This is a genomic window from Maritimibacter alexandrii (genome assembly GCF_005871115.1).
GTDB lineage: Bacteria > Pseudomonadota > Alphaproteobacteria > Rhodobacterales > Rhodobacteraceae > Maritimibacter > Maritimibacter alkaliphilus.
This window is the reverse complement of record NZ_SWKQ01000013.1, coordinates 515,674-571,962: the sequence shown is the minus strand read 5'-3', so window position 1 is coordinate 571,962 and position 56,289 is coordinate 515,674. Positions and strand designations below refer to the sequence as shown.

At 64.0% G+C, this 56,289-nt stretch carries 57 protein-coding genes (2 of these 57 cut by a window edge); 44 read left to right on the top strand and 13 right to left on the bottom strand.

All coding sequences use genetic code 11. From position 1 onward, the window contains the following. Together FCT00_RS15360 and FCT00_RS15355 are read right to left on the bottom strand one after the other, a co-directional pair. On the bottom strand, positions 1–38 hold the start of the coding sequence (locus FCT00_RS15360) for a hypothetical protein (protein ID WP_138423700.1). 439 nt of this gene lie to the left of the window's left edge; the window shows 38 of its 477 coding nt (coding positions 1–38); its start codon is at positions 36–38; its stop codon lies off the left edge, out of view. Positions 39–186: 148 nt separating this feature from the next. Continuing rightward, a complete protein-coding gene (locus FCT00_RS15355; protein ID WP_138423699.1) occupies positions 187–459 on the bottom strand; it encodes a hypothetical protein in 273 nt (90 codons plus the stop codon). Positions 460–548: 89 nt separating this feature from the next. Here FCT00_RS15355 and FCT00_RS15350 point away from each other — a divergent pair, with 89 nt between their 5' ends. From FCT00_RS15350 to FCT00_RS15305, 10 genes are all read left to right on the top strand, one after another. Next, positions 549–845, top strand: coding sequence for a helix-turn-helix domain-containing protein (locus tag FCT00_RS15350; protein ID WP_171043012.1), 297 nt, complete (start codon positions 549–551; stop codon positions 843–845). A gap of 213 nt (positions 846–1,058) precedes the next feature. Continuing rightward, positions 1,059–1,277, top strand: a complete 219-nt coding sequence (locus FCT00_RS15345; RefSeq protein WP_138423697.1) for a hypothetical protein — start codon at positions 1,059–1,061, stop codon at positions 1,275–1,277. A gap of 31 nt (positions 1,278–1,308) precedes the next feature. Beyond that, on the top strand, positions 1,309–1,569 hold the full coding sequence (locus tag FCT00_RS15340; RefSeq protein WP_138423696.1) for a hypothetical protein: 261 nt from the start codon (positions 1,309–1,311) through the stop codon (positions 1,567–1,569). Beyond that, positions 1,566–1,931 carry a hypothetical protein gene (locus FCT00_RS15335; RefSeq protein WP_138423695.1) on the top strand — a complete coding sequence of 122 codons (366 nt, stop codon included), beginning with the start codon at positions 1,566–1,568 and terminating at the stop codon, positions 1,929–1,931. The genes FCT00_RS15340 and FCT00_RS15335 overlap by 4 nt, the downstream gene beginning before the upstream one ends. Next, complete coding sequence (locus FCT00_RS15330; RefSeq protein ID WP_138423694.1) at positions 1,928–2,380, top strand: hypothetical protein; 453 nt, start codon at positions 1,928–1,930, stop codon at positions 2,378–2,380. Before FCT00_RS15335 ends, FCT00_RS15330 begins: the two co-directional genes overlap by 4 nt. Further along, positions 2,377–2,652 (top strand): hypothetical protein, encoded by a 276-nt coding sequence (locus tag FCT00_RS15325; protein ID WP_138423693.1) that lies wholly within the window; start codon positions 2,377–2,379, stop codon positions 2,650–2,652. Before FCT00_RS15330 ends, FCT00_RS15325 begins: the two co-directional genes overlap by 4 nt. A gap of 112 nt (positions 2,653–2,764) precedes the next feature. Next, positions 2,765–3,898, top strand: a complete 1,134-nt coding sequence (locus FCT00_RS15320; protein ID WP_138423692.1) for a DUF5131 family protein — start codon at positions 2,765–2,767, stop codon at positions 3,896–3,898. Next, complete coding sequence (locus tag FCT00_RS15315; protein ID WP_138423691.1) at positions 3,895–4,281, top strand: DUF4031 domain-containing protein; 387 nt, start codon at positions 3,895–3,897, stop codon at positions 4,279–4,281. The genes FCT00_RS15320 and FCT00_RS15315 overlap by 4 nt, the downstream gene beginning before the upstream one ends. 91 nt (positions 4,282–4,372) lie before the next feature. Further along, complete coding sequence (locus tag FCT00_RS15310; RefSeq protein ID WP_138423690.1) at positions 4,373–4,630, top strand: Acb2/Tad1 domain-containing protein; 258 nt, start codon at positions 4,373–4,375, stop codon at positions 4,628–4,630. A 196-nt stretch (positions 4,631–4,826) separates the two neighbouring features. Further along, positions 4,827–5,882 (top strand): tyrosine-type recombinase/integrase, encoded by a 1,056-nt coding sequence (locus FCT00_RS15305; protein WP_138423689.1) that lies wholly within the window; start codon positions 4,827–4,829, stop codon positions 5,880–5,882. Positions 5,883–6,073: 191 nt separating this feature from the next. Here FCT00_RS15305 and FCT00_RS15300 read toward each other — a convergent pair whose 3' ends face one another. Next, complete coding sequence (locus tag FCT00_RS15300; protein ID WP_171043011.1) at positions 6,074–6,925, bottom strand: DUF3800 domain-containing protein; 852 nt, start codon at positions 6,923–6,925, stop codon at positions 6,074–6,076. A gap of 711 nt (positions 6,926–7,636) precedes the next feature. On the opposite strand from FCT00_RS15300, the gene FCT00_RS15295 reads away from it, so the two are divergent. From FCT00_RS15295 to FCT00_RS15250, 10 genes are all read left to right on the top strand, one after another. Beyond that, positions 7,637–8,482: an ABC transporter permease gene (locus tag FCT00_RS15295; protein WP_138423687.1), complete on the top strand. Its 846-nt coding sequence runs from the start codon at positions 7,637–7,639 to the stop codon at positions 8,480–8,482. A gap of 2 nt (positions 8,483–8,484) precedes the next feature. Next, complete coding sequence (locus FCT00_RS15290) at positions 8,485–9,306, top strand: ABC transporter ATP-binding protein (protein WP_138423686.1); 822 nt, start codon at positions 8,485–8,487, stop codon at positions 9,304–9,306. Between the two features lie 91 nt (positions 9,307–9,397). Continuing rightward, the gene (locus FCT00_RS15285) at positions 9,398–11,116 is read left to right on the top strand and encodes a DUF1800 domain-containing protein (RefSeq protein WP_138423685.1); all 1,719 of its coding nucleotides are present in this window, start codon (positions 9,398–9,400) and stop codon (positions 11,114–11,116) included. A 21-nt stretch (positions 11,117–11,137) separates the two neighbouring features. Then, positions 11,138–12,379, top strand: a complete 1,242-nt coding sequence (locus FCT00_RS15280; RefSeq protein WP_138423684.1) for a DUF1501 domain-containing protein — start codon at positions 11,138–11,140, stop codon at positions 12,377–12,379. Between the two features lie 56 nt (positions 12,380–12,435). Continuing rightward, positions 12,436–13,482 (top strand): ABC transporter substrate-binding protein, encoded by a 1,047-nt coding sequence (locus FCT00_RS15275; RefSeq protein WP_138423683.1) that lies wholly within the window; start codon positions 12,436–12,438, stop codon positions 13,480–13,482. Positions 13,483–13,879: 397 nt separating this feature from the next. Further along, the gene (locus FCT00_RS15270; RefSeq protein ID WP_008330801.1) at positions 13,880–14,875 is read left to right on the top strand and encodes a LysR family transcriptional regulator; all 996 of its coding nucleotides are present in this window, start codon (positions 13,880–13,882) and stop codon (positions 14,873–14,875) included. A 503-nt stretch (positions 14,876–15,378) separates the two neighbouring features. Then, positions 15,379–15,978: a hypothetical protein gene (locus FCT00_RS15265; protein ID WP_138423681.1), complete on the top strand. Its 600-nt coding sequence runs from the start codon at positions 15,379–15,381 to the stop codon at positions 15,976–15,978. A 346-nt stretch (positions 15,979–16,324) separates the two neighbouring features. Beyond that, a complete protein-coding gene (locus FCT00_RS15260; RefSeq protein WP_171043010.1) occupies positions 16,325–18,052 on the top strand; it encodes a pyrroloquinoline quinone-dependent dehydrogenase in 1,728 nt (575 codons plus the stop codon). Positions 18,053–18,133: 81 nt separating this feature from the next. Next, positions 18,134–18,643 (top strand): c-type cytochrome, encoded by a 510-nt coding sequence (locus FCT00_RS15255; protein ID WP_008330798.1) that lies wholly within the window; start codon positions 18,134–18,136, stop codon positions 18,641–18,643. A 7-nt stretch (positions 18,644–18,650) separates the two neighbouring features. Beyond that, positions 18,651–19,382: a hypothetical protein gene (locus tag FCT00_RS15250; protein ID WP_138423679.1), complete on the top strand. Its 732-nt coding sequence runs from the start codon at positions 18,651–18,653 to the stop codon at positions 19,380–19,382. 2 nt (positions 19,383–19,384) lie between these two features. Here the strand turns inward: FCT00_RS15250 and FCT00_RS15245 are convergent, their stop codons facing one another. After that, positions 19,385–20,134: a pentapeptide repeat-containing protein gene (locus tag FCT00_RS15245; RefSeq protein ID WP_171043009.1), complete on the bottom strand. Its 750-nt coding sequence runs from the start codon at positions 20,132–20,134 to the stop codon at positions 19,385–19,387. A 34-nt stretch (positions 20,135–20,168) separates the two neighbouring features. On the opposite strand from FCT00_RS15245, the gene FCT00_RS15240 reads away from it, so the two are divergent. The 4 genes from FCT00_RS15240 to FCT00_RS15225 are packed head-to-tail and all read left to right on the top strand — an operon-like array spanning position 20,169 to position 22,765. Continuing rightward, a complete protein-coding gene (locus FCT00_RS15240) occupies positions 20,169–20,720 on the top strand; it encodes a thermonuclease family protein (RefSeq protein ID WP_171043008.1) in 552 nt (183 codons plus the stop codon). Between the two features lie 8 nt (positions 20,721–20,728). Then, complete coding sequence (locus FCT00_RS15235) at positions 20,729–21,484, top strand: MotA/TolQ/ExbB proton channel family protein (RefSeq protein WP_008330794.1); 756 nt, start codon at positions 20,729–20,731, stop codon at positions 21,482–21,484. Continuing rightward, a complete protein-coding gene (locus FCT00_RS15230; protein ID WP_008330793.1) occupies positions 21,474–22,172 on the top strand; it encodes a hypothetical protein in 699 nt (232 codons plus the stop codon). Before FCT00_RS15235 ends, FCT00_RS15230 begins: the two co-directional genes overlap by 11 nt. Then, positions 22,169–22,765, top strand: coding sequence for a hypothetical protein (locus tag FCT00_RS15225; RefSeq protein ID WP_008330792.1), 597 nt, complete (start codon positions 22,169–22,171; stop codon positions 22,763–22,765). Before FCT00_RS15230 ends, FCT00_RS15225 begins: the two co-directional genes overlap by 4 nt. Before the next feature lie 48 nt (positions 22,766–22,813). On the opposite strand, the gene FCT00_RS15220 is transcribed toward FCT00_RS15225, so the two are convergent. The 5 genes from FCT00_RS15220 to FCT00_RS15200 form a co-directional block, all read right to left on the bottom strand. Continuing rightward, positions 22,814–23,620, bottom strand: coding sequence for a hypothetical protein (locus FCT00_RS15220; protein WP_138423676.1), 807 nt, complete (start codon positions 23,618–23,620; stop codon positions 22,814–22,816). Between the two features lie 120 nt (positions 23,621–23,740). Further along, positions 23,741–24,490 (bottom strand): ATP-binding cassette domain-containing protein, encoded by a 750-nt coding sequence (locus FCT00_RS15215; protein WP_138423675.1) that lies wholly within the window; start codon positions 24,488–24,490, stop codon positions 23,741–23,743. Then, complete coding sequence (locus FCT00_RS15210; protein WP_138423674.1) at positions 24,487–25,203, bottom strand: ABC transporter ATP-binding protein; 717 nt, start codon at positions 25,201–25,203, stop codon at positions 24,487–24,489. Before FCT00_RS15210 ends, FCT00_RS15215 begins: the two co-directional genes overlap by 4 nt. Next, positions 25,182–25,865, bottom strand: coding sequence for an ABC transporter permease (locus FCT00_RS15205; protein WP_138423673.1), 684 nt, complete (start codon positions 25,863–25,865; stop codon positions 25,182–25,184). Before FCT00_RS15205 ends, FCT00_RS15210 begins: the two co-directional genes overlap by 22 nt. 107 nt (positions 25,866–25,972) lie before the next feature. Further along, positions 25,973–26,983 (bottom strand): ABC transporter substrate-binding protein, encoded by a 1,011-nt coding sequence (locus FCT00_RS15200; RefSeq protein ID WP_138423672.1) that lies wholly within the window; start codon positions 26,981–26,983, stop codon positions 25,973–25,975. Positions 26,984–27,132: 149 nt separating this feature from the next. On the opposite strand from FCT00_RS15200, the gene FCT00_RS15195 reads away from it, so the two are divergent. The 6 genes from FCT00_RS15195 (at position 27,133) to FCT00_RS15170 (ending at position 32,750) form a co-directional block, all read left to right on the top strand. Next, positions 27,133–27,555 (top strand): cupredoxin domain-containing protein, encoded by a 423-nt coding sequence (locus tag FCT00_RS15195; protein WP_008330786.1) that lies wholly within the window; start codon positions 27,133–27,135, stop codon positions 27,553–27,555. Next, entirely contained in the window at positions 27,555–28,520 is a 966-nt protein-coding gene (locus FCT00_RS15190) for a PQQ-dependent catabolism-associated beta-propeller protein (RefSeq protein WP_008330785.1), read from the top strand. The genes FCT00_RS15195 and FCT00_RS15190 overlap by 1 nt, the downstream gene beginning before the upstream one ends. Then, on the top strand, positions 28,517–29,680 hold the full coding sequence (locus FCT00_RS15185; RefSeq protein ID WP_138423671.1) for a type 1 periplasmic-binding domain-containing protein: 1,164 nt from the start codon (positions 28,517–28,519) through the stop codon (positions 29,678–29,680). The genes FCT00_RS15190 and FCT00_RS15185 overlap by 4 nt, the downstream gene beginning before the upstream one ends. After that, entirely contained in the window at positions 29,673–30,494 is an 822-nt protein-coding gene (locus tag FCT00_RS15180) for an ABC transporter permease (RefSeq protein WP_138423670.1), read from the top strand. The genes FCT00_RS15185 and FCT00_RS15180 overlap by 8 nt, the downstream gene beginning before the upstream one ends. Before the next feature lie 563 nt (positions 30,495–31,057). Continuing rightward, positions 31,058–31,750: a sugar transferase gene (locus FCT00_RS15175; RefSeq protein WP_008330777.1), complete on the top strand. Its 693-nt coding sequence runs from the start codon at positions 31,058–31,060 to the stop codon at positions 31,748–31,750. A gap of 37 nt (positions 31,751–31,787) precedes the next feature. Further along, positions 31,788–32,750 carry a glycosyltransferase family 2 protein gene (locus tag FCT00_RS15170; protein ID WP_171043007.1) on the top strand — a complete coding sequence of 321 codons (963 nt, stop codon included), beginning with the start codon at positions 31,788–31,790 and terminating at the stop codon, positions 32,748–32,750. On the opposite strand, the gene FCT00_RS15165 is transcribed toward FCT00_RS15170, so the two are convergent. Continuing rightward, positions 32,731–33,978 carry a glycosyltransferase family 4 protein gene (locus FCT00_RS15165; RefSeq protein ID WP_138423668.1) on the bottom strand — a complete coding sequence of 416 codons (1,248 nt, stop codon included), beginning with the start codon at positions 33,976–33,978 and terminating at the stop codon, positions 32,731–32,733. The two genes, FCT00_RS15170 and FCT00_RS15165, sit on opposite strands and share 20 nt — an antisense overlap. Before the next feature lie 123 nt (positions 33,979–34,101). On the opposite strand from FCT00_RS15165, the gene FCT00_RS15160 reads away from it, so the two are divergent. Beyond that, complete coding sequence (locus tag FCT00_RS15160) at positions 34,102–35,313, top strand: polysaccharide pyruvyl transferase family protein (protein WP_138423667.1); 1,212 nt, start codon at positions 34,102–34,104, stop codon at positions 35,311–35,313. On the opposite strand, the gene FCT00_RS15155 is transcribed toward FCT00_RS15160, so the two are convergent. Then, positions 35,291–36,925, bottom strand: a complete 1,635-nt coding sequence (locus FCT00_RS15155; RefSeq protein ID WP_138423666.1) for a hypothetical protein — start codon at positions 36,923–36,925, stop codon at positions 35,291–35,293. The two genes, FCT00_RS15160 and FCT00_RS15155, sit on opposite strands and share 23 nt — an antisense overlap. A gap of 122 nt (positions 36,926–37,047) precedes the next feature. Here FCT00_RS15155 and FCT00_RS15150 point away from each other — a divergent pair, with 122 nt between their 5' ends. The 4 genes from FCT00_RS15150 (at position 37,048) to FCT00_RS15135 (ending at position 43,594) form a co-directional block, all read left to right on the top strand. Then, a complete protein-coding gene (locus FCT00_RS15150; protein WP_138423665.1) occupies positions 37,048–38,430 on the top strand; it encodes a hypothetical protein in 1,383 nt (460 codons plus the stop codon). A 375-nt stretch (positions 38,431–38,805) separates the two neighbouring features. Further along, entirely contained in the window at positions 38,806–40,920 is a 2,115-nt protein-coding gene (locus FCT00_RS15145; RefSeq protein ID WP_008330771.1) for a GumC family protein, read from the top strand. Next, complete coding sequence (locus FCT00_RS15140) at positions 40,904–42,124, top strand: glycosyltransferase (RefSeq protein WP_138423664.1); 1,221 nt, start codon at positions 40,904–40,906, stop codon at positions 42,122–42,124. The genes FCT00_RS15145 and FCT00_RS15140 overlap by 17 nt, the downstream gene beginning before the upstream one ends. A 54-nt stretch (positions 42,125–42,178) precedes the next feature. After that, complete coding sequence (locus tag FCT00_RS15135) at positions 42,179–43,594, top strand: oligosaccharide flippase family protein (protein WP_138423663.1); 1,416 nt, start codon at positions 42,179–42,181, stop codon at positions 43,592–43,594. Here the strand turns inward: FCT00_RS15135 and FCT00_RS15130 are convergent. Together FCT00_RS15130 and FCT00_RS15125 are read right to left on the bottom strand one after the other, a co-directional pair. Beyond that, entirely contained in the window at positions 43,490–45,100 is a 1,611-nt protein-coding gene (locus tag FCT00_RS15130) for a glucosamine inositolphosphorylceramide transferase family protein (RefSeq protein WP_138423662.1), read from the bottom strand. The genes FCT00_RS15135 and FCT00_RS15130 overlap by 105 nt on opposite strands. Before the next feature lie 124 nt (positions 45,101–45,224). Further along, positions 45,225–46,301, bottom strand: coding sequence for a GNAT family N-acetyltransferase (locus FCT00_RS15125; protein ID WP_171043006.1), 1,077 nt, complete (start codon positions 46,299–46,301; stop codon positions 45,225–45,227). Between the two features lie 562 nt (positions 46,302–46,863). On the opposite strand from FCT00_RS15125, the gene FCT00_RS15120 reads away from it, so the two are divergent. From FCT00_RS15120 to FCT00_RS15080, 9 genes are all read left to right on the top strand, one after another. Beyond that, complete coding sequence (locus FCT00_RS15120) at positions 46,864–47,919, top strand: TRAP transporter substrate-binding protein (RefSeq protein WP_008330766.1); 1,056 nt, start codon at positions 46,864–46,866, stop codon at positions 47,917–47,919. Between the two features lie 70 nt (positions 47,920–47,989). Further along, positions 47,990–48,499 (top strand): TRAP transporter small permease, encoded by a 510-nt coding sequence (locus tag FCT00_RS15115; protein ID WP_138423660.1) that lies wholly within the window; start codon positions 47,990–47,992, stop codon positions 48,497–48,499. Then, entirely contained in the window at positions 48,496–49,992 is a 1,497-nt protein-coding gene (locus FCT00_RS15110) for a TRAP transporter large permease (protein WP_008330764.1), read from the top strand. Before FCT00_RS15115 ends, FCT00_RS15110 begins: the two co-directional genes overlap by 4 nt. Before the next feature lie 82 nt (positions 49,993–50,074). Next, positions 50,075–50,845: a crotonase/enoyl-CoA hydratase family protein gene (locus FCT00_RS15105; protein ID WP_008330763.1), complete on the top strand. Its 771-nt coding sequence runs from the start codon at positions 50,075–50,077 to the stop codon at positions 50,843–50,845. Between the two features lie 4 nt (positions 50,846–50,849). Continuing rightward, entirely contained in the window at positions 50,850–51,323 is a 474-nt protein-coding gene (locus FCT00_RS15100; protein ID WP_138423659.1) for a MarR family winged helix-turn-helix transcriptional regulator, read from the top strand. A gap of 3 nt (positions 51,324–51,326) precedes the next feature. After that, entirely contained in the window at positions 51,327–53,135 is a 1,809-nt protein-coding gene (locus tag FCT00_RS15095) for a feruloyl-CoA synthase (protein ID WP_171043005.1), read from the top strand. Between the two features lie 8 nt (positions 53,136–53,143). Next, positions 53,144–54,736, top strand: a complete 1,593-nt coding sequence (locus tag FCT00_RS15090) for an acyl-CoA dehydrogenase family protein (RefSeq protein WP_138423658.1) — start codon at positions 53,144–53,146, stop codon at positions 54,734–54,736. A gap of 135 nt (positions 54,737–54,871) precedes the next feature. Then, positions 54,872–55,339 carry a 4-hydroxylaminobenzoate lyase gene (locus tag FCT00_RS15085; protein WP_138423657.1) on the top strand — a complete coding sequence of 156 codons (468 nt, stop codon included), beginning with the start codon at positions 54,872–54,874 and terminating at the stop codon, positions 55,337–55,339. A gap of 39 nt (positions 55,340–55,378) precedes the next feature. Continuing rightward, on the top strand, positions 55,379–56,289 hold the 5' portion of the coding sequence (locus tag FCT00_RS15080; RefSeq protein WP_138423656.1) for a benzoate-CoA ligase family protein. The gene runs 625 nt beyond the window's last position; only the first 911 of its 1,536 coding nucleotides appear in the window; it begins with the start codon at positions 55,379–55,381; the stop codon falls past the right edge of the window.

Genomic DNA, 56,289 nt, shown 5'->3' with positions numbered 1-56,289 from the left:
GCCGACTGGATGGATCCGGGCCGGTTGCGTCGGGTCATGTGAAATCTCCGTGGTCGGTTTCGCAAGACTGGTGCGCCGAATCGGACACATGATCCGGGCATGACCGCCTCGACGCGCCATAAGCCGCCTGCTGCCGGGCCTCGTCGCCACCGAGGCCCGGCAGCATCGTGGCTGGCGCGCACCGGATCATGCGGCGGTCTCCTGCGGCCCGAGATCGACGGTCGTCGCACCGGGCGCGGCGTGGAGGCGGACAATGTCCTCGGCCGTGAGGGCAAAGCCCCGCGCCGCAGCGGCCCGCAGGACATCGAAGTGGTAGGGTGCCGGAATGCCGTTTTCGGGCCACTTGTAGACGGCCGCGAGGGTCACCCGGGCATGGCCCAGGTGCGCGAGATCGTCGACCAACGCCTGCCGGTTGGGCCAGAGATCGATCACTTCGCGGAGGGTGGTCGGCGTTTGCATCCCTCTCCGCTACTGGAAATTTATTCCAGTTTCAAGTCCCCGAAAAAATTTGGATCGAGCGCATGCAGGTGATCGGCCTAGTTTGCGGCATGAAATCGACACCCCCGCTGCCACGGGTCGACCTCGACGGAGTCGGCCGCCGCCTCGAGGCGCTGCGCGAGGCATTGGGCCTGACGCGCAAGGAATTTGCTGAGAGTTTCGGCCTCGACGCGTCCAGCTACACCAAGACGGCAGCTGGCGAAAAAGCGTTGCGCAGTGAGGCCGGGTTCATCATTTCCGAGCGATGGGGCGTCTCTATGGACTTCCTCTACCGTGGACGGATGAACGACCTGCCCGACAGCCTCCGGCAACAGATCCTCGCCAGTTTGAACGGCCAGGCCGAATAAGCTCGGTCGATCGAGACCCCGAACCGATCACAAAAACCAAACAGCGCCCTGTCGTGCAGGGCGAATACATCCTTTTGCATAATGCTTCGCGCTCTCCCCTTGGCGGCTGTTCATGGCCGCGCGAACCTTCATACTGGAAAATAATTCCACTCACCATATTGACACTAGAAAAATTTTCCAGTCCCTAATGGGCCACCTAACGGAGGCCCGAAAATGCAGACGCAAACCCAAATACCGCCCCGGGGTCGCTTCGACGCGATCCGGATCCTTGCGAACCCGAGCGCCCATACTCCGACCCTTCTTCAGCTGGCGCGCCTGACGCTGGCCACGGCCGCCGGGGCGCCGCAGATCCAATCGGCCCGGCATTGCCTGAAGGCGCCGGGCGTCAAGGCGCAACTGACGGTTATCCCCGGCGGGCGGGCCGAAACATGATCTGCGTCAACTTTTTGCGGCCGGAACAATGGTGGCGATCCATACCCTCGGGTCGGGCGGTGCGCCCATGACCGGCGCGAGCTTCGGATTTCTGGTGGGCCAGATTTGTATGATGGGCCTTGCGGGCTGCGTCCTGACGGTCATTTGCGCCTTCATCGTCGAGCAGTGGCGATCCCCGTGGATGGTCGTCGCGACAATCACGGCCGTGCTCTTTCTCGGCTGGATGGTCCCGAGCCCGATCAATTACGCGGCCATCGGCGGACAGGCGCGCCCGGTAGAGGTTCGGCCATGAGCCGCGCCGATTTCCTGACCCGACTGGCCCGCCTTCCGCGCGCCGAGTGGTTCGATGCGTTTCAGGGTGAGGCGCAAGAGACCGGCGGCCGGTTCGAACCGTTCAGCGCAGCCGCCGGGGTGCAACTCCACGGTGCCTGCGTCGCCACCACGGGCGGCCTCGAGCGTCTCTACGACCTCTGGATCGCCCGGGCGGCCGAGCTCGAGAACGTCGCGTGGGCGCGGGCCGTTCTGTTGGACCTGCGCTCAAAGCCGCGAGAGCGGCGCAAGGCGGCGCGGATGGTGATCGCGAACACGACGGATCGCGTGGCTCGCGTCCGCGCGCGCCACGCTCTAACGCAGCTTGGCGAGGTGCGCCCGTGACCTTCCGCACGACACGCGACACCCGTTCGCCAGATCCAGATCAACAGAATCCCTTCGTGCTGGCGGTAGACTATCAGCCGGACGAACTCCCTGCCCCCCGCGCCTTGGGAGAGGGCGCGGCCGGGCTGACTGCCGGGGGTGTCGAGCCACGCTCCACCCCCGGCCTTTTCTTGCGGATCCGGCGCGCCCTCGGCTGGGTCGACCGGGCGGCGGCGGGCGCCATCACTCACGGCCCCCGAGACGGGAAAGCCCGCCGCCGCCTCCGAGCCGCCGAGCATGCCAGCGCCATGCTGGCCGCCGACGCTTTGGACAGCCTCGGCCCAGAGACGGCACTGGCCATCGTGGGCATGCATCTGCGCATCCGCGACGACCTCGCGGCCGAGGATCTGCATGTGCTGGCGAACGCATTGTCCCGCCGGGCCGACGAGATCGAGCGGAGCGGGCGATGAAACAGACCTGCTTGCACCCCGATTGCAACCGAAGCCTTCGCGCCGAGAACCGCTCCGGCCTGTGCCAGAAACACGCGCACAACGCCCGGCTCTGCCGCTGCGACCGTTGCTGGCGCAAGCGGGGCGGTGCGCCCGAGATCGCCCCGCCCGCGCCGCGTCCGCCCCGTGAGGGCGTGGTGCAGGTCGAGGTGCGGAATGTCTGGCCGAGCTCGCTCACTTTGGGCGAACGGCTGGTCTCCTTGCCCGAGGCGCCGTGGGGCGGCGCGGCATGACGCGTGACCCCTTCCTCTTGCCAGATGGCACCGTGCCGCACGTCGAAGAGCGGATCATGATGTTCGAAAATCAGATAGCGGACCGCGAGCGTCGGATGAACGGGAGGCGATCATGAGCGACGGAACGACGATCGAATGGACCGACGCGACCTGGAACCCGATCACGGGCTGCACGGTCGTCTCCCCCGGCTGCACCAACTGCTATGCGATGGGGCTGGCTGGAACACGGCTGAAGCACCACACGAGCCGCGTGGGGCTGACGGACATGAGCCGCGCCGGGCCGGTCTGGAACGGCGAGGTCCGGTTCAACGAGCAATGGCTTGACCAGCCGCTCCGGTGGCGCAGGCCGCGCAACATCTTCGTCTGCGCGCATGGCGACCTGTTTCACCCTGCGGTGCCCGACGAGTGGATCGACCGGGTGTTCGCCGTCATGGCGTTGGCCCCGCATCATCGGTTTCAGGTGCTCACGAAGCGCGCGGATCGGATGCAGGAGTATGTGTCGAACCTTCCGAACCGCCAGTCGGGTGACCCGAGATGGCCGCATAACCCCCTCGAAGAGGCTGCGTTCGACATGTTCGAGGATAGGGGGTTTGATGGCGATCCCGCTTCAACGCGGGCCTATGAAGCCGTCCAGAACTGGCCCCTCCCGAACGTCTGGCTTGGCGTCTCGGTCGAGGACCAGACCCGCGCGGACGAGCGTATCCCCGACCTGCTCGCCACCCCCGCTGCCGTCCGCTGGATCAGCGCCGAGCCGCTTCTTGGGTCGGTGGATTTGACCGCGCTCTGCAATGGACATCATTTCACGGACGCCCTGCGCGGACTGGAATATCATGACGACCCTGACGGTGTGCCGCACTACCGGGCAATCCCGCCGTCAGGGTCTCCGCGTCTCGGAGAACGTGCGTCTCGCCTCGATTGGGTCGTGGTAGGCGGCGAAAGCGGGCCGAACGCCCGCCCCATGCACCCGGATTGGGCGCGGTCCCTGCGCGACCAGTGTCAGGCGGCGGGCGTGGCGTATTTCTTTAAGCAGTGGGGGGCGTGGATGGCGACACTAGACCGAGATCGCGACGACCCGGACTGGCGACATGATTATCCGAAGGTCGCACCCGCCCCCCGCTTTCGGTTTCTCAATCTTGAAGGCGGCCACGGCTTCCACGGTGAGCGCGTCCACGTCATGCGCAACGTCGGCAAGGCCCGCGCCGGGCGCCTACTCGATGGCCGGGAATGGAACGAGGTGCCGACATGACCGTCTACGTCGACACCATGCGCGCACGGTTTGGCCGGATGACGATGTGCCACATGATCGCGGACAGTAACGCCGGGCTCATCGCGATGGCAGACCGGATCGGGGTGCAGCGCAAGTGGATTCAGAACGCCGGGACGTATCGCGAGCATTTCGACATCGCCCTGTCGAAGCGCAAGCTCGCGATCGAGGCCGGGGCGGTCGAGGTCTCGATGGTGGAGCTCGGCCGCATCCTACGGGCGCGGAGGATGTCGGGCTGCAAACAGATTGCCGGGCGACCCGGCTCAGAGGTGGAGAGGGACCAGCTGCGGGGGGACGACCACGTAAACGTCAAGGGTCCGCAGCCCGTGTCGAGGAACGGGCCGGCCGTGCGAACCGGCCGCTGAAAATCTGAGGGAGTGGTGTCGGGCGCTCCTAAAATCCCCCCGGCGCCCGGCCTGATGCGTCAGGCCTCAACTCAGCAAACAGAGGAAAATCATGAACTCGAACATCGACAGCACGAGCGACGCGCGGACGGCGAACAACGCGGTCCGCCATAAATACCGAACCCTGAGCGATGCCGAAAAGGCGCAGATGCAGGAGGTCAAAGACATGGGCGCTGCCCTGATCACGAAGCTTCACGAGATTGGCGGCACGGACGTCGAAGGGGATCGTTTCGGATCCCGTGACCTCTCGCTCGCCAACACCCACATCGAGGACGCCGTTATGCGCGCGGTCCGCCACATTACGGCCTGACGCACCCGATGACCCCGCTCCTGTCTTCCGACGAGGCGCTCGCCTACTTGTCCGCGCTCGGGGTTCACACCTCGCGCACCGGACTTGACACAGCGCGTCGCGAGGGCAGGCTGCGGTGGGTCCGCACCCGTGGGCGGGTCCGGGTGCAATACCGGCCCGAGGATCTGGTCGAGGCGTTCATCGAGGAAGGGACAGCATGGGGCTCACACTCAAGCGGCGCGGCAAGATCTACTACCTGCGCGGCACCGTCGCAGGACAGCGCGTATATGAAAGCACTGGCCTTGACGACCGGGCGGCGGCCGACCTCGTCCGCACCCGACGCGAACAAGAGATCGTCGACCGTGTCACCCTTGGCACGTCCGCGTCGCTGACCTTCGCCGAGGCAGCACTCACCTATCTCGAAACCGGCGGCGAGGCGCGCTTCCTGCGCCCGCTGCTCGAGCATTTCGGGCCGCGCACCCGTTTGACCGACATCGACAACGACCAGGTCGCCCGCGCGGCCCGCGCGCTCTATCCCAACGCGGCCCCCGCGACCGTGAACCGGCAGGTGATCACCCCGATCTCGGCTGTCTATCAGCTGGCGGCCGATGAGGGGAAGGTCAGCCCCCGGCGTTTCCGGCGCCGCAAGCCCTCGGCCGCGCGCACCCGCTGGCTGACCCCTGCCGAGGCCGAACGTCTGATCGAAGTCTGCGACCAGCGCCTGCGCCCGATGGTCATGACCCTGCTCGGCACCGGGTGCCGGACCTCCGAACTGTTCCGAATGACGGCCGAGGATCTGCACCTCGGCACCTCCGAAGCTTGGGTCGGGCAGGCGAAGAACGGTGAGGCGCGGATGGTGCGCTATCCGGCGCGCACCCGGCGCGCCCTGATCACGGCCGACCTGCCCGAGCTCGGCGCGCTGTTTCGGACCCCGAAGGGCAAGCCCTACGCCGTGCGCCAAGGGCGCGGCGGGCAGATCGAAGCGGCGTTCGGGCAGGCGCGCGCGGCGGCCGGGCTCGGCGACGAGGTAACCCCGCACGTTCTGCGCCACACTTGGGCGACATGGCACTGGTCGCAGAACCGCGACCTCTTGGAGCTCATGCGTTCGGGCGGGTGGAAGAAGTCAGACGTGGCGATGGCCTACACGAAACTGGCACCGGCCGATCTGGGGGAACAGCTGCTCGCGAATGGGTGGGATTTCCGGCCGCATCCGGTCGGGCAGGAGAGGCCCGACGCGAAGGTTCCGGCTGCGGGCATGAGGGTCGTGAAGTAAAGGTCCCACAGATCATCTGGTTTTAGGAGGTGACACTTACCGCTAGATATGGGAGGATTCGTTGCGTGGGATACGCCGGAGACACCCATGTCGGAGCGCATCTAAGCGGCTTCGTCGGCTTGCGGTACGGTTGTCCAGATGGATGACAGCCTATGCGACCGCAGGCAACTTGGGTCCGGGGCCCACGCGCCCTAGAAACTGTAGCCGTAATGTCGGAAGACCTTCTTTTGGTCCTCTGTTAAGTTCGCCTTCCACGGCGGCGTTGGCTGCAACGTCAACCCGTAGTCTGCAATCACACCAGCCTCGCGGGCCATTCTTGGCTCAAGTGCGAGCGCGGGTTCGACAGCCCACCTCGCACCATGAACATCGGCAGACTGGAAGACCGAGCTGGCCACCACGTCGGCAAGTTGGAGACCGGCCACGCTGGTATGGGGCAGATACTCTACGAGACCGAACCTGAGGACCTGGTGTCGGATTTCTCGCTTGTTCAGGAAGGTGGATGATGCCGCGGCTTGGGACTTTAGGATCTCCCAGTAGGCCTTAGTTTGACCATATGAGTGACCGCCCCGAAGGCTGAAAATAACCTTTACGTAGCGTGGCGCCCCGAACCGTTTTGAGCTGTCGCGCCAACAGAAATCCGTCGCGCGCTCCATCAGAAGCCGCACGCAGTAGTTATAGTACCACTGTTTCCCGCCTCGTTTCGCAGCTCGGGAGTTGTGATGACCTCTCATGTTCTTCTTGTTCGACGCCACAGCAAACAATCGGCATGGTTTCTCGGCCAAAAGTTCACACGCCCGCTTCCTCTTGGTCGGAGAAAGATTGCGGTAGTGAAGGGCAGGTCCCTGGCGCGCATCGATGTCGGTTCGGATCTCTTTGACCCAGTCAACCACCTCTTGTTCGAAGCCCGATCGAACGAGAACACCACCAATGCAGAGCCATTCGCTACTGCCGTTCTCATCGATGGGTTTCACGCGCTTGAGTCCGTCGTCTCCCGCTTCGTCAATGAAAAGGACGTATTCATAAGGTTCTTCATAATCGGCCATGCAGGATGAACGCCGGAAAGCGGTGTGCAAGTCAACTCGATGCGACTGCATTTTTCCTGTGCCAAGGCGCCAAAGCGCCACGTGACAGAAAGTGTGCAAAATCCGTGCAGTCCGACGTGCAGGTCGGGGAAAACCGCAGCAATTTCAAGGTGATGAAGTGAGGACGGGAGGCCCTTAGCAGGGGAGCGCCTTCGACCACTCGGCCACGTCTCCGCCGACGCGTATAGCCAAGGGATCATAAGGGTTACAAGGCGTTTCTGTCCGCGCTCGGAAAAACCTTGCCGCCTTGGGCGAACGGCGCGTTGGTGCCGGGCACCCGGGGAGCGGCGAGCGTGGGGGCGGGGGCTTTGAACGTGGACGTCGGCTGGAAGCGTGGCTTGGTACGTGAACTGATCGGGAGGCAAGCCGGGTGTGCAAGTGGTTATTGCCGACCGTATTCCTCTCGCGCGTCCCATTCTGTGCCAATGCACGACGCTCTCGTGTGTTCTGGTCAAACGTGCCCTAAAAAACGCTCAAACCGGCGTCTCAAAGCTACCTCGCCGTCGCCCCCGTGAAAACCACAACCTCCATCCGATCAAAGCCCTCCGACGCGCGGTCGAAGCCCCGCCAAACGCGTCGAACTGGACTTTGACTCGCAATTGCGAAACATTCCCGCCCACATGCCAAGCCGAACAGAACCCTGAACCGGCTTGGGAAATGTGCCACGCGAGGATGGTCGATTTGAGCGACTCGAATACCGAAACGGCCCGTCCCATTCACGACAGTACGGCACGCGCGGCGAAGGCCCGCACCCGAAAGCGCGTTCTTCTGTGGTCGTCCTGGATCGGGATTACGCTGCTCCTGCTCGTGTCGATGGAAGTGCTGAACGCGGTCGCGGGCAAACTGGTGATGCCAAGCCCTGTGGACGTGGTGCGCGAAGGCATCGGCATGACCCTCGACGGGACGATCCCGCGCGCGCTCGGGCAATCTCTGACGGTGCTTGTGCTCGGCTATTTGCTCGCAGCGGTCACGGGGATCGGGATCGGGGTTTTCCTTGGCGGCCTGCCGTTCGCAGGGCGCGTGTTCGACCCGTTCGTGAACGCGATGAACTCGACACCAGGGGCGGCCTTCATCCCGCTCATCATCGTCTGGTTCGGCCTGTATACCGAGGCCAAGATCGTCGTCGTCTGGAATGCCGCGCTGTTCCCGATCCTCATCAACACGGCGGCGGGAATCGCGTCGGCGAACCGGGATCTGACCGAGATGGCGCAATCCTTCGGTGCGGGGCGGTGGTCGCTGTTCTGGCAGGTGATGGTGCCGGATGCCTTGCCTTCGATCCTGAGCGGGCTTCGCATCGGGGCCGCGATCTCGACCGTCGGCACGGTCATCGCCGAACTGACCATGGCGCAGTCCGGTCTGGGTGGTCTGCTGGTGGCCGCCGGGAACCGGTTCCAGATGGACAAGTATTTCGCAGTGGTCTTCGTGCTCATGGCGCTCGGCACCGCGATCACCGCGTCGCTGCGATACGCCGAACGCCGGCTGGGGCGCTGGCGGGTTTCGATGTCCGAAGACCGCTGACCATGACCGCTCCGCTCATCTCGCTCCGCAATGTCGGCAAATGGTTCAAGGACGGCAGGGTCGTCGCGCTCGAGGACATAACCCTCGACATCGCGCCGGGGGAATTCGTAAGCCTCGTCGGCCCCTCGGGTTGCGGCAAGACCACGCTGCTTCGGCTGATGAACGGCTTGCTCCAACCCGATACCGGCACGGTTCTGGTGCGGGGGGAGGCGCCGACGCCGAATTCCGATCTTGCCATGGTGTTCCAGTCCGCGCGCCTGCTGCCGTGGCGCAGCGTGCTTGGCAATATCGAGTTCGTTTTGGCCCTGCGGGGCTTGTCCCGCACGGCGCGGCGCGAGCGTTCGCTGGGGCTTCTCGGTGCCGTGGGTCTGCGTGACTTCGCCGATGCTTTTCCGCACGAACTGTCCGGCGGCATGCAGCAACGGGTCGGTCTGGCCCGCGCGCTTGCCGTCGAGCCGGACGTGCTTTTGATGGACGAACCCTTCGCGGCCCTCGATGCCATGACGCGCGAGACGCTGCGGGCCGAGCTTTTGAAACTCTGGGCGCGGCGCGGCACCGCGATCGTCTTTGTCACCCATGACATCGACGAGGCGATCTTTCTGTCGCAACGGATCGTCCTGCTCAGACCGCGACCGGGGGCGATCGACACGACGCTGACGGTCGATTTGCCCGAGCCGCGCTGGGAAACCGATCCGCGGGCGGACCCACGTTTCGCGGCGCTTCGGGCCGATCTTTGGAACCGGATCCACGCCATGTCGCGTGACGGGGCGGAGCTTGAGGAGCTCGCCTACGCCTTCGATCCGGGTACGACCAAAGGCATATAGGAAAACCAAATTGTTACCATAGGGTGCTGAAAGGCGCCTGACGCGTTTAGCTGACAGCACCGCCGATTCCGTTGGCGGTGGGAGGAAAACAATGGCAACGCTCGCTTCCGGATTGCTCGATCCGATCAACGGCGACGTCTGGACCCGTGAATTCGCCGGACACCTGCTGGAACGTGCCGGGTTTGGCGGCACGCCGGACGAGATCGCGCATCTGGCGGCCATGACCCCCGATGATGCTGTCGATTTCATGCTCGCGGGCGGCGATACCTCGTCCCTCCCGCCGTTCGAGCACTCCGGGGTCTGGGACGCGACGCTCAAGGATTTTCCGCCCAGCCGCCCGGCGGCCACCGAACTGGCCGAACGCACCGGCGAGGCGATGGGGGTTCGCGTCAAGCCTTCCGGCGCGCGGCCGCTTCAGCCGGTGACCGACCGGTTCTTCTACTGGCTGCGCGCGACCGTGCTTGAGACCCGGCGCCTGGGCTTCTGGTGGATGGACAGGATGGTGCGCAGCCCGCATCCGCTTCAGGAAAAGATGACGCTCTTCTGGCACGGCCACTTCGCCACGAGCGAGGAAAAGCTGCGCGATTACCGCAAGATCCAACTTCAACTCGACACCCTGCGAGACGGCAGTCTCGGCAATTTCCGCGACCTGCTTACCGCCGTGTCCAAAGACCCGGCGATGCTCGTGTTCCTCGACGCCTCGCACAACGTGAAAGGTGCGCCCAACGAGAATTTCGGGCGCGAGGTGATGGAGCTTTTCACGATGGGTGTGGGCAACTACACCGAGGCCGACATTCGCGAGGCCGCCCGCGCATTCACCGGCTGGGGCAACGACGACCTGACGTTCGTGATCGACCCGGACAAGCACGACGACGGGGAAAAGCGGTTTCTGGGCCAGACCGGCAATTTCGACGGCGACGACATTCTCAGGATCATTCTGGATCAGGACCAGACCGCGCTTTACATCGCGAGCAAGATTTACAGGTTCTTCGTGCGCGACGATCTTTCGCCCGCGATGGCGGCGGACCTTGGCGCGCTTCTGCGCAAGCATGACTACGCGTTGAAACCGTTCCTGCGCATCCTGTTCTTGTCGCAGGATTTCTACAGTCCGGCCTCGGTCGCGACCCATATCAAGTCGCCCACCGAGCTGCTCATCTCGACCTATCGCAAACTGGGCCTCGACGGGCTACCCGGCGTGCCCGACCCCTACACGGTCGGCAAGACGCTGGGGCAGATCCTGCTTTATCCGCCGACCGTGGCCGGCTGGGGCGAGGGGCGCGCGTGGATCACGCCAGGGCTTCTGTTCGAGCGAGGCAACTTCGCGCAATCGGTGCTGTTTCCCGACATGATAAATTTCGTCGACCCGAACCTGAACCCGGGCGGCGAAGTGCGGCGGGTGAACAACAACATCAACGCGGGCATGGAGATTACGGCGGCCACGCTGGAAGAGGGGGCCTCGGACAGCATGGCGCAAGGCATTCAGGAAGCGTTCAACACCCGCTACGCGAGCCTTCAGGGCTGGCAGCAGGCGATGCGGCGGGTCAAGCCGATCCCCCGGTCTCCGGCCCAGTTCAGCCTGTCCGAGATGGTGCGCGACGCCGACGCCAAGACCACGTCCGACGCGGTCGATGCGTTGTCCGACCGTTTCCTGCGCGTGCCGCTGGACGACCCGGCCCGCGCCGCGATCGTCGATCTTCTGAACGAGGAACTGGGAACCGAAACGCTCGCCGAGGCGGACAGCTATCTCGAATACCCGCTGCGACTTGCCGCTCATGGCATCATGAGCGCCCCGCAATACCAACTGGCCTGACGCACCCGAAGGGAGGCTTATATGGCGAAACAGACGAAACTGACCCGCGCCGACAAGGACCGGCTGAAGGCGTCCGGCTACGACAGCCTCGTTCTCGAAGGGGCAGGGGGCATCTCGACCTCGCCCGTGTGGTCAAAGGTGGCCGATGCCGACAGCACGGACCGCATCCTCGTGATCGTCGAACTCTCCGGCGGGAACGATGGGCTGAACACCGTGATCCCCTATGCCGACGACGCGTATTACAACGCGCGTCCGAACCTTGGCATCCGTCAGAAGAACCTGATCGAGATCGACGACCACTTCGGCTTTCAAAAGACGATGACCGGGTTCGAGAGGCTCTATAAGGACGGCAAGATGGGGATCGTGCATGGCGTGGGCTATGACCAGCCCTCGTTCTCGCATTTTTCCTCGATGGCCTATTGGCAGACCGGCGCCCCGAACAGCGGCGAGGCGCATGGCTGGCTCGGGCGCATGGCCGACGCCATCGACCCGCTGGGCCACAACCCGAATTTCCTCATCAATGTCGACGACCACCAGTCGCTTGCCGTGAACGCGGAACACCATGTGCCGCTGGTTTTCGACGACCCGAACAAGTTCACCCGCCAGATGTTCGAGGCCGAGGCCGACGTCATGGCCGCCGTGGATCGCAGGGGAAACGGGAACGGCAACGGTGCGCTCGATTTCCTCAAGGAGATCGCGGCAAGCGCCTCCACCTCGGAACAGCTCGTGCGCGATGCGTGGAGTTCCTATTCCACCCCCGTCGACTACGGCCTCGCGCCCTGGGGGCTGGAAAAGGTCGCGGCCCTCATCGCCGCCGATTTCCCGACGCGCGTCTATTACGTGCCCTACCGCAACAACGCCTTTGACACGCATGTCTACCAGAAAGACCCGCACGCGCGGCTGTGGTCTTACACCTCGGATCACATCGCCGCCTTCATGCAGGACATGGAGCGGCTGGGCCGTGGCGACGACATCGTGCTGATGGCGTTCAGCGAATTCGGGCGGCGCGTCCCCGAAAACACCAGTCTCGGCACCGATCACGGCACCGCAGGCCCGGCCTTCATGATCGGCAATCCCATCGCGGGCGGCCACTATGGCGGCGTGCCGAGCCTGAGCGACCTCGACGACGGGAACCTGAAATACACGACGGATTTCCGCCGCATCTACTCCACGCTCATCAGCGGATGGATGGGCCATGACGGGGCGTCCACGATCCTGAACGACGACTTCGCCCCGATCCCGATCTTTCGCCCGGCGGCCTGATCCCGCCGGGCCGAAAAAACGACCGGCCGCTTGGCCGACAACACGAGGACTTCAACATGACACGTATTGCAGACCTAAGACTCCCCGCGCTTTCCCTCGCCGCGCTGGCGGCCCTTTCGACCCCCGCGCTCGCGCAGGACGACATGCTCGAACTCAGTGTCGCGCTCGGTGTCGTGGACGCGAATTTCAACCCGACCACGGCCTCGATCTTCAGTCTGGCCGACGACCTCGGCTATTTCGAACGGCACGGGGTGGATGTCACCTATGTCAAACTCGACGGTACGCCACAGGCCGCCGCCGCGCTTTATTCCGGGTCCGTGGACCTTGCCGACATTTCGCTGGAAACGGCCCTACGTCTCAGGGCCGACAACGACGTCAAGGTGCGCGGCGTGGTCGCAAGCTCCATCGGCACGTCCTTCCTGATCGCCGGGCTGACCGAATTGGCAACGGTCGAGGACCTCGAAGGGCGCAGCTTCGCCATCGCGGATTTCGGCAGTCTCGACCACGCGCTCGGTCAGGCGGTTCTGACGGAATACGGCGTGTCGCCCGACAACATCGAATACGTCGCGATCGGTGCGCCGGACGTGCGGATTCAGGCGCTCGCCGCCGGGAAGGTCGATGCGACGACGGTGTCGTTCGGAACCTACTCGTCCGTGGGCGAGGTCGACAGCATCCACATCATCGTCCCGCCCGACGAGTTCTCGCGCCGCTCGCCCGCGCTGACGAAGTTCGTGGCCGGGCTGGAAAGCACGCTTGAAGAGAAACGCGATGCGATCCAGCGGTTCACCGACGCCCTCATCGAGGTTTCGCGCGACATGCAGGCCGACCCGGAACGCTGGATCGACATCGCCGCCGAAGCGCGCCCGGACCTGACCCGCGAGAGCCTTGAACAAACCGCCGAACTGAACGCGTCGCGCTGGTGCATCAACGGCTGCATGGCGCCGGCCGAGTTGGAGAAGACCCTGAACTTCATCTACGCCAAGCCGGATTTCGGAGGTGTCGCGGTGATCGACTTCGCCGATGTGAGCGATCTGAGCTTCACCCAGCAGTCGATGGAAAACCTCGGCGCCGCCGAAGGGTTCGGATTGGACCTTCGCAACTGACGCTTTGGTAGACTGTCAAAAAGCGCGACGGTGCTGACCTTTTTCGTTTAAGACCGAAAAGCCCGTCGCTTCGGGTTTTCGTATCGCAACGCCGCTTTTCCGGTCACACGGGAAGCGGCGTTGTTCATTTCAATCGCGCCCCGTAGCGGGGGAGTCGCCGCACCGCTCATTGCCCGCGCAAGCACACCCCCCGGCGATTTAACGCAATTGCCGGACGACAAGGGATTGCAATGGTCCCGTTTCTCATCTTTTGTATGCGAAATGGGGGTGTAGCGTGTACGTAGCGGCCGACGATCTGGTGGCCGATCACGAAAAAAACATTTCAGACGCGTCAAACTCCCTGTTAACTATTGCAAAAATCAATACGCCGAATTGCTCCTGCCTAACGAGGACCGACGTGGACATCACCCTGCGCCAACTTGAAATCCTGCACGCGATCGTGGTGAGCGGCTCTATCAGCAAAGCCAAACGCTCGCTTGGTTTGTCGCAGCCGACGATTTCGCAGCAACTTGCCAAGTTCGAGGAGCTTCTTGGCGCGCAGTTGATCTATCGCCAGCGCGGGCACGACGGCCAGCTTACCCAGGCGGGCGAACACTGGTTCAAGGTCGCTCAAAGCATCCTGGGAACGCTGGATCAGGCCACGGTCGACCACCAGTCGCGCACGGGGAAAAGCGGTCTGGAATTGCGTTTCGGAACAACGCCTTCGCTCAGAGGGCGGTTCATGGAAAAGGCGGCGACCCTGTCGCGGGAAATCACCGATTTCTCGCGGGTGGATTTCGTCTGGGCGCTCGGCTCGGCCGAACTGGTCGAGATGATCGCGACCCACAAACTGAACTGCGCCATCGTGAGCGAGGCGAGCGTCGGCGAATACAAGATGTCGATGCATCTGGTTCACCTGTTTCGCGACAAGATCGTGCTGGTCGTGCCCGCCGGGGTGGATGATGACGAGCTCGCGCGGACCCTGAGTGGAGATTCGTCGAACGAGGATGAGCTCGGTCCGCTTCGCAACTACGTTGACGTCGGCACCGCTGTGCCTTGGAAAGCCCGAAGCGAGCATTGGTACAGAACCTGTATGCGCAGGGCGGTCCCGTATTTTTCGTGCACGACGCATCAGGGCGCGGTGGACATCGTGGCGGCGGGCCTCGCCACCTGTCACGCACCCCTGTCTCTGCTGCCCAACCTTCCGGTTTCGGTCCGGCAGCGGATCAAGTTCTACGATCTGGGCGAGCATGTCCGCGACGCGGTGCTCGTGATGCCACGGCATCTGCTGACCCTACGCCCCTTCGCCGAGTTCCAGCGCCGCTTGAGCGAATGGGTCAAGACCGAGTATTCCGACGAGCTTCTGGAACAGGAAATGCGGACATTGCCGCATTTCAGAACCGCTGCCGAATAACCGTCGCTGACCGGGGCGAGCCCAGACCGGGACACCGCCGACGGGTGGGGAGGCTTGTGTATTCGCGGCTCCCACGGTGTATTCGGCATCCGCACGACGGCACATATCAATACCCAATTCATTGGATTGGCATACGCTATATCCCCCCGGCGCCACCGTCCGGCGAGGTCGCGCAAGGCACGTGGACCCGCGCCAAATCTAATCGGTCTGGCGGTCAGAACAGAGAAAAACTTGAGGTTTTGCCGCAAGTTAACCAGATTTCCCCTCTTTCCAGCGCATCCCCATTTCAGCGCGAAGAATTGGTCGCCGCATCGCACCGACAGCCGTGAGCCACGCCATCGGATTCTGCACGCCCCGACTGGCGCCCCCCGCCAAGCCGCCCTAGTCTTGACTTGGTAAAAATGACGCTGATACTATGTTCAGTGACGTATAAACGCTTGTAATCATTGGCTAAAATGGAACGGAAGGCCGGGACGGAACGGCGCGACCGCAAGGGAGGAAAAATGGCAGACACAACTATGCAGGGGACTGCGCAATCGGGCGCTGGAGTGTGGATATTCCGGGTTCTGCTCATCGCAGGGGCCGCTTTCATGGTTTACTCGTGGTACACCCCGTGGTGGGGCGCCAGCATCGCGGTTCTTCCGGGCGACGACCACATGCTGATGCGTCCGTGGGGCATCGAGGTGATCGGTCAGGTCCGCGCCAACGCCAACCCCGACCTCTGGGCGATGCCGGGCATCTTCGTGCCGTTCATGTGGGCATACTTCACGGTGTGCCTGCTGGCGCTTGCCGCAAGCCTCTTCATCAAGCGCCGCCTTTCGCTGGGCCGCTTCAAGCTCCCGCTCGCGACGCTTCTGATCCTGCTCGTCGGCCTGTCCTACGTGGTCGCCGTCGTCCTCGCCTATGTGATCGGCGATTGGCGCGCGGGCATGGCTGACAGCAACTTCATCGGCGAATCCACGATCCGCCACGCCATGACGGGCAACAAGGTCAAGATGACCGGCTACTTGAAGGACGGCTACTACTATGCACTCGCCGCCGGCGGGGTTCTGGTCGTGCTCGGTCTTATCCGCGGCCTGTTCGTGCGCCAGCCGAAGGCCTAAGGCCGAAAGGCATCTGAACCTCGTCGACTCCGCGCCGGCCAAGGCGCACGGGTTGATGTGAGAAAAGCGTAATGCCCGGGTCCGGCCCGGGCATTTCTTTTTTGCGCGTCATGCACCTGTGGACGGCCGGGTTTTCGCGGGGACAGATGGCCGAATTCCTGAAGCCCCAGACAATCCCCGTGGTGCATTTTTATGCATCTGCCTCGTCAGTTTGCGCCGTTGCGCCAGTAGCTTATGCAAAAAGCAATGTCCCATATTGAAAAACTCATCACCTGAAAGTGACAGCATGGGCATACCTAGGGATTCAACCCTGTAAGGGAGGACAAATATGACAACGAGATCTAGATTGGCTACGTTGACGGCGCTCACCGCTGTCAGCCTTGCAGGCGCAGGTTTTGCGCAGGTGACGCCGGAACGGCTGGTGGCCGCCGGGTCGGAGGAAGAAGCCGCCAACTGGCTCATGGTCCACCGGACCTATGATTCCAACCGCTTTTCCCCGCTGAACGAGATCAACGCCAGCAATGCCGCCGACCTGAGTCTGGCTTTCGCCGTTCCGATCGGCGGGCTCGAGCCGTCGGGCTTCGGCGCGGGCTACATGGAAGCGACGCCGCTGGTCGACAACGGCTTCATGTACGTCTCCGATCCGTGGGGGTCGCCCTACAAGATCGACGTGACGTCGGGAACGAAGGGCCAGATTCTCTGGGTCTGCGACACCGGCATCGAAAAAGACCCGACCGCGGGCGTGCTTCTCGCCAACCGCGGCCTCGCGCTGCACGGCGACAACGTCATCACGGCGCTGAACGATGGCCGTGTCGTGGCCTGTAACACCGAGACCGGTGAGGTCGCATGGGACGTTCAGGCCGCCACCGAGCCGGGCGAAGGCTTCACCAGCGCGCCGCTGGCCGTGGGCGACAAGATTCTTGTCGGTCAGTCCTACGGTGACTGGGCCACCCGTGGTTGGCTTGCCGCGCTCGACGCCGAGACCGGCGAAGAAGTCTGGCGCTTCTTCACGGTGCCGGAGCCAGGTCAGCCGGGTTCCGAGACGTGGCTCTGCGAGGAAAGCGGAAACCCCGATTGCTGGAAAACCGGCGGGGCGGCGCTTTGGGTGACGGGTTCCTATGACCCGGAAACCAACACGACCTACTGGGGCACGGGCAACCCTGTGCCGATGTTCGACCCCGAATTCCGTCCGGGCGACAACCTCTACTCCAACTCGACCATCGCGCTCGACGCGGATACCGGCGAGCTGAAGTGGCACTTCCAGTACACGCCGGGCGACTACATGGACTATGACGAAGTCGGCATTCAGCTGCTGATGGATGTCACCGTCGATGGGGAAGAACGCAAAGTCCTGTCGCACTTCGGCCGGAACGGCATCTTCTACACGCTCGACCGGAACAGCGGTGCCTACATTCAGTCGGCTCAGTATGTGACCGAGCTAAACTGGACCGAAGGGATCGATCCCAAGACCGGTATGCCGGTTGAGTACGACCCCTCGAAGTCGCTTCAGACCTATGCCGCCGGCGTCATCAGCCGTGGCAGCGATCCGATCGACCACTGCCCGCACATCACCGGTGGCGTGAACTACTACCCGACGGCCTACAACCCCGAAACCGGCATCGCTTATGGTGCAGGTCAGGAAGGCTGCTCGGAGATCGCGACGCAGGAAATGGCGGCAGAAGACGTCATGCCGGGTGTCATCTTCCTCGGCGGGACTTATGCCGGCAGCAGCGAGCAGACCGGTTCGATCACGGCGATGGACGTGACGACCAGCGAGCAGGTTGCCAAGCAGAACATGCCCTACCCGAACCACAGCGGTGTGCTGGTCACGCCTGAAGTGGTCTACTCGGGCTCGCTCGACGGCACCATGGGCGCCTACGATGCGACGACGCTGGAGCCGCTCTGGTCGGTCAACGTCGGCACCTCGTTCCGCGCACCGCCGATGACCTACGCGGTCGATGGCAAGCAGTATGTTGCCATTCTCGGCGGCCCGGTGGGCGGCAACGCCAACGGGCATGAAGAGCTGGAAAGCATGCAGCAGTCCAACATGCTCTGGGTCTTCGCGGTCAACTGATCCTGAGGTCCTCCGTGCCGGGCAGCTTCGGCTGCCCGGCATTTTCGTCTAAACGCTTTCCCCGAACTCACAGGAGCCGAAATGCACGTCACCCGCGCCGCGGCCGCCATGCTCTTGCCTTTCATGCTGGCCATGCCCGTGACGACCGTGGCGCAGGCCGCGGATCCGGTTGGCGATCCGGCACGTGGCAAGACGGTGTTCCGTTCGGTGGGGGATTGCATGAGGTGCCACGGGTGGGCGGCGGACGGCAGGTCCGGTGTTCACCTTCGCGCACCGCCCGGCTCCAACCTTCGCGAAACCGCCCTCGATGCCGAGGGTCTGGCCGAGGTCATCCGATGCGGGCTTCCGGGCACGCCGATGCCCTACCACAGCCGACAGGCCTATGACGGAGACGGCTGCTACGGCATGTCGCTCGACGACTTCGACGCGGACGACAAACCCAAGCGGGGCAAGACGTTCGGCGACGACGATATCCAAAATGTCGTGGCCTACCTGCAATCCGAAGTGATCGGGCTGGGCAAGCCGACGTTCGAGGAATGCACCGCGTTTTTCGAGAATCCGGCCGCCGCGGCCTGCAACAGCCTGAGGTAGCGCGGACATGAAAAGCACCTCCCTGACCGCCCTTCTTTGCCTTGGACTTTCGACCCAGATGTCCATGGCGCAGGTTCAGGTCGAACCCGAGTTTTCGATCTGGGATGTCGAACTCGGCGAACCCATTTCACTGGCACCGGACAATCAGGTCGCCGAGATCGCCTGTGGCACTAACGGCGGTCCGCCGGGCCGCCCGCTGAAGTCGTTTGACGACTTCATGGACTGCAATCCCGAAGAGTCCGGGCTTCGCGAAGTCAGTTTCACCTATGACGACGAACAGGATTACATCGCTCTGGCGCTGAATTCCGAGTTCAAGTTTCTCCACGGCGGCACCTCGGTCTTCGCCCATCCGGTGATCGTGTCGGTGCTCGTCGATCCCGAGGGCATCGTGCAGGGCAGGCGCATCTTCACGGACAACCGTGTCAGCGACTACGACCGGCGCAACGCCGTCACCTTGATCCGCAATTTCAAGGCCCGTTTCAGCGACTGGTCGCTGACGTGCAGGGATCTCGACATGAAGGACGGCGAGCAACCCGTCGGCAAGCAATTCATCCATGAGCTTTGTACGGGCGAATCCCCCGAGGGCGACACCCTTGTCGAACTCGAGGCGACGTTGCTACGCAAGAAGGGTCAGGAAGGGCTCAACCCCGAGACGCGAGAGGTCAACACCGGCTATTTCGAAAGCCAGACCCGGTATGAAGAGGTCAAGGCTCCGTACGAACCCGGAGCGTCGCGATGAGCTCAGTCCTGCTGTTGGCCATTCACCATGAAGTTTCCGTTCATGGTGGCCTGGTCGAAATCGACGCCGCTGGCCGCCGCCGTGGTAAAGCGGTTGCCCGTCAATTTGGCGCCGGTGACGCTGGCCCGGCGCAGATCTGCGCCGTAGAAGTCGGTATGCGCGATCGTCGCATCGGCAAAGCTGGCGCGCCCCGCCTTGACCTTTACGAAGCCGGAAAAGCTGATGGTGGCCCCGTCGAACAGGCCACGGGCCATATGCGCGCCGCTCAGGTTGGTCCGGTTCATCGTCGTTCCGCTGAAATCGGCATTGTTGGCGACCGCATCCATCAAGAGCGCACGGTCCAGCATCGCACCCGGCAGCTTCGCGGAGGTCAGCCGCGCGGTCTGCATCCGCGCCTCGGTCAGGTTCGCGTCGGTCAGGTCCGCACCGGACAGTTGCGCGGCATAGAAGAACGCGCGGGAAAAATCGCCGCCGCCCAATTGCGCCTGCGTCAGATCGGCGACGTTGAAATTGGTGCCGACGGCCGTGACATCCTCCAGAATCGCGCCGCGCAGGGTCGCCCGGTGAAAGGTCGCGTCGGTCAGGTCCGCGCCCGTCAGATCGACGCCCGTCAGGTCGGCTTTCTTGAAATTCGCTTCCCGAAGGTCGCATCCGCGACATTCCTTGATCGTTCCGGCAATCAGATCGGCCACCTGATCTGCGGCGGCCGGGCCGGCGGCGATGGCAAGAATTGTCACGAGGGCGAAGCGCATTCCCGGTCTCACTTGTTTTCGAAAGGTCATATCCATGCCTTCTGATACAGGCCAAGCCGCACGGTTTTTCAAATACCGGGCATTGGCCGTTTCTATTTTCCTTGTCGCCGGGGCCGCCATGATCCACCCCGCGCAGGCCCAGTCGACGGACACGGGCATCAGCGGCATACCCGAAGTGATCGACGCGGACGTGCTGAAATTCGGCCAGCAACGCGTGATCCTGTGGGGCGTCGACGCACCCGAACGACCGCAGCGATGCTATATCAACGGCACGGTCTGGGGCTGCCATGACGCCGCCAAGCGGCATCTGCAACTTCTGGCCGGACGCGGCGAAGTCTCCTGTACCTACCGGGGCGAACCCGACCGTCTGGGGCGTCAGTTCGGCGTCTGCACCAGCGGCGGCGACGACCTGAATGCGGAAATGGTGAAGGCGGGCTTTGCGCTCGCCTTCGAAGAACAATCTGACGAGTATGTGGTGGACATGGTCGATGCGATCGCCGCGGGCGTGGGGTTGTGGCAGGTCGGCGTGGAGTTCGAAGAGCCTTGGCTCTTTCGCCGCCGTGAGACGCCCGGTGGTTTGAGGTAGGAGGGAAGATGGCACAACTCGCCGATGTGATTGCTGCGCCGGGCCGCGACGGGGCCTTTGACGCCGTTTTGAAATGGGTCTTGCTGATGGCCCTCATTACCCTCGGGGCCGTGGTCTCGTACGAATACGGGCTTCTGACCTACCTTTTCAGCGCCGACGAATCCCGGATCACCGTGCTGATTGCGGTGCTTTATGTGGGCTTCACGTTCCACTGCCTGTGGATTCTCGTGGAGCTTGGCCGGGAATACCGACGGGCCCTTGCCATCAAGGCGCAGTTGGATGCCACGGGCCAGATGCCCTCGCTGCCCCTTGGAAACGGGCTGGTGGACAGTTTCGTGCGCGACCTGATCCGCTCGCGCGAGAACCCCGGCGAGATCGAGGGGAACGCACACCTGTTGATGATGAGCCTTGGCGCGGCCTTCAGACGCCGCACCAAGATCGGCACCTATGGCGCGGACCTTCTTTACAAGCTCGGGATGCTGGGCACGATGGTCGGCTTCGTGATGATGCTGAACTCGATGGGCGACCTGTCGAACTTCGACGTCGATACGCTGCGCGGCGCGCTTCAGAAGATGATCGCCGGTATGGCCGTCTCGCTTCTGACGACGATCGCGGGGTTGATCGGCGGCATCCTTCTGCGTCTCGAATACAATATCGCCGACGCGCTTGTGACCGACATCAGCCAGACCGCCGTCTCGTTCACCGAGGTCTCACTCCTGCCATTGCTGGCTCACAGGGAGCGCGAAAACGGCGATGCTGTTTGAAGAGGAACAGGAACCGGAGTTCGAGATCTTCTCGGCCCTGCTTTTCAATTCCCTGAAGGCCATCACCTTCATGTTCTTCATCAGTTTCGCGATGATCAACAAGCCGGCGGATGAGGGCAAGGTGGACCCCAAGGCCGAAATGCTCATCACGGTCTCCTGGCCTGACAACAACCCCGACGACGTGGATACATATGTCATGGACCCGGCCGGAAATATCGTCTGGTACACCCAGCGCGAGGCGGGGCTCATGCACCTCGACCGGGACGACCGGGGCATGTTCAAGGATGTGGTGCTGTTCAACGACAAGGAAGTGACCAACCCGCTCAATCAGGAGATCATCAGCTTTCGCGGCCTTGAGGATGGCGAATATGTCGTGAACATCGTCCACTACATCGCCAACGGCACGGCGCCGCTTCCGGTCTCGGTGAAGGTCGAAAAGCTGAACCCAACGGTGAAGGTCATCTTCTATCAGACGCTCAACCTGACCGGCACGGGGAACGAACAGACCGCCGTGCGCTTTACCTTGAAGGGCGAAGAAGTGGTGAACGTGAACAACGTGCCCAAGAGCCTTGTCGAGCTGACGCGCGGTGCGGGCGCCAAGGGCGGCGCCGCGACGGGCGGGCGCAGGCCGGGGGCGATCGACGCGGGCACCGGACAGTTCATCCCCGGTTCGGAGACAGGGCAATGAACATGACTTACGTCATTCTGGGCCTGACCGCCTCCTACGCGCTGGTGGTGTCGCTGCTCGCCTATCTCGTGCTGCTCACGAACATCCATCTGGTCCTGAAGGTCATGGCGACGGTCGCGACCGTGGCGACGATCCCGCTGACCTTCTGGGGCGTGGGTGAATTGCGGGGGCTTCCCTCGGACGGCAACCTTCCAGGCAGTTTCCGGATGCTCTGGGCGCAGATGATCGAACCCAACGCTTTGCAGGGCGAAGACGGTCACGTCTACCTTTGGCTTCAGGCGCTGGACTCGGACAATTTCCCGGTCGGCCCGCCGCGCGCCTACCAGCTTCCCTATTCCGACGACCTCGTCACCAAGGTGAACGAAGCCATGGGCCGGATTGCCGAGGGCGAAGAGATGCAGGGCACGATCGACGCGAACGAGGTTCTGCCCGAGACGACCTCCGAAGCTCTGGCCGAAGAGATCGAGGCCGAGATCAGCGAGACCCGTCCGGGCGGTGCCACGACGGCGGGTGAGCGGATATCGAACTTCGATCCGTCGATGCTGACCTTCGACACCGAGGCCGCACCCGTGACCCCGGCCAAGCCGCAATAGCGCCGGCAGGCCCCCGCGACGCAGCCGGGCTGCCTTGACCGCGATGACCTAGCGGGCCGTCGCGTTCACGCCGCCGCGGCGCGACCGATCTTGCCGGGCGGTGAGCAACGGGAGGACCAGACTGGCGAGCCCGAACAGAAGGGTTCCGCCCAGCAACGCGCCGATCAGCCAGCGCGACCAGCGCAGCGCCTCGACATCGGCGCCGAACCAACCGTCGCGACCCCATATAAGCACCCGACCACGTGTGCTCGCGTCCGACCCGATGCGGATGGTGCGTTCGAGATCGCTGGTCATGCCCGCTTCACCGAACCAGACCTTCACCTGATGCACTTGCCCCGGCTCCATGTCGCCCAGCACGAGCGCGGTCAGTCCGGTCGACGTGGTCGTGATCGCGACCTTTTCACCGTCGACCTCGGCCAGAAGGGCACCGGGCACTGTCAGCGCCACGTCCCGCGCCGCTTCGGTCGTCGATACCTGCCCCGTCACAGTGCCCCGGAACGCACCGAGTTCGAGGATCGCGGACAGCTCGGGGATGTCGCGCATCATCTCCTGCACGACGACGACGTTCATCAGGCGCGGCAGGACGATTTCCTTGACCTTCTTCATGGACTCCTGATCGAGCGTCATCCGCATGGCGATGTCTCCGTCCATGCGCCGAACCAGCTTGTCGGCCATGTAACCCGCTACGCGGGCCGGTTCGATCCCGAAGCCCTCGGGGATCGGAAACTCCTGCAACACGAGATGCGCTTCCAGCGGTGGCGCGGCGATGCGCTTCGCGCTTCCCGACAGAACGAGAAGGCCAAGGCCCGCCGCCACGACAAGGCAGCAAGACAACAGAACGTTCCACAGCCGCATAATGCCTCCTAGTCCGATCGTCTCATGTTACGGGGCAAGCGCATTGGGTTTTGCGATGCCCGCGATTGAAAACCTGCGCGCCCATGGTCGGATGCGCGGACCATGTTCCCCGCGCCCGGCTCACGTGCTGGCCTTTTGCGGCCCGGTCAGAACGGCGTAGGCGTCCGTCAGGTCCGGCGTGTCCGTCGTCTCCCGCAGCCCGTCAGGCGTGCTGTCGGCCACGATCCGTCCGGCGTTCAGGACGATCACGCGATCCGCCCCTTCGATCTCGTCGACGAGGTGCGTGGCCCACAGGATCGCGACGCCGGCCTCGGTCGCGATGTCGCGCATGTCCTGCACCAGCGCGCGGCGCGAGGGCGCATCGAGCCCGGCGGTCGGTTCGTCCATGACAAGCAGCCGGGGGCCATTCAAAAGGGCGCGCGCGATCTCGACCTTGCGCTGCTGGCCGCCCGACAACTGCCGGACCTTGCGCGCCTGAAGGTCGGACAGTCCGAACCGTTCGACCTGTTCGCCGATACACGCCTTCAGCCGCCGACCGGACAATCCGAACAGGCGACCGTGAAAGGCGAGGTTTTCTTTGATCGTCATGTCCAGATCGACGGAGCGCGCCTGAAACACCACGCCAAGCTGGCTGAGGATGGCCGCCGAGCCTCCGGCATGACTTTTGCCGAAAACCGTGACCGTGCCCGCGTCCGGCGCGAACAGGCCCGAAATGATCTGGAACATGGTCGATTTCCCGGCGCCGTTCGGGCCGAGCAGCCCGACGAATTCGCCGGGCCGGATGTCGAAGGTCACGTCCTGCAACGCGTCGATCCTGCCATAGGATTTCGACACGTCGCGCAGGGTGAGGATTGGTTCCGTCGTGGTCATGCCCGCATCCCTGCATCCAGTTCGCGCGCGATCTTGGCGACGAGGTCATCCTGACGGTCCGCGCGCGGCACGTCCAGCATCGTGTCATCGACCAGTTTCGCCGGTCGCCCGCGAAGGGTAATCACGCGATCCGCAAGGGCCGCGGCGTCATAAGGGTCGTGGGTCACCAAAATGACAGTGGGCCCGAAGCGGTCCACGACACCGGCGAGCAGGGCCCAAAGCTCCATCGCCAGCTTCCGGTCGATCGAGACGAATGGCTCGTCCAGCAGCAAGAGCCGCGAGGATACCGCCAAGGCTCGTGCAAGGGCCACGCGGCGCTGCATCCCGCCGGACAGTTCCGCCGGGCGCAGGTCGGCCGCCGCCTCCAGCCCCACGGCGGCAAGCAGCTTGCGGCCCTCGTCGGAGGGCAGGTCCGGTTTCACCGCCAGCAGGTTCCCCAACGCCGTTTCCCAAGGCAGAAGGCGCGGGTCCTGAAAGACGAAACCCGGCACCTCGGCGGCGGATGGCGCGACCCCGTCGACCAGAATGCGCCCCTCATACGCCGTGTCGATGCCCGCGATCATCCTGAGCACGGTGGATTTGCCGACCCCGGACGGGCCGATCAGCGCCACAACCTGACCTGCCGGCACCTCGATGCGAAGGCCTTCGAACAGCGTGTTCTGCCCGAAGCTTTTTTCCGCGATATCCGCTTTCAGTTCTGCGCCGGACGCCATCCGAGTACCCTGTGTTCCAACGGGCGCATGACGCCATATTCAATCAAGATCACCACCGCCATGAAGGCGAGCGTGTAGGCCAGTATGCCTTTCATGTCGAAGTGTTGAAAGAAGATGCCGATGCGGAACCCGACGCCCCCATCGCTTCCCAGCACCTCGAAGACGAGCACGATTTTCCAGATCAGCGACAGCCCCGTGCGCGCGGCGGTCAGCACGTAGGGCATGAGTTGCGGGATGATGAACTTGTTCACCCGGCGCCAGAACCCGACCCTGTAGACCTTGGCCAGTTCGGCCAGCCCGTGATCCAGCGCGCGCACGCCTTCGCGCATGTTCACCGCCACCAGAGGCGTCTTGTTGATGACCACGGCGAGGATCAGGGCGAACTCGGTCAGTCCGAGCCAGATGTAACAGGTGATCGCCACGACGATGGCGGGGATGTTCAGCCCGATCAGGATCCAGTTGCCGAACAAGCCGTCGGCCCATGCGAACCGACCCAGCGCGCCGCCGATCACGACCCCCATCGTCATCGCCGCGAAGAACGCAAGAACGGCGCGCCCGAGCGTCTTGGTGACATCCGCGATCAGCGACCCGTGCGCGGCCAGATCGTAGAGCTCGCCAAAGACGACCACGGGGGTCGGAAACAGCCGGTGGGCGACGAGCATCGCCGCCACTTGCCAAAGCAGGAGGAGGAGGGGCAACGATGCCCATTCCGCCCACCGACGTGTCGATCTGGGCTTGCGCCCGGCCTCAGCCATGTCCGCCTGTTGTCCTAGTGGCTATAGCCGGACCAGAACGTGCCCGGGTCCATCTCCGTGCTTTCGCCGACAAGGTCGGGGCCTCCGTGCTCGGCCATGATGGCGAAGGACGCGGCCGCGGCCGCAATGGTTTCGTCGTCGTAGCTGCGCAGGATGCCGGCGCGGTAATCGTCGCGCAGCGCCGTGAACAAAGCGTCGTCATCCCTGGCGCGCATCTTCTCGCGCAGACCTTCCCAGACTTCGTCATCTTCCAGCAGGATCGCCTTGGCGGCGAACGAGGCGTCGAGGAACGCTTTGATCGCGCGGCGCTTCTTGGCGGCGGTCTCGTCCCTGAATACCCAGGCCAGCAGCGGCGGACGGTTCTCGATCCCCGTTTCGGTCATCATGGTATCGACCGAAATCAGCTCTTCGGCACCGCCGGCTTTCGCCCGTGCGTTGAAGTGCCAGAAGTTGAGCGAGGCGTCGATCTGCCCCTCGGTCAGCAATTCGTTGATAAGGGGCGGGGCACCGAAACGAGCCGTGACCTTGTCGGCCAATGTCTCGCCGGTTTCGGCCATGTAATAGGCCTGAAGAATGACCCAGCTTTTGTCGACCGGGCCGCCCGCGATCCCGATGGTCTTGCCGGGAAGATCGGTGATGGATGCGATCGGGCCGTCGGGCGACACCATCAGCCCGCCGACCGCGTAGGAATGCGGCACCGCCGTGAATTTCTCGCCCGAAGCGCGCAGCGAGGCGACCCAGACGAAATCCGACAGCACGATGTCGACATCGCCGGACATCAGGGCCACATGGCTCGCCTGCTTGCCCGACACGTCCTTGAGCACCAGTTCGAAGCCGTTCTCTTCGTCCAGCCCCATATCCTTGATGACCTGCATTTCCCAGCTGGCCGTGCCATTGAGCAGGACGCCGACATGGACCTGTTCAAGCTCCTTCGTGGGCGGTTGGAATGCCGTCGCCGAACCCGCGAACAGGGTCGCCCCCAGAAGGGCGCCACCCAGTGCGCCAAACAGATTCCGTCTTTTCATCCCTGCTTCTCCTCCCATTCTTGTGACAAGGTCACGATCAGCCTAGCATCTGAATTGTTTGGTAAATCCAATCCACACTATTTTGATAACCTATGCCAACTTAATGCATCGTGGGTGGAAATAGTTGACAAAAACGGGAGGAATCAAAAATGAAATTGGGTCGGGTCGGTGCGGCATTCGCCGCTCTTTTCATGTCTGCAACGCCGCTTTTGGCCGAAGGCAACCTTGCAAGCCAGCCCGAGCGCCTGCCGGATATGGAAATCGACAGCGCGGAACTGACGCTTTCGGTCAATCAATTCGAACTGGAAACCGGCAAGTATTACCGCTGGCGCATCGTCCATGACGGCGGCGAGGAATTTCAGATCGTCGCGCCGGACCTGTTTCGCAATTCCTGGGTCAGCCAGGTCGTGATCGAAGACCTCGAAGTCAAGCCGCTTGGCCTGCACTCGGTCGAATTCGACGACGAAGGCACCATCGACATCTGGTTCGTTCCGATCCGCCCCGGCGATTTCGATTTCTGGATCGAAGGGTATGAGAACCGCGGTCTCGCCGGCACATTCGTGGTGCGCTGATGCGATCAGTCTTCCTCGCCCTCGCAATCGCACTCGTCCCGACGATCGCGTCCGCGTTTGAAACCGGGCGCATCTTCGTCAGCAACGAAAAGAGTCACGACATCTATGTCTTTGACCCTGAGTTCAACCTCATCAAGAAGATCGAGACCTCGCGCCGCCCGCGCGACATGAAGTTCAACGCCGACCGCACGCTGTTGTATGTGGCCTGCGGCGATGACGACATCATCGACGTGATCGACGTCGAGACGCTGGAAGTCGTCGATGGCATCCCCACCGGGCCAAGCCCGGAAGTGTTCGCCTTCTCGCCGGACGAGACGCAGATCTATGTCTCGAACGAAGAGGACTCGATGCTCGAGATCATCGACCTCGAGGCGCGCATCACCGTGCATGACGTTCCCACCGGGGCCGAGCCCGAAGGCGTGATCGTCTCGCCCGATGGCGAAACGGTCTATGTCACGTCGGAAGTGGCCGACATGATCCACGTCGTCGACAAGGAAAACGGCGTCGTCACCAACAACATCGTCGTCGGCACCCGCCCGCGCCGTTTCGTCGTGACGCCGGATACGGACGAGTTGTGGGTCTCCGCCGAATTGTCGAGCGAGATCTACATCATCGACCGCACCACCGAAGAGATCAAAGAGGTGCTGGAGTTCCTGCCGCCGGGCTTCCGGCCCGAGGACGTGACACCCGTGGGCATGGCGCTGACGCAGGATGGCAAGATCGGCCTCATCAGCCTTGGCCGCGCCAACCACATCGCGATCATCGACGCGGTGTCGAAGGAGCTGCTGTCTTATGTGCTCGTGGGACGTCGCGCCTGGTCGGTCGCACTCACGCGGGACGAACAGACGGCGGTGGTCGCCAATGGCCTGTCCGACGACATCACGCTGGTCGACATGGAAAGCTATCGCCCCATCCGGTCGATCCCCGTGGGCCGCGTCCCGCATACCGTGGTGATTGACGATTGAAACGGGTCATCGTCGCACTCTTGGCACTGTGCCTTGCCCAAACAGCCGGGGCGGCCGATCTTCGGATCGGCCTGCTCCGTCTCGAAAACGATCCGCGCTATGACGAGGATTTCGCCTATGCCCGCATAGAACTGCGGCCCTTGGGCGATGTGAGCGCCGCGGTACGGATGGCGATTTCTGACATGGAGATGCTGACCGACGCCCGTGGGTTCACCCCCGTCCTGTCGGAAGCCGCCGTCGGCGATGGCGAGCTTCAGGAGGCGGCCCGCGCGATGGTGGACGAGGGGGTCACGCATCTCGTCGTCGATCTGCCCGCCGCCGAGGTCGACGCTCTCGCAGCCGCGCTGGCGGACACGCCGGTCACGATCCTCAACACCACCGCGCCGGACGACTGGTTGCGGCGCAAGTGTCACGCCAATCTGCTTCACGCCGCCGCCAGCGACCGCATGATCTCGGACGCGCTGGTTCAACATGCCGTCGCCCGCAAGTGGAGTTCGTTCCTTGTCCTGCGTGGAAAGACCGAACGCGATACCGCCCGCGCGGATGCCTTCATCGCCGCCGCCGAACGGTTCCGGCTGCGCGTGGTCGACGACCGCGAATTCGACCTTTCGACCAACCCCGAAATGCGCGAGCAGAACAACATCGCGCTCATCACCGGGGGCACGCGCGACTATGACGCCGTGTTCATCGCCGACGAAATCGGCGAGTTCGCCCGATACGTGCCGTATCAGACCGCTCTGCCGCGTCCCGTGATCGGCGCCACCGGCCTTGTCGCGCTGGAATGGCATTGGGCGTTCGAGAGGTATGGCGCGCCGCAGGTGAACTCCCGCTTCGAATCCATGTCCGAGGATGGCCGTCGCATGGGCTGGCAGGACTGGTCCGCCTGGATCGCGACGCGGGCGGTCCTCACGGCCTTCGCCAAGGCGCGTGGCGACGGGCTGGAGGACGTGAACGAGCTTCTCCGGTCCGACAAGCTTCGCCTCGACGGGTCGAAAGGCGCGCAGATGAGTTTCCGGTCGTGGAACGGTCAGTTGCGGATGCCGGTCCTGCTTTCCACGCAGAACGCCATCATCGGGGTCGCCCCACTGGAAGGGTTCGAGCACCAGACCAATTCGCTTGACGCCCTTGGTTTCGATGAAGGTGAGTTTGCCTGTGACTGACACCCATCAGCCCGTTCGACCGAATTACCTGCTGGGCATTTATGCCGTCACCGAACGCGAAGTCCTGAAGTTCTTCAGGCAGCGCGAGCGGTTGCTGTCGGCCATCGTCAGGCCGTCGCTCTGGCTGTTCATCTTCGCCTCCGGCCTGCAAAACCTGCTCGGGATTTCGATCATCGAGCCCTATGTGACCTACACGCCGTATCAGGAATACATCCTGCCGGGCCTCGCGGGCATCATCGTTCTGTTCCAATGCATGCAATCGGCCCTGTCTCTGGTCTACGACCGTGAGGCAGGGGTCATGCGGGTCATGCTGGTGGCCCCGTTGCCCCGGCATTTCCTGCTGTTCGCCAAGATCCTCGGGGCGACCTTCCTCGCCACGCTCCAGATTTACGTGTTTCTCGGGCTGGCGGCGCTGTTTGGCTATTACATGACCCTGCCGGGCATGATCTTCATCCTCCCGGCGATCTTCGCGGCGGGGATCATGCTGGGTTCCATCGGGCTTCTCATCACCGTCTACACGCGGCAGATCGAGAATTTCGCGGGCATGATGAATTTCGTGATCTTCCCGATGTTCTTCATGTCCTCCGCGCTCTATCCGCTCTGGAAGCTACGTGAATCCGGGGCCGACCTTTTGTATTGGCTCGCCCTGTTCAATCCCTTCACCCATGCGGTCGAGCTGATCCGCTTCGCCGCCTACGGTCAGTTCAACGAGGTGTCCGCCGCCGTCGTCATTGGCTGCGCGTCGGTCGCCTTTGTCCTTGCCGCGCGCGGGTACAATCCGAACACCGGCACGATCACCCGTATCAAGCGATAGTCACGGCGCGCCCGTCGCGCCGTGTCCCGCGTGGTCCCCCGACATCCTTCTCTGACCCCCGCTGCCCCATAGAATCACCCGACCCGTTCCCGTCCGAATTCGCCCGCATTCGGACGCCGAATGACTGTCCAAACGTATGTGTCAGACCTGCCTTAATTGCCGGAACGGGGCAGGTTTACGCAACGTCGTGAGCCGATTTCCGCCTCATTCCGGCCTCCATTCCGCCCGTTCGGGGCGACCCGACGTAAGGTAAGGTTATCCACCATGTTCCCCTTGGATCATGCCGCGGCGCAGCTTGTATGACGTCGAGGCGTCCGTCAATCGTGCCGTAAATCATTGAAAATAAATCATTATATTCGCCGTCGAAGGCGCTCGATCTCCGACCTGCGACCTGAGATCGGTTGCAGAGACGGCCATCAAGTGAGACTTTTATGCTCACCTATTAAGCATGGCAGAACAGATTGTTTCTCTCTTGGCCGGTCGAATTGGGGCGGATATGTGGCAATATCTGGGCGGGGGTGCCAGGGACGTCGGTTTCGACCGAGCGTGACTTCGGGGTGAAGATGGCATTTGATTTTGAGCCGCAGTTTTCGGTCGCTCTGCCGAAAACGATGCGGGAGACGCTGCCGGCCACGACCAATCGGGCCAATCGTATTCTGAAAAGGGGCTTCGATATCCTGTTCGCAGGGATCGCTCTGGTGCTGCTTGCACCGGTGTTCGGTATCGTCGCGCTGGCCTTGCGCCTGCGCGAACGGGGGCCGATCTTCTTTTCGCACAAACGCGTGGGCGCGAACGGCGAGGAATTCGCCTGTCACAAGTTCCGCACGATGAAGACTGACGGGGACCGCCAGCTGGAATGGATGCTCGCCATCGACCCGATCGCGCGGGCCGAGTGGGAAGCGGATCGCAAGCTGGAACGTGACCCGCGGGTTCATGCCATCGGCAACATCCTGCGTCGCACCAGCCTCGACGAGCTGCCGCAGTTCTGGAACGTGCTCAAGGGCGACATGTCCATCGTCGGTCCGCGCCCGATCACCTGGAGCGAAGCCGAGAAATACGGGATGCACTTCGCCGATTACTGCGCGGTCAAGCCGGGGATCACCGGCGCGTGGCAGGTCGGCGGACGCTCCGACACCAGCTACGACTACCGTGTCGGGCTTGACGTCGACTACGTGCGCAACGCCACTTTCCTCGACGACATCCGCATCGTATTCAAGACCGTGGGCGTGGTCCTTGCCCAGCGTGGGGCCTGCTGATCGCGCGCCTGACCGGAACCATTCGATGTTGCATTCCATGAGCGAATTGCAGAACCCTGCGCAGACCGCCCTTCCGACCGACGGAGGGGCGGATGCCGTTCGGGCACCGCAACCGACCCGCGTGGTCATCGGCATCCCCACCACGGGCCGACCCACGATTCTGCCCGACACGGTGCGCGCCATCGCGCGACAGTCGCGGCTGCCGGACCTTCTGATCCTGAGCGTCGCCGGGCCCGACGACCTTGGTGATCTCGACATCCCGAAGCTGCCGTTTCCGGTCGAGGTCATCACCGGCCCGAAGGGCGCCACCCTGCAACGCAACCGGATGATGCGTATTCTGGGGCGCGAGGATGTGCTCCTCCTCCTCGACGACGACTTTCTGATGGAGCCGGACTACGTCGCCAACACGCTGACTGTCTTTCGCGAGAACCCGAACGTGGTCATCGCCACGGGAACGGTTCTGGCCGATGGCATCCGGGGGCCGGGCTACGACCACCGTGAAGGCGCTCGGCTTCTGGCCGAACACGCGCAGGCGGAGAAAACCGAGACGCTTTCGCCGAAATACGCGGGCTACGGCTGCAACATGGCGCTGCGCGCGAGCGTCGCGCTGGACGAGGCGATGCTATTCGACGAGGCGCTGCCGCTTTACAGTTGGCTCGAGGACGTCGACTTCTCACGCCGCCTTGCGGCACATGGCGACGTGGTGAAGGCCGGGCATATGCGCGGCGTGCATCTCGGCACCAAGACCGGGCGCACGCCGGGCATCTATTTCGGCTATTCCCAGATCGCGAACCCGTTCTACCTGCGCCGCAAAGGGACGATGAGCCGCTTCCACGCCTATGAGATGATGAGCCGGAACATCCTGTCGAACCTGATGCATTCGCTGCGCCCGCCCGCATGGGCGGACTATCGCGGGCGGCTGAAGGGGAACCTCGTGGCGATCGGCGATGTGATCCGGGGCAAGGACTCGCCCGATCGGATCACGCGGCTGAAGCCCTGATGCCCGCCAGCACACGGTCATATTCGGCTTCCTGCGCGTCGATCCATCCGGACCGGCTGAGGCCCAGACGCACGTCGCCGGAATACCCCTTTTCACTCATCGCCCGCACCTGATCGTCGGGCAGGGACATGAACCGGGTCAGGGCCGCGTCGATGCTGGCCGGATCGGTGGGCGAGAACGACAGGCCAAGCCCGTTCTGCTCGACCTCTTTCGACATGAGGGCGGTATCGGCCACCAGCACGGGCAGGCCGCTTTCCACCGCCTCGGCGATGACGAGCGCGAAGGGTTCGGGATGCAGCGAGGGCATCACCAGCGCGCGCGCGTCGCCCACGTAACCGCCCACCTGTGACCGCTCGATCCACCCGGTGATCGTGGGGTTGCCGGACGCATCGGCCTCCAGCCCGGCCCGCATCGGCCCGTCGCCCACCAGCGTGGTCGGCACGCCAGTGCGCCTCGCGGCCTCGGCCAGAACGCCGGTGCCCTTGTCCGGTTCGAGCCGCCCGACATAGACGAGCTTCCGGTTCTCTTCGGCCCGGATACGCTCCTTCGCGTAGGGCACGACCGGATTGCGCACGACGTGGATCGCATCCGCACGGTATCCGGCGCGTGTCAGGCGCGAGGTCATTTCGGGGTGCAGAACCAGTATCCCGCCCCAGTCGGACCCGTCGCCCAGATGGCGGCGCAGGTTCTTCTGCCGCAGCACGCGCCAGACCTTCTGCGGATAGCTGCGCTTGTCGCAATGGGTCGAGATACAGTCGAGCGACAGGGGCACGCGGGTGCAGACCTGACCCTTCTGGTAATCCATATAGACCCCGTTGGGGCAGGCCACGAACATATCGTGGGCATGGATCAGGGTGCGCTGCGACACGGGCTTCAGCGCCGCGAAAACCTCGGGCGAGAAGATCTGCGCCCAACTGTGCGTGTGATAGACCGTCTCGGGCGTGTCGCGTTCGGCGATGAAACGGGCCACGACGTCACGCGCCCTGGTGTTCATCAGGCCTGAGGTCAGCGCGGTGCGCCCCGGCAGTTCCAGCAACGTCTTGCCGCCGACCGCCACGACCTCGACCCCGAGGGCGGCAAGCTCGGGGCTGTCGCCGTCGTCGCCGCACAGCCAGATCACCTCATGCCCACGCGCGACGAAATCTTCGGCGGCCATCATGGCGAGCGCCGTGGCCCCGCCGCGTGCAAGACTCATGTCATTTATGATGACGATTCTTCGACGGCTCATGTTTCCAATATCGGCCTAGAATTTTTCCTGTATCCGCCTGTTTTTCGGCGCTCTCGCTGCTTAAACGCATATGTCGGGTAATGCCACTTTGTGGCAATTGTTCGGAGTCAATCGTTTGCGAGCGTGTCGGTCGTGAGAATTCTGGTGTTCAACCTGCACTATTCTCCCAACCTCGGGGATGGGTTGATCGGCGCCTGCATGGTTCACGCCTTGGGCGAGCTGGTGCCGGATGCCGCCGTCGTGCCGGTCGACATTTCGGGCCGCGACAGGTTCGGCGCCGTGACCGTGCGCAACCGGGCGACGCTTCTGAAAATACTCCGCCTGTTCTCCAAAACCTTCCGCCGTCAGATCGTCTATCGTCGCCTCAACGCCATGCTCGACCGGATCGAACCGCGCTGGCGCGAAGCGATTTCCGGTGCCGACCTTGCCATCATCGGCGGCGGGCAACTGTTCTCGGACGCGGACCTGAACTTCCCGACGAAGATCGGGCGCGTGGCCAAGCTTCTGCGGGACGAGGGCCTTCCCGTGGCGATCCACGGAACCGGTGTGTCGCGCAACTGGTCGCGCAGGGGCAGGGCGCTGTTTCGCACGCTGGCCGAGGCCGACCTGCGGTCCATCGGGATGCGCGACGAAGACTCGCTCAAGGCGTGGGAGGATCAATCGGGGATCTTCGAGCCGAAGGCCATCCTCACACGCGACCCCGGTCTGCTCGCTTTCGAGGCGTTCGGACCTGTCGCCGCGGTCGACCGGATCGCGCTTGGCGTGACGTCGCCCGTGCTTTTGACCTACCACGCCGACAGCGGCGTCGCGGGGCGCGGCGGTCTGGGCTGGTTCGAAGCTCTGGCGCTGGAACTCGTCGGTCAGGTCGGGCCCGTGCGGCTGTTCTGCAACGGGGCCGAGGAAGACGCCCTTGCGCTGGGCGAGCTATGCGAGCGGCCGCTGATCCGACAGGCCATCGCGGACGGCCGGATAGAATGTGCGCCGGTGCCCAGAAACCCGGAAGAACTGGTGGCCACGGTCGCGCCATGCCGTGCGGTGATCTCGCACAGGCTGCATGCCTGCATATTGGGATATGCCTACACACGGCCGGTGGTCGGCATGGGGTGGGATCGCAAGGTACAGAGTTTCTTTTCGTCGGTCGGGCTGGACCGTTTTTTCGTCGGACGCACAAAGACGCCGCCGGAAGAGGTCGCCGCGCTGGTTCAGACGGCGCTGGAACAGGGGATCGACCCCGACACCCACCGATGCGCCATCGAAGACACGCGCGAAGGAATGCGCGCCACGCTCGAAGCCCTTCAGGGTGCCGAGCGGTTCAGGGTGCGCGAGAGAGCGTGAAGCGGTAGGACGACGCATCGCCCGCATCCGACGCGCCGGACGCGACGAGGATTTCCAACTCATCTCCGGTCGCCATGTCGAAAGGTCCGATCCGGGTGTCGATCCCGCCCGTGACCACCTGCCGTGCAAGCTCGGCGCCGTTCACGAGGACCGAGAGAACGACGCCGTCGGTCGTCGCGTCAGGTGCCAGCGAGATGTCCAGCACCACGGCCCCGTCAGCTTCGGCCACATATCGGTGCCCCACGGCCCCCGCGAGGGTCGGCACGATGAACTCGGCATTCATCCGGATGCCACCGTCCCGCGCGCTGGCCAGATACGGCACCCAAGGCACGCCGCCCGTCTCCTGTCCGGGGCGGAAGGCAAATGGCGCGTCGCCGTCCTTGAAGCGCACGAAGGGCCGGAACCCGTCGCCCGCGCCATCGTGGTCGAACTGGTCATAGCTGTCTGCGATGACGGTCTGCGGCCCAAGGCGCAGGTTCCCCTCCGGACTGACCGCGACCCCGTCGCCGGACACGATCAGCGGCTCATCCCGAGACAGGGTCCGCCGATCCGTTTCGCGCCCGTCGGGACCGAGTACAGTCAGCTCCGCGTCCACCTCGACATCACGCGGCGCGCCCCAAATCACGATCAGGTCCGCCCCGAAGGCGCAGGCATAGGTGAACGGGTCCGGTGAAACGTCGCGCACAGGAACGCCCTCGGCCCGTGCCTGCAACATAGTGAAAGCCGCGCCCACGTCGGTCAGGGCGTAATCGGTGCCGACCAAAGGCTCCAGCCCGTCGCCACGGGTGTTGAGCGGATACCAGACCGCGCGGGTCACGCCGGACACGGCCATCGCGCAATAGTATTTCACCAGCGTCGCCGCCGCCGTCGCCCCGTTAGGGTCGCCGAATTCGGTCGCCTCGATGGGTAGGGCGCCGAACCCCGGAACCTGCCGCAAGAGCGCGATCTGGCGCGGCAGTTGCTCAGGCGGCGTGGTGTAGGGGTGGATCACCACCGCATCCATCCATTCCGCAGCACCCGCGTCCGACAGCGCCCGAAACCACGCAATCGGGATCGAATGCGCCGCCCCGCCCAGCACCCGAACCTGCGGATCGGCCGCCTTCACCGCCTTGTAGGTCGCCTCGATCAGCGTGGCATAGATCGCGGCCCGGCCCGCGAGATCCGCCGCGCGCATCGGGCCGGAGGTGAAGGTGTCGCTGTTCATCTCGTTGCCCACCTCGACCGACGTGATCGCGGGGAAATCCTGCGGCATCCGGGCCGAGAACCGGGCAAAGGCCTCGACCCCCTCGGGGGTGTAGGGCGTGACGCCCCCCTGAAACGCGGGATGCCCGTTGTTCATGATGACCGTCATCGTCATCCCGCGCGCCGCGAGCAGGGCCGGATAGCTGTGGCGGATCGTGGGATAGGCGATCTGACCGCCCGTTTCGATGTCTTTCCAGTATAGCTCGTCGCGCAGATCGTGGATGCCCAACCTGTCGGCGGCGTCCAGCATCCGCCGGTCCCAGGTCTGCCCGAAACTCGACGCGGCCCCCAGTCGCGGCCCGACGTTTTCCTGCGCCCAGAGGGGCAGGGCGGTCAGCGCGGCAGCCAGAACGGGGAAGACCAACTTCATGCCAAGAGCCTGCCCCACGCCGCCATGTCCCGGCAAGCGCCCTTCACAGAACGGGCCGTTTCGTGCAGGAAGACAGCAGACAGAAACGGACCCGCCCGCCCTTGCAATTCGTCCCTTCCACCTTGATCGCCGTCTTCGCCATCGTGGCGCTCGTGGGCCTCGGTATGCAGCGCGGGCTCTGGGCGTTCATGGTCTTGGCCCCCTTCGGCGCGGCGGCGGCGTTCAACCTGCCCGCGCTGGGCGGCGCCACCATCGGCGTGCTCGACCTTGGCGCGGTGACGCTTTTCTGCATGGTGCTCCTGACCCGCGGGATGATGTCGAGCCTGCTGGGCACATTCCGCCCGTTCGGACCGGGGTTCTGGCTTGCCTGCGCCATCGTCGTCGCGGGTATCTCGGCCATCTTCTATCCGGTCCTGTTCGCCGGCCAGACCGAGGTGTTCGGCATCGCGCGCCAAGAGGGCGAGGGGCGCATCGCCCGCTATCCGCTGGGCTTTTCGACCGGGAACATCACGCAGCTTTTCCGGCTCGTCCTCGACTTCTTCACCTTCGCCGCCCTTGCGACCGCCTTTCGCCGCCAGTCCGAAGTGCGCCCGGTTCTGACCGCGCTCGCCGTCGCGACCACCGTGAATTTCACGCTCGGCTGGCTCGACGTCGCGACCGCGAAATTCGGACTGACCGCGTTGATGGAGTGGCTGCGCTCGGCCAATTACTCCATGCACATAACCGACACGATGGCGGGGATGAAGCGCATGATCGGCGGGTTTCCCGAAGCCTCGACCTTCGGGTATTTCTCGCTCGGCCTCTTCGGCTTCTGGCTGCAATACTGGTTGCTCGCGCCGGGCTCGCGCCTCAGCCGATGGATGCTCGCACTCGCGACGATCTCGGTCATCCGCTCGACATCGTCCGCCGCCTATCTGGCCCTCGTCGTATTCCTCGTCACCTTCGGGCTTTACCTGATCCTGAGGAACCTGCGCGCCGAAGCCTCGCGCCGCTCCATCGTGCTGGTGTTCGGCGGGCTCATCATGGGCTGGGTGCTCGTCATCGCCATCGCCGCCAGCTACGAACTCGTCCAGCCCGTCACCGATTTCCTCGACCGGGCGCTGTTCAACAAGATGGACAGCGACAGCGGCGTGGAACGGATGAGTTGGAACACGCAGGCGATGCAGAATTTCTACGACACCTACGGCCTTGGCGCGGGCGTGGGCGCGGTGCGTGCGTCGAACTGGCTGATCGCCTGCCTCGCCAGCGTCGGCGTGATCGGCACGTTCTTCTTCCTCGCGTTCCTCGCAAGCCTCGGCATGGCCCCCTCGCGCCCCGGCTGGGACCCGCGGGCGGTCGTGGTCAAGTCGCTCAAGGCCGGATGCCTCGCGATGCTCTGCGCCGCGCTTCTGACCCACCCGACCCCGGACTTCGGCGTGTTCTTCTTTGCGCTCGCCGGTCTCATCGCCGGATTGTCCCGCGCACTGGCCCTAGAATCACGCCCGGCAGGCACCACGACCACGTGAGTGGCTGCTAAGTCTTTGATTTCGATTCTCAATCAATCCCAAAGAATTGACTCCATTGTCCGCCCCGACATCGCTAAATGTGGCAGGATCCGGTGAACATGCTGGTGAAATACCGAATTTTTGACGCAATTCGGTGGAAACGAAACCGCGCGTAAACTATATTCGCGAGGACTGGGGGGGCCTTGTTGCGTAGGGTCCATTGTCTGTTCAATTGCAAACTCGCCACCGTTCGCGGAGCGTCGGGTCATGCCCCGTCGTTGCCGGTCGATCCTGCGGGTCGGCTGTGGATGCCGCGCGAAAAGCCGGTGCACACCACGTCATCGCCCAAAAACCGACAGAATGGTCTTCGAATTATGGGGTCGAGGAGAGTGAAGCGTGACCACGTTCGACATGCAGGCCGTCCGCTCCGGGCGTAGTTCCGAGCGGTCCGAGGATATCGACCGTGTCGATGTCCGTGGCCTGCTGCGCGCGATCTTCTCGCGTGGTCCGCTGATCGGCGGTCTTGCCGTCGGCTGCGCGCTGCTCCTTTTCGTCGTCACGCAGTTCATCCCGTCGACCTACACCGCATATTCCAAGGTCATGCTGGACGCGCGCGAAGTGCGGATCATGTCGTCGGACGAGGTAGTGTCGAACCTCAGCCTGTCCGACCCTGTGATCCAGTCCGAAGTGTCGGTCATGACCTCGAACATCCTGATCGAACGCCTGATCCTCGAGGTCGGGATCGAACGGCTTGAAACGCTTTACTGGGGCGAGGTGCGCGGGGATCGTGACGAGGCATCGCGCCTTGCCGACCTGACATGGGCGATCCGGCAGGATCTGAACGTATCGCGCGAATCCGAAAGCTACGTGTTCGAGATCCAGTTCAGCGCCGCCGAACCCGGCATCGCGCAACAGATCGCCAACGGCATCGCCGACACCTATATCGCGCTTCAGCTTGAAAACCGCCGTGACAGCGCCGTGCAGGCGACCGCATGGATTCAAGAACAGGTGAACGAGGCGCGGGCCACCGTCGAAGCCGCCGAGGCCGCGCTGGCCGAATATCGCTCGGACGCGCTGACCCGCGAAGGCGGCACATATGAGACTTCGACCCAGCAGCTTGGCAATCTGTCGAGCCAACTGGTCGTCGCCCGTTCGGAGCGCGTGACCGCCGAAGCGCAGTATGAACAGCTCAGGAACCTTCTGGAAAATCAGGGGCTCGACGCGCTGGCGAAAGCCGTGACCTCGCCCCTGCTGGAACGGCTCAATCAGGACAAGCTGGCCCTTGAACGGCAGGATGCGCAATGGGGCGCCTCGTTCGGCCCCGACCATCCGCAGCGGGTGCGCATCGCGAACGAGATCGCGGGCGTCGAAGCCGAAATGCAGACAGAGGCGGAGCGTATCATCGAGTTGCGCCGGAACGAGGTCGAGGTGGCCCGCCTGCGCGAACAATCCCTCGCCGACGGCATCCAACAGCTCGAAGATCGCCTTGCGGGCATGTCCGCCAATTCGATCGGGCGCACCCAACTGGAACGCGAAGCCGCCGCCGCGCGAGAGAATTACGAGGCGCTTCTGGCCCGTCTTGGCGCGGCCTCCGGTCAGGAAAACCTGCAACGGCCCGAAGCCCGCGTGATCGAACGCGCGACCTTCCCCGCCGTGCCGTCCGCGCCCCGGCCCAAGCTGATGGCGGCCTTCGGGCTGGTCCTCGGCCTGACCGCCGGGCTGGTCGCCGCACTGTTTCTGGAAATGACCCGCTCCACTTTCCGCACCCGGAGGGAAGTGGAGGCCGAAACCGGCCTCTCGGTCCTCGCAAGTCTGCCGCTTCAGGCGCAGGACGGCACGCGGGACGTGATCCGGGGGCTGCGCATCAATTCCAACACGCTTTTTGGGGAAAAGGTGCGCCAGTTGCGCACCCTGATGAACATGCGTGACCGCGACGTCGCGCGGGTGGTGTCCGTCACCTCCTCGCAACCCGGCGAGGGGAAATCGACGACCGCCATGGCGCTGGCCCAGATGGCGGCGCTCGCCGGTAAATCCGTCATCGTCGTCGACGGCGATCTGCGCCGCTCGCGTCTGGCCGAAACCTTCGGCTGGCAGGTCGATTACGATTTCGCGGACTTCATCCTCGAAACCGCCGACCTGCCCGAAACCATTCATCTGGACGAAGAAACCGGCATTCATTTCCTTGCCGCCGTGACCCCGTGCCCCGAAGCCGCCGACGATCTGTCCGAGGACTGGCTGCGCCCGCTGATGAAAGAGCTGAAGCGTGTGTTCGACGTGGTCATCATCGACACCCCGCCGCTTTTGAACGTGGCCGACGGGCTGGTCTTCAACACGGTGGCCGACAGTATTCTTTATGTCGTGCGGTGGGACGAAACCAAACGCGCCGCCGTTCGCGAAGGCATCGACGCATTGGCCGAGGTCGGTCTGACCCCGGCAGGAATCGTTTTGAATCAGGTCGATCCGAAGGCGGCCGAGAAAATTTACGGAGACGGGTATGCAGCATATTCTTGACCGCACCACCCCCGGCCATCCGACACGCAAGACCACCCAGCCTTGGGTGCGTCGTCTGGGCCTGTCCGGCGACGAACCCCGCGTCGCCATCATCCATTACTGGCTGGTCGGAATGCGCGGCGGCGAGAAGGTGCTGGAGTCGCTTCTGCGCATGTTCCCGCAGGCCGACATTTTCACCCACGCCTACGACCCGGCCAAGGTCTCGGACCTCATCAATTCCAAGACGGTCTACTTGACCTCGGTGGGCCGCAAACCCTTGGCGACCCGGCTTTACCAGAACTACCTGCCGCTCATGCCACGCGCGCTCGAGGACCTGGACCTGTCGGGCTATGACCTCGTGCTGTCCAGCGAAAGCGGCCCGGCCAAGGGTGTGATCCCGGCCCCCGATGCGCTGCACCTGTGCTATACGCACTCGCCCATGCGCTATCTGTGGGATCAGTATCACGTCTATCGCCGCGACGCGGGGGCGGTGAAGCGGGCGGTGATGCCGCGCCTGATCCACAACCTGCGCCAATGGGATGTGACCAGTGCCGCGCGCGTGGATTGCTTCGTCGCGAACTCCACCCATGTCGAGGCGCGGATCAACAAATACTGGCGGCGCGACGCCCGCGTGGTCCATCCGCCCGTCGCGGTCGAGGACTTCGATCCGGTCGAGGCAAAGGATCGCGGCGGCTTTTACCTGTGGCTGGGCGAACTGGCCTCCTACAAGCGGCCCGATGTGGCGATCGAGGCGTTCAACAAGCTGAACAAGCCCTTGTTCATCATCGGCGGGCCGGACAAGACCGCCAAGGCGCTGTCGCGCAACGCCAACGACAATATCCGGTTCCTCGGCAAATTGCCGTTTCCCAAGATGAAAGCCTATCTCGCGGCCTGCAAGGCGCTGGTCTTTCCGGGCGAAGAGGACTTCGGTCTGGTCCCGGTCGAGGCGATGGCTTCGGGCCGCCCGGTGATCGCTTATGGGCGCGGCGGCGCGCTGGACACGGTCGTCGACCGCCAGACCGGTCTGCTCTATGCCGACCCCGAGGTGGACGGGCTGATCGCCGCCGTCGAGGCGTTCGAGCGGGAGGGTCTCGAAGACCTCGACCCTCATGCGCTCGCCGCCCATGCCCAGCAGTTCGACGAGGCCAATTTCCGGCGCGGCATCGCCAGCGTCCTGCGTGAAAACGGGATGCCGGTGGACGCGGTCAAGGTTGATGGTGCCTGAAACGCCCCGGCATAGTCGGCCCACGGCTTCGGGCGGACGGCGCGGGGTCCGGCGATGCTGAAGCGCCTTGCGGCCCCCTATGTCGTCGGCGTCGCGTCGCGCGTCATCGGGCAGGCCATCGCCTTCGCGACCGTCGCTATCGCGTCGAAGTTCATCGACCTCGACGGGTTCGGCACCTACGCATTCGGTTGGGCGTTGACGGTCATCGCGACCACCTTCGTTTTCACCGGGTTCTATCAGGCGCTCCTGCGTTCGCAGGATATCGAGCGCGACCGGCACACCCTCTTCTGGGCCATGCTGGGCGTCGGCGCGCTGGGCTCCTTCGTCATCACCGGGATCGGTCTGACGATGGGCGGACTCGCCACGACCGAGGGCCGGGTGATCCTGACGCTCGCCCCCTTGCCCTTCGTCAACGTCCCTGCGGCGTGGTGGGAGGCGCAGTTGGTGCGCGACGCGCGTGTCCGGGCCGCAAGCCTGTATGTCCTGATCTACGAAAGCTTTGCGCTGCTCACCGTGATCGTTCTGTTGTCGATGGGGTGGGGTGTCTTCGCGCTCGTCACCTCGCGCGTGGTAGCCGTGGCGTTCGGTCTTTTGCAGACCGGCCTGCTCGTGCGCCGGCTTCCCCGGTTCGAATTCCGCCTCGACGCGCTCAGAGCCTCGCGTGAGACGGCCGGGCCGCTCTGGGGGACCACCAGCGTCGCGCTTCTGTCGAATTACGGGGCCGACCTGATCCTCGGCGCGCTGGCATCGCCCGCCGTTGTCGGGGCGTACCGGGGCGGGGCTCGCATCGCGATGACCGCCGCCGACCTCGTCATGCAACCCCTCGGCCTGCTGTCGTGGTCCAAGTTCACCCGGATCGAGAAAGAGGGTGCGGGCATTCCGGCGCTGCGCCGCGCCTGGATCGAGAATATGTCGCTCGCCGCCGCGCTCATGTGGCCGATGTCGATGGCCGTCGCGTTGCTGGCCCCGCTTCTGGTGGTGACGATCCTCGATGACACGTGGCTGCCCGCGGCCTCCATCGTCTCGATCCTCGCGGTTTCGAAGTCGATCGAGTTTTTCGCCAACCTGCTCGAGCCGACGATGCTGACCACCGGCAACGCGGGCCGACAGCTCAAGATCCGCAGCGCGGGGGCTGTCACGCTGATCGTGGCCCTTCTGGCGTTCGGGCGTTTCGGGCCGGAAGCTGCGGCCTACTGCCATCTCGCGGCCAGCGTCGTGGTCGGCGCGGCATCGCTCGCGGCCACCGCGAAGGCGCTGGAAATTCCGCTGCGCGACATGGTGATGACGTTCTTGCCGGGGGCGGCGCTCGCGGCGCTCACCTATGTCGCGGTGCATTGGTCGAGCAGCCTGTGGGGCTCGGTCGGGTCAGAAGTTGGACTGGGCCTGACGCTGGTAAAGATCTCGGTCGCCTGGCTCATCCTCATGGCCATCTTCCTGCGCCGTCGCGTGCTGGTCCTTCCCACGCCCTGAGGTGTGTTGCCCGGTGAACGAACGGCGCAGGTCCATCACCGTATAGCCTCCGCCAGCATCCATGTGATGCATACCCATGATCCCCGGCATGGCATCGGGCGTGATATGGCGCACCCGACGCTCACCATAGCCCGTCATCGACAGTTCGGTGATCTCCATCAGGTTCAGCCCATAGCCGTAAACGCCGTTGGAGTTGTCCTGACTGGCACGATAAAGCCGCCCGTTCTCGGCGAAGATGCGTCCCCCGTTGCGTGCGGTCGTCGCATCGAGCACCACCGGATTCAGCGGATGGGGCTGCGGGTTCGTCATCATCGGATCGTCGATGGTGAACAGGTGCAGTTCGCTTCCGAAATCGCCGAAACTGTCGTTGGCGATGTTCGTGGCCAGCCACCATTGGCCGGCGTGCTCGAACACGACCGTGTCCGAGGCCTCGACACCCTCGAAACCGACCGCCGCACGCTCCCACCCCAGCGGAAAGTCGGTCGCGCGCCATAGCTCGATCCGCTTCGCCTGATGCGTTTCCGGGATCATCCAGACCGCGCCTTTCCAGCGAAAGACGTAGGGAAACGACAGGTGATGCGGCATCTGCATGACCGGACCGATGGGGTCCATCCGCATTCCGTCGAGCCGCCCGACCGACAGGTGCCCGTGGTGGGTGGCGTAGTCGAAATCTTCGTAGAAGAGATAGGTGACGCCATCGTGCTCCAGCAGGAACGGGTCGGCCCAATAGGTGTTCCCCGGAGGCATCAGATCGACGCCCGAGGTCGGATCGATCCCCGCCAGCGGCCCGTGCGACAGGCGCAGAAAGAACATGCCGGGGCGCTTGCCGCGTTTGGCCTCAATCCGGCGCACCACGCGCATGGCAAGCTCCCACGTCAAGGCGCAGGCGTAGTCTGCAAGGTCCACACCGTGCGGCGCGGGCAGGGTGGCCGGGGCCGGAACCGGCGTCGGCATTGCGCCGTCCCGCGTCAGCCGCACCAATTCCCGCAGCAGGAGCAGCACGGATTTTTCGCGGGCGAAGGCCGCATTGCGCGAGGCCATGAATTTAGTGTCGAAGCGGGCGGTCGCGATCGTCGCCTCGCCCTCCTCCGTCCGGCAGGTCAGCGCGACTTCGGTCACCGGGCTGCGCAGGCGCGCCTCGGTCAGGCCGCTCGCCTCGTCATAGGTCGATAGCCGCCACAGACCGAACCGAGCGGCCGGGGCGCAGTTTTCCGCAGCCCGCGACATCGAGAAATCGACGATGACATCGCAGCCCTCGGCAAGGTCGGGCGCGAAATCGCAAAGTGGCGGCACGTCCGGCGGCAGGTCGTCGGGCGCGGGGAACAGCCGCGTCTCGGCAGCGATCCAACCGCGCCAGATCGTGGGAAGGCCGGGTTCGGGGGCAGGGCAGGCGGTGACCACGGCCAGATCGAACCGCGCATCCTCGCCCACGGCACGCAGAAACCGGCGTTCGCCGGGTCCGGCGACGCCTGCTTTCAGGATCACGCAGAGTTTCAATGCACTCATTTCGCGGTCTTCGTTTCTGCCCAGTCTCTAATTAGAAACCAATGCTGGCAGGAATATGGCCGCGTTTCGATGCGATTGCATAGGCTTGCGTGCGGTCGTCGCGCGACGCGCCCCGGTCTGGGCGCTAAAAGATCCGCCCCGCCGCAAGTATCCGGTCACCTGCACGCCGCGTGAATTCAGGCACCTTGGGCGAGGGCAGGCGGTCCGCCATGACCTGAAGCTGTTTGCGCAGGCGTCGCGGCGCGCCGATCAGGCTGACGGGTCGCTCCATCGACCCCTCGACCAGCGCCCGTTCGTGCGTCATGAAATCGGTCTTGTATCGCTGGTCGCCGCGACCGAAATCCAGTTCCCGCCGCCCTTCGGCTTCCATCTGCTTGAGCGTTTCGAGGATCAGGATCAATCCGGGCGAGGTCTTGCGGTATTCCTCGTCATAGGACGGGAACCACCAGTGCAGCGTTTGCGTGCTGCGCATCCCGAAATGCACCGCGACACAGGTGTCGCCCGCATAAAGCGCCGATGTCTGACCCGCGAATTCCGGCGTGTCGGTGGCCCGGATCGCCTCGGCCACGTCGCGCGCCCATCCCGCATCGAGGATGAATTTGACGCCCATCGCGGCGAGGGACGCGCGCTTCCAGTCGAGGAAGCTTTGCCATGCCCGGTCGGACCTGTCGTTGGCGACGAAGGTGATCACGCCATGATCGCGTTCCAGCTTGCGGCTGCGCCGACCGAGGTCGCGAAACGACCGGTTGTTCGATCTGCGCGCGTCGGCCCAGGCTTCGAAGCCCCCTGACAGATCGATATAGGGCGATGTCGTTTCGCGGAAGGCATGGTCCGCGAAGGCGCTTTGCGAGCGCGGCGCATGGTTGAAGTCATAGGCCTTGGCCCCCGCCGCCTTCAGAACCAAGCCCATGTCCGGGCGCGTTCCCGGCGCTGCGACGACCCCATGATAATCCGAGATCTGGCCCGCCAGCGGCGCGAGCCGCCCGAACCGCTGTTTGTGGAAGGCGAAGAAGCCCTGAATCGCACCCTGATCGTGCAGCACCGCAACGCGCGTGTCCTTGGGGCGCACAGTGCCGACGATCCGGCAGAAATCAGGCGTGAAGAACGGGCTTTGCAGATCCCGGTCCGCGGCCTGAAAGCCCCGCCAGACGGCGATCATCCCGGCATCGAGCTCATCCGGTCGAATGATGTCCACCTGCATCCGATCAGACCTTTCTCGTGGTCGCCACGCCATGACAGGGCAGACGAGCCGAGCGTCGACGGGTCACGCGGACGTGGACGAGGGCTGCCCGGTGCGAAACCGGGTTAGGATCGAACATGGCAGCTGCACCCCTTGCATCTGCGCCCCCGCGCGGGACTGTCCCACAAACGGGCAAAAAGTCAACGAAACGCTTGTATGATAAGGGTTTCGCGGCGTTTTGCCATGCCAATTGCGGGCCGGGCCGTGCATTGTTGCCGATCCGGCGACAGGGTCAGGGCGAATGCCGCGCGTTGATTCACCAACCGGTGAGTCGGAAAAAGTGGTTGAACCCCCCGGACAAAAATGCCCCTATCGCTGCAAATGCAATGAATGCCCTCGGATCGGTCCGAAATAGGTATTGCTGAAAATCGTTATAAGTTATAACCTTTTAACTGAACGCCAAAGCCTGCTCCTTTTTTCACAAGCCCTGAACGAGATTCAGGTGGAAATCTGTGGCAATATATGGCATTCAACACGCGATAGTGGCATTATAATGCCACATCCGGTCAAGGGAGGAGAATCAATGACCACTCGCAAACTGCTTACGTCGCTCGCCGCCGGTGCCGCACTGACGGCCCTGTCCACCGGGGGTGCGTTCGCCCAGGAAGTCACGCTCAAGCTGCACCAGTTCCTGCCCGCGCAAGCCAACGTCCCGAAGGACGTGCTGGATGTCTGGGCCGACAATGTCGAGAAGGATTCGGAAGGCCGCATCAAGGTCGAGCGTTATGCCTCCATGGCGCTGGGCGGCACCCCGCCGGAACTGATGGATCAGGCCATCGACGGCATCGCCGACGTCGTCTGGACCGTCGTGGGTTACACCCCCGGCCGCTATCCGACCACCGAAGTCTTCGAACTGCCCTTCATGGTGTCGGATGCCCGTGAAGCGTCCTGTGCCTACTCGAAAATGTTCGACACGCACATGAAGGACGGCGAGTTCAAGGATCTGCACATCGTCGGCACCTGGGTCCACGGCCCCGGCATGTTCCACACCAACGAGCCGGTCGAAGTGCCCTCCGACCTCGAAGGCATGAAGATCCGCGGCGGTTCGCGCCTCGTGAACGACCTGCTGACGCGCGTCGGCGCCGAGCCGATCGGGATGCCCGTTCCGGCCGTGTCCGAAGCCCTGTCCAAAGGCGTGATCGACGGAACCACGATCCCGTGGGAAGTGACCTACGCGCTCAAGGTGCCGGAACTGGTGACCAACCACACCGAATTCGAAGGCCCGGCGCTTTACAACCTCACCTTCGTTCTCGCCATGAACAAGGGCGTCTACGAAGGCCTGTCGGACGAGAACAAGGCCGTGATCGACGCCAACTCCGGCCTCGCCTTCTCGGTCTTCGCCGGTGGCACCCAAGCCGACGCCGATGGCCCGGCCCGTCAGGTCGCCGTCGACCTCGGCAACAACATCATCACCGTTTCGGAAGAAGATGCGAAAGCCTGGGATGAGATCGTGAACCCGATCTACGACGAATGGATCGCGGGTATGGAAAACGGTCAGGCCCTGATCGACGAAGCCAAGATGCTCATGGAGCAGTGCGGCGCCGACATGGCCAACATCGACACCTACGGCGCAAAATAAGCCATCATGCGCGCGGCGGGGCAACCTGCCGCGCGTTTTCGTCTGACCCGGACCTGAAACAGGGGATCCCATGAACCGCTTTTTCCTCGGCCTGTCGAAAGCACTTGCGATCGCGGGCGGCGCTGTCCTGAGCATTCTCGTCATTCTCGTCGTCGTTTCGATCCTTGGCCGCGAAACCGGCCTTGGGGCCGTGACCGGCGACTATGAGATTGTCGAGGCCGGAATGGCCTTCTGCATCTTCGCCTTTCTGCCCTACGCGCACATGACCGGCGCACATGCGACCGTCGACATCTTCACCAATACGCTGGGCGAGACCGCGCATCGTTGGCTACTGGCGGCGATCGACGTCGTCTTCGCCGTCGTCCTCATCATCATCGCGACCCAGCTTTGGGGCGGCATGATGAGCAAACTCAATTCGGGGCAGACCACGCTGCTCCTGCAATTTCCCGTCTGGTGGGGCTACGCCGTCTCAATGGTCGCGGCCATCGTCGGCGCGGTCGTCGGTGTCTGGCACGCCTTCGTGCGCGTGACCGAGGCCGTGACGGGCAAGACCATCGCCGTCGAGGGGGGCGAAATATGACCAATATCGAGATCGGGCTCTGGTCCTTCCCGGCGCTCCTCCTGCTCATCTTCCTGCGCGTGCCCATCGGGCTTGCCATGTTCCTCGCGGGGTTCGTGGGGCTGGGCATCATCAACGACGGCTGGCACATCGCGCTCGCCCGCCTGAAGACCGAGACCTACACGACGTTTTCGTCCTACTCGCTGTCCATCGTGCCGATGTTCCTGCTTATGGGTCACTTCGCGACCCTTGGCGGGATGAGCCAATCGTTGTTCAAGGCGGCGGAAAGCTGGCTGGGTCACCGGCGCGGCGGTGTCGCCATGGCCGCCATCGGGGCCTGTGCGGGGTTCGGCGCGATCTGTGGCTCGTCGCTTGCGACCGCTGCCACGATGGGGCGCGTCGCCCTGCCTGAACTGCGCCGCTACGGCTATTCCGGCGGCTTCTCGACCGCCACGCTGGCGGCGGGCGGTACGCTGGGCATCCTGATCCCGCCGTCGGTGGTGCTGGTGATCTATGCCATCCTCGCGGAACAGAACATCGCCAAGCTCTTTGCCGCCGCCATCGTGCCCGGCATCCTCGCGGCAATCGGCTACATCATCGTCATCTCGATCTATGTCCGCCTGTTCCCGAAATCGGCGGGCACCCGTCCTCCGGTTCCGATGGCCGAGCGGTTTCGGGCCGTGTTCAACGTCTGGCCGGTCCTGCTGGTCTTCGGCCTCGTGGTCGGCGGCATCTACGGCGGGCTGTTCACGCCCACCGAAGGCGCGGCGGTCGGTGCGCTCGGCACTGGGATCATCGCGCTCTTCAACGGCGGCCTGACGTGGAAATCGCTGCTCGGTTCGTTCACGGCGACCGCACGCTCGACCGCGATGATCTTCTTCATCGTGCTCGGCGCGGCCTTCTACAACGGCTTCCTCGCCGTGAGCCAAGTGCCGCAGACGGCGGCGAGCTGGGTCGCCGAACAGGGCTATTCGCCTTACACGGTGCTCTTGATCATCCTCGTCTTCTACCTGCTTCTGGGCTGTCTCATGGACTCGCTGTCCATGATCCTGCTCACCATTCCGATCTTCTACCCGATCATCTCGGTGCTGGATTTCGGCATGGTCGACTTCGTGTCGATGCAGCACGACATGATCCGTGACGCGATTGCGTCCGGGGCCGCGCAGGGGGTCGCGCAGGATGTGATGGACCAGATCAACGCGCTGATGGCGGCGGGGCAGGAAGTGCCACGACAGCTTTCGGGTGAACTGGGCGTCCGCCTGACCGAGATGCGCGCCAATGCGCTGGGCATGGAATACACCGCGATCTGGTTCGGCATCCTCGTCCTGATCGTCGTGGAAACCGGCCTCATCACCCCGCCGGTGGGCATGATCCTGTTCATCATCAACGCGATGGACAAGCAGACCCCGATCGTCGAGACCTACAAGGCCGTGATGTTCTTCATCACATCGGATCTGATCCGCGTGGCCCTGCTGGTCGCCTTTCCGGCGATCACCCTGTTTCTGATCACCTGAAACGAAAACGGACGGCGCAAGCACATTGCGCCGTCTCGCGAAGATAGATACAAGTCATAACGATTATACCAGGGAGGTATTCATGGCTGACGACATTCTTCTGGTGGATGTGTCCGACGACGGCATCGCCACGCTCACCATGAACCGGGCCGGCAAGCGCAACGCCATGTCCGACCAGCTTCTGAACGCGCTCGACGCGTTCTTTTCCAACCCGCCCGCCGGGGTGAAGGCGGTGGTTCTGACCGGGACCGAGGGGCACTTCTGCTCGGGTCTCGACCTTGCCGAGCACGAACAGCGCGACGCCGAGGGCACAATGCGCCACTCGCGCGGGTGGCACGCGATCATGGACAAGATCCAGTATGGCGGGCTGCCGGTGATTTCGGCCATGTTCGGCGCGGTGATCGGCGGCGGTCTGGAGCTTGCCACCTCGACCCATGTGCGTATCGCCGAGCCTTCCACCATCTTCCAGCTTCCCGAGGGACGGCGGGGCATCTTCGTCGGCGGCGGGGCGAGCGTGCGCGTGGGGCGCATCCTCGGGGCCGACCGGATGATCGAGATGATGCTGACGGGCCGCAAATACGGCGCGGAAGAGGGGCTGTCGCTTGGCCTCACCCACTACGCGGTCGGCGAAGGCGAGGCGCTGGAACTCGCCCAGAAGCTCGCCCGCAACATCGCCGACAATGCGCCCCTGTCGAACTACGTGATGATTCAGGCGCTGTCGCGGATCGAGGATATGTCCAAAGCCGACGGTCTCTTTACCGAAAGCCTCTGCGCGGCACTGACCCAGACCAGCCCACATGCGATCGAGGGGTTGCAGGCCTTCCTTCAGAAACGCGACCCGAGTTTCAGGTAGCGCCATGTCGGGAGGGGAGGAGACCGACACGGCCAAGAAGGTGACGGATGCGGCCCTGCGCCCGTTCCTTGGCTTCAACCTGCGCCGCGCGTGGAACGTGATCCACGCCGACCTTGGCGCCACGCTCGACCCGTTGGGTCTGCGGATGATCACGTTTTCCGCGCTGGTCGTCATCGGGGACAATCCGGGCCTCAGTCAGGCGCAACTCGCCGCCGCCCTGTCGGTCGAGCGCCCGAACCTCGTCGCCGTGACCGACGAACTCACCCGGCGCGGTCTGATCTCGCGCGAACGCGTGCCGTCCGACCGCCGCACCTACGCGCTGCGCCTGACGACGGCGGGGGCCCGGCTGCTCGCACAGGCGACCGAGGCGGTCCATGCCCACGAAACCAGTCTTTATGCCGGGCTGACCGGCGACGACCGCGCGCAACTGCTCGGCGCGCTGGCCAAGATCGAAGCCACCGGGACAGGGAGGAGCTGACCCATGTCTAAGTACAAACCGCATTCCACAACCGTCGAAACACGCCCCGATGGCACGATGATCTACCGCGCCGCCGACCCGCTCGGCCCCGTCGTGGACCGCACCGGCGACTGGCTCCACCATTGGGCCGACGCCGCGCCCGACCGCACCTTCCTTGCCGAACGCTATGGCGCGGGCTGGCGTGAGGTGAGCTATGCCGAGGCGCTGGAACAGGTCCGTGGCATCGCAGCCAGCCTGCTTGCGCGCGGGATGAACGCGGACACGCCCGTGATCGTGATCTCCGGCAACGGCGTCGACCACGGCCTTCTCGCGCTTGCCGGGCAGTATGTCGGCGTGCCGATCGTGCCGGTGGCAGAACAATATGCGCTGATCCACGGCGCTCACGGTCGTCTGCGCCACGCGGTCGAAATGACCAAGCCGCGCATGGCCTACACGGTGGACGCCGACCAGTATGGCGAGGCGCTGGCGCTCGACATCTTCGACGACATCGAAGTGGTCGCTTCGAACCCCGGCCAGCACACCAAGGTCACGCCCTTCGCGGACCTCGTCAAAGGCGACTCGAGCGTCGATGTGGATGCCGCTTTCGCCGCGACTGGCCCTGATACGGTGGGCAAGATCCTCCTCACCTCCGGCTCCACCTCGGCCCCCAAGGGCGTGCCGACGACCAACCGGATGATGACCACCAATCAGGCGCAACTCGCCGCCGCGCTGCCGTTCCTCGCCGCGCGTCCGCCCGTTCTGGTGGATTGGCTGCCGTGGAATCACGTCTTCGGCGGATCGCACAACTTCAACATGATCCTCGCCAACGGCGGCACGCTTTATGTCGACGACGGCAAGCCGACGCCCGCGTTGATCTCGCGCACCGTCGAAAACCTGAAACTCGTCTCGCCCACGATCAGCTTCAACGTGCCCGTGGGCTTCGCGGGGCTGGTCAAGGCGATGAAGACCGACGAGGCGCTCAAGCAAAGCTACTTCGCCGAACTCGACATGATCTTCTATGCCGGGGCTTCGCTCCCGCAGGACGTCTGGAAGGGGATCGAGGACGCGGCGCATGAGGTGCGCGGTGACCTGCCTCTGATGAACTCGTCCTGGGGTCTGACCGAAACCGCGCCCGCCGCGCTCCTGCAACATGAACCGACCGACCGTTCCGGCATCGTCGGCGTGCCGCTGCCGGGGGTGGAGGTGAAGCTGATCCCCGACGACGACATGCGCTGCGAGGTTCGCGTCAAAGGCCCGTCGATCTTCACCGGCTATCTCGACAACCTGGAAAAGACCGCCGAGGCCTTCGACGACGAGGGCTTCTTCCTCACCGGCGACGCGATGAAATTCGTGAACCCCGATAACTACGATCTGGGCCTGCAATTCGACGGGCGCATCTCGGAGGACTTCAAGCTCCTCACCGGCACATGGGTGCGCGCGGGCCAGCTTCGGCTCGACATGCTCGCCTGTATCGGGCCGCTCGCGCAGGACATCGTCATCACGGGCGCGGACAAGAACGAGATCGGAATCATGATCTTCCCGAACGTCGCGGAGTTGGAAAAGGAAGGCTATTCGTTCGATTCCGACAACGGCGCGCTCATCAACGCGGCGCTGCAATCTGACATCCGCCGCCGTTTGGCGGTGCGTGCGGGCGAAGTGTCCGGCTCGTCCTCGCGCGTGGGTCGCGCTATCGTTCTGGAAGAGCCGCCCAACATGGGCGAGGGCGAGATGACGGCCAAGGGCAACCTCAACTACCGCAAGGTTCTGGACCGTCGGGACGCGCTTCTCAAGCGGCTCTACGACGACGCCGACCCTGCGACAATCACCATCTGAGGCTTGCCATGAAACCCTTCGCCGCGCCGCTTGACGACATTTTCTTCATCCTGAACCACGTGGTCGGGGCCGACCGGGTCGCGGACTACGACCCCGAAATGTCGCGCGAGATCGCGCAGCACTTCGCCTCGTTCGCGGAAGAGGTGATCGCACCGACGGATGAGATCGGGGACAAGATCGGGGCGAAGCTGGTCGATGGCCGGGTTGTTCTGCCGGACGCGGTGAAGGCGATGTTCACGCAGTATGTCGAGGGCGGCTGGCCCGGTCTCATGCTGCCCGAGGAACATGGCGGCATGGGCGTGGACGGCGTGACCGGCGGCGTGATCCACGAGATTCTCATGGGCGCGAACCACGCGTTCCAGATGCTCGTCTCGCTTGCCGTGGGCCACAACCGGGTCTTCCAGAATTTCGGCACCGACGCGCAGAAGGCCAAGTACCTGCCGCTGCTCGCCTCCGGCGATTATCTCGGCACGATGGCCCTGACCGAACCCGGAGCGGGGTCGGACCTTGGCCGCATCCGCACCCGCGCGGTGCAGGATGGCGACGTCTGGCGGATCACCGGCGAGAAGATTTTCATCTCCGGCGGCGATCAGGATATGTCCAAGGGCGTGCTGCACATGGTCCTCGCCCGCACCGGCGAGATGGACAGCGGGGTGAAGGGCCTGTCGCTGTTCGCTTGCCTGTCGGATCGCGCCGACGGCAGCCGCAATGCGGTCAACGTCACGCGGATCGAGGAAAAGATGGGTCTGCACCTGCAACCCACCTGTCAGCTTGCCTTCGACGGGGCCGAGGCGGAGCTCATCGGGGCCGAAGGGCAGGGGCTGCGCGCCATGTTCGAGATCATGAACCACGCGCGCGTGGACGTGGCCTTGCAGGGCGTGGCCCATTCCGCCCGCGCCTATGACATCGCGTCGAGCTATGCTGCCGAGCGCGTGCAGGGCCGGGGGCCGGATGGTCCCGTGACGATCGACAAGCATGGCGACGTGCGCCGGATGCTGGACGAGATCGACGCGATCGCGATGGGCGCGCGCGCGATGACGCATCTGGCGCTGGTGACGCTGGAATCGGGTGACAACCCGTGGCTCCTCGAACTTCTGACCCATGTCATCAAGTGGTATGCGTCCGAGCAGGGGTTGCGCGCCGCCGAGACGGGGATGCAGGTGCTGGGCGGCTACGGCTACCTTCAGGAATACCGCATCGAACAGACCTACCGCGACCTGCGTATCGCCGCGATCTACGAGGGCGCCTCGGGCATTCATGCGATGGGCGTCGCGGCCCGTCTGCTCCGGCTAGAAAACGGCGCGGCGATGAATGCTTTCGTGGACTTCCTGAAAGGCATCGACGGCGGCCCCGCACTCGACCGGGCCGTGGCGGCATGGGAAGCGGCGCGCGCGCATCTGGAAACCGGCGTCGATCCGGGTCAGATCGCGACGCCGTTCATCCGCCTGACCGCCCGCGTTCTGGAACAGGCGCTCTGGGCGCAGATGGCGGCCAAGGCCGATCATCACCCGGACCCGGAGCGCATCCGCCGCGTCGCCGCACTCGTCGCGCGGCAGTCGGCCCGGACCGAAGCCGACCTTGCGGAAATGACGGCGGCCTGACGCAATCCGCGGCCCAGACCGGCGTGCCCTGCGCTATGCAGTAAAGTGCACCTCGTCGCCAAACCTGTTGAACTGCGCGGGCAATTGTGCAAAATACTGCACAAACGACTCACGGCGCAGCGACAGGAGGAATCGATGTCCGCAGAAGAGTTTTCCATGCTGATCGGTGGCATCGCGGCGCGGCTCGAAGGTGTGCCGCTCGATGACGACATGGCCGCGTTTCTGAATCGCGAGTATCCGAGAGACAGCCCCGAATTCAAACGCTTGGGCGAGCTTTGCGCGCAAGGCGAGGCCGAGGGCTGGCTTGTTCAGCGCGAAGCGGGCGGGATCAAGTTCGGGCGACCGATCAAGCCCGGCGGGGCCGCCGGCAGCTTTTCGGTCGACGTGGTGCGCATGAAGGACGTCAAAGGCCCGCATCACGTCCACACCACGGGCGAAATCGGGGCGGTCATGCCGCTTGAAGGGGCGCCGAAGTTCGATGATTTCGAACCCGGTTGGTATGTCTACCCGCCGGGGTCCGATCATCACCCGACGGTTACGGGTGGGGATGCCTACGTGCTCTACCTGCTCCCCGAAGGCGCCATTGAATTCACAGGGAAATAACCGTTCCGGGCGCGGGAGGCGCCTGACTGGGAGGATCACATGACGAACGAGAATGCCGCGGTCTATTTCGTGGACCGGCACATTGACGAAGGCCGCGCGGAGAAGCCCGCGTTTCGCGAGGCGGACGGCGAGCACCGCACGCTGACCTATGGCGACCTGCACGAACAGGCCGGGCGCTGGGCCGGTGCGCTTCACAAACACGGGGTGCGCCGCGAGGAACGCGTCGCGATGATCGTGCGCGACCAGATCGAATTTCCGGTCGTCTTCTGGGGCTCGCTCAAGGCGGGGGCGATCCCGGTTCCGCTGAACACCCTGCTGTCCGCCAGCGTTTACGAAGCGATCCTGAACGACAGCCGCGCCTCGATCCTCGTGGTGTCCGAGCAACTTTGGGAGACGGTGAAGCCGGCGGTGGACGGAAACCGCTACCTGCGCACCGTCGTCGTGATCGGCGACGCGCCCGAAGGCACGGAAAGCTACACGGATTTCGTGGCCGGAGCCGAGATCGAGGAAACCTGCGAGGCGTCAGCGGACGAACTGGCCTTCTGGCTCTATTCCTCCGGGTCGACGGGCACGCCCAAGGGCGTGCGCCACGTTCACGGCTCGCTCAAGGCGACCTGCGACACCTTCGGTGCGCAGGTGCTGGGCATCCGCGAGGATGACACGGTGTTTTCGGTCGCGAAGATGTTCTTCGCCTATGGCCTGGGCAACGCCATGTCCTTCCCCATGTCCGTCGGGGCGACGACGGTGCTGATGGGCGGACGGCCCACGCCGGATGGGGTGTCTGCGCTGCTGGCCGACGAAAAGCCGACCGTGTTCTGCGCGGTCCCCACGCTTTATGCGGCCATGGTCGCGGCGCAGGAAAAGGCGGGGACCGATCCGGTCCATTCGGTGCGCATCTGCACCTCGGCGGGCGAGGCGCTGCCGCGCGAGATCGGCGAGCGTTGGCAGCG

Excerpts from the sequence above, each read along its gene's own strand:
- FCT00_RS15300 (WP_171043011.1), bottom strand. The coding sequence starts at position 6,925 with ATGGCCGATTATGAAGAACCTTATGAATACGTCCTTTTCATTGACGAA.
- FCT00_RS15285 (WP_138423685.1), top strand. The coding sequence starts at position 9,398 with ATGGCAACGCTCGCTTCCGGATTGCTCGATCCGATCAACGGCGACGTC.
- FCT00_RS15100 (WP_138423659.1), top strand. The coding sequence starts at position 50,850 with ATGTCGGGAGGGGAGGAGACCGACACGGCCAAGAAGGTGACGGATGCG.
- FCT00_RS15130 (WP_138423662.1), bottom strand. The coding sequence starts at position 45,100 with ATGAGTGCATTGAAACTCTGCGTGATCCTGAAAGCAGGCGTCGCCGGA.
- FCT00_RS15310 (WP_138423690.1), top strand. The coding sequence starts at position 4,373 with ATGAACTCGAACATCGACAGCACGAGCGACGCGCGGACGGCGAACAAC.
- FCT00_RS15105 (WP_008330763.1), top strand. The coding sequence starts at position 50,075 with ATGGCTGACGACATTCTTCTGGTGGATGTGTCCGACGACGGCATCGCC.
- FCT00_RS15335 (WP_138423695.1), top strand. The coding sequence starts at position 1,566 with ATGAGCCGCGCCGATTTCCTGACCCGACTGGCCCGCCTTCCGCGCGCC.
- FCT00_RS15085 (WP_138423657.1), top strand. The coding sequence starts at position 54,872 with ATGTCCGCAGAAGAGTTTTCCATGCTGATCGGTGGCATCGCGGCGCGG.
- FCT00_RS15205 (WP_138423673.1), bottom strand. The coding sequence starts at position 25,865 with ATGCTCGTCGCCCACCGGCTGTTTCCGACCCCCGTGGTCGTCTTTGGC.
- FCT00_RS15210 (WP_138423674.1), bottom strand. The coding sequence starts at position 25,203 with ATGGCGTCCGGCGCAGAACTGAAAGCGGATATCGCGGAAAAAAGCTTC.
- FCT00_RS15175 (WP_008330777.1), top strand. The coding sequence starts at position 31,058 with ATGGCATTTGATTTTGAGCCGCAGTTTTCGGTCGCTCTGCCGAAAACG.
- FCT00_RS15215 (WP_138423675.1), bottom strand. The coding sequence starts at position 24,490 with ATGACCACGACGGAACCAATCCTCACCCTGCGCGACGTGTCGAAATCC.
- FCT00_RS15290 (WP_138423686.1), top strand. The coding sequence starts at position 8,485 with ATGACCGCTCCGCTCATCTCGCTCCGCAATGTCGGCAAATGGTTCAAG.
- FCT00_RS15120 (WP_008330766.1), top strand. The coding sequence starts at position 46,864 with ATGACCACTCGCAAACTGCTTACGTCGCTCGCCGCCGGTGCCGCACTG.
- FCT00_RS15195 (WP_008330786.1), top strand. The coding sequence starts at position 27,133 with ATGAAATTGGGTCGGGTCGGTGCGGCATTCGCCGCTCTTTTCATGTCT.
- FCT00_RS15250 (WP_138423679.1), top strand. The coding sequence starts at position 18,651 with ATGAAAAGCACCTCCCTGACCGCCCTTCTTTGCCTTGGACTTTCGACC.
- FCT00_RS15115 (WP_138423660.1), top strand. The coding sequence starts at position 47,990 with ATGAACCGCTTTTTCCTCGGCCTGTCGAAAGCACTTGCGATCGCGGGC.
- FCT00_RS15220 (WP_138423676.1), bottom strand. The coding sequence starts at position 23,620 with ATGCGGCTGTGGAACGTTCTGTTGTCTTGCTGCCTTGTCGTGGCGGCG.
- FCT00_RS15165 (WP_138423668.1), bottom strand. The coding sequence starts at position 33,978 with ATGAGCCGTCGAAGAATCGTCATCATAAATGACATGAGTCTTGCACGC.
- FCT00_RS15110 (WP_008330764.1), top strand. The coding sequence starts at position 48,496 with ATGACCAATATCGAGATCGGGCTCTGGTCCTTCCCGGCGCTCCTCCTG.
- FCT00_RS15305 (WP_138423689.1), top strand. The coding sequence starts at position 4,827 with ATGGGGCTCACACTCAAGCGGCGCGGCAAGATCTACTACCTGCGCGGC.
- FCT00_RS15090 (WP_138423658.1), top strand. The coding sequence starts at position 53,144 with ATGAAACCCTTCGCCGCGCCGCTTGACGACATTTTCTTCATCCTGAAC.
- FCT00_RS15245 (WP_171043009.1), bottom strand. The coding sequence starts at position 20,134 with ATGCGCTTCGCCCTCGTGACAATTCTTGCCATCGCCGCCGGCCCGGCC.
- FCT00_RS15190 (WP_008330785.1), top strand. The coding sequence starts at position 27,555 with ATGCGATCAGTCTTCCTCGCCCTCGCAATCGCACTCGTCCCGACGATC.
- FCT00_RS15325 (WP_138423693.1), top strand. The coding sequence starts at position 2,377 with ATGAAACAGACCTGCTTGCACCCCGATTGCAACCGAAGCCTTCGCGCC.
- FCT00_RS15255 (WP_008330798.1), top strand. The coding sequence starts at position 18,134 with ATGCACGTCACCCGCGCCGCGGCCGCCATGCTCTTGCCTTTCATGCTG.
- FCT00_RS15240 (WP_171043008.1), top strand. The coding sequence starts at position 20,169 with ATGCCTTCTGATACAGGCCAAGCCGCACGGTTTTTCAAATACCGGGCA.
- FCT00_RS15315 (WP_138423691.1), top strand. The coding sequence starts at position 3,895 with ATGACCGTCTACGTCGACACCATGCGCGCACGGTTTGGCCGGATGACG.
- FCT00_RS15265 (WP_138423681.1), top strand. The coding sequence starts at position 15,379 with ATGGCAGACACAACTATGCAGGGGACTGCGCAATCGGGCGCTGGAGTG.
- FCT00_RS15170 (WP_171043007.1), top strand. The coding sequence starts at position 31,788 with ATGAGCGAATTGCAGAACCCTGCGCAGACCGCCCTTCCGACCGACGGA.
- FCT00_RS15200 (WP_138423672.1), bottom strand. The coding sequence starts at position 26,983 with ATGAAAAGACGGAATCTGTTTGGCGCACTGGGTGGCGCCCTTCTGGGG.
- FCT00_RS15350 (WP_171043012.1), top strand. The coding sequence starts at position 549 with ATGAAATCGACACCCCCGCTGCCACGGGTCGACCTCGACGGAGTCGGC.
- FCT00_RS15320 (WP_138423692.1), top strand. The coding sequence starts at position 2,765 with ATGAGCGACGGAACGACGATCGAATGGACCGACGCGACCTGGAACCCG.
- FCT00_RS15135 (WP_138423663.1), top strand. The coding sequence starts at position 42,179 with ATGCTGAAGCGCCTTGCGGCCCCCTATGTCGTCGGCGTCGCGTCGCGC.
- FCT00_RS15225 (WP_008330792.1), top strand. The coding sequence starts at position 22,169 with ATGAACATGACTTACGTCATTCTGGGCCTGACCGCCTCCTACGCGCTG.
- FCT00_RS15235 (WP_008330794.1), top strand. The coding sequence starts at position 20,729 with ATGGCACAACTCGCCGATGTGATTGCTGCGCCGGGCCGCGACGGGGCC.
- FCT00_RS15345 (WP_138423697.1), top strand. The coding sequence starts at position 1,059 with ATGCAGACGCAAACCCAAATACCGCCCCGGGGTCGCTTCGACGCGATC.
- FCT00_RS15155 (WP_138423666.1), bottom strand. The coding sequence starts at position 36,925 with ATGAAGTTGGTCTTCCCCGTTCTGGCTGCCGCGCTGACCGCCCTGCCC.
- FCT00_RS15095 (WP_171043005.1), top strand. The coding sequence starts at position 51,327 with ATGTCTAAGTACAAACCGCATTCCACAACCGTCGAAACACGCCCCGAT.
- FCT00_RS15140 (WP_138423664.1), top strand. The coding sequence starts at position 40,904 with ATGCAGCATATTCTTGACCGCACCACCCCCGGCCATCCGACACGCAAG.
- FCT00_RS15280 (WP_138423684.1), top strand. The coding sequence starts at position 11,138 with ATGGCGAAACAGACGAAACTGACCCGCGCCGACAAGGACCGGCTGAAG.
- FCT00_RS15295 (WP_138423687.1), top strand. The coding sequence starts at position 7,637 with ATGGTCGATTTGAGCGACTCGAATACCGAAACGGCCCGTCCCATTCAC.
- FCT00_RS15355 (WP_138423699.1), bottom strand. The coding sequence starts at position 459 with ATGCAAACGCCGACCACCCTCCGCGAAGTGATCGATCTCTGGCCCAAC.
- FCT00_RS15230 (WP_008330793.1), top strand. The coding sequence starts at position 21,474 with ATGCTGTTTGAAGAGGAACAGGAACCGGAGTTCGAGATCTTCTCGGCC.
- FCT00_RS15275 (WP_138423683.1), top strand. The coding sequence starts at position 12,436 with ATGACACGTATTGCAGACCTAAGACTCCCCGCGCTTTCCCTCGCCGCG.
- FCT00_RS15125 (WP_171043006.1), bottom strand. The coding sequence starts at position 46,301 with ATGCAGGTGGACATCATTCGACCGGATGAGCTCGATGCCGGGATGATC.